The organism is Dehalobacter sp. TeCB1 (assembly GCF_001707455.1).
GTDB classification, from domain to species: Bacteria; Bacillota; Desulfitobacteriia; order Desulfitobacteriales; family Syntrophobotulaceae; genus Dehalobacter; species Dehalobacter restrictus.
In genome coordinates this window covers 113857-171527 of the sequence record NZ_MCHF01000065.1, presented here as the reverse complement: position 1 = coordinate 171527, position 57671 = coordinate 113857, and the positions used below count along the sequence as shown (strand labels likewise).

At 47.1% G+C, this 57671-nt stretch carries 48 protein-coding genes and 1 riboswitch (2 of these 49 only partly in view); of the genes, 10 read left to right on the top strand and 38 right to left on the bottom strand.

The window, feature by feature from the left end; genetic code table 11:
• A protein-coding gene (locus tag A7D23_RS14170) for an efflux RND transporter permease subunit (RefSeq protein ID WP_068884194.1) crosses the window boundary here: on the bottom strand, nucleotides 1–1789 show its 5' portion. Its footprint begins 1499 nt before the window's first position; the window shows 1789 of its 3288 coding nt (coding positions 1–1789); its start codon is at nucleotides 1787–1789; its stop codon lies beyond the left edge, outside the window.
• Entirely contained in the window at nucleotides 1786–3051 is a 1266-nt protein-coding gene (locus tag A7D23_RS14165) for an efflux RND transporter periplasmic adaptor subunit (RefSeq protein WP_068884192.1), read from the bottom strand. Before A7D23_RS14165 ends, A7D23_RS14170 begins: the two co-directional genes overlap by 4 nt.
• A 279-nt stretch (nucleotides 3052–3330) precedes the next feature.
• Here A7D23_RS14165 and A7D23_RS14160 point away from each other — a divergent pair, with 279 nt between their 5' ends.
• The 4 genes from A7D23_RS14160 (at nucleotide 3331) to A7D23_RS14145 (ending at nucleotide 5422) form a co-directional block, all read left to right on the top strand.
• Entirely contained in the window at nucleotides 3331–3726 is a 396-nt protein-coding gene (locus A7D23_RS14160; protein ID WP_141690684.1) for a hypothetical protein, read from the top strand.
• A gap of 234 nt (nucleotides 3727–3960) precedes the next feature.
• Nucleotides 3961–4827: a DUF3102 domain-containing protein gene (locus tag A7D23_RS14155; RefSeq protein ID WP_068884189.1), complete on the top strand. Its 867-nt coding sequence runs from the start codon at nucleotides 3961–3963 to the stop codon at nucleotides 4825–4827.
• An 89-nt stretch (nucleotides 4828–4916) separates the two neighbouring features.
• Nucleotides 4917–5144: a DUF1659 domain-containing protein gene (locus A7D23_RS14150; protein ID WP_068884187.1), complete on the top strand. Its 228-nt coding sequence runs from the start codon at nucleotides 4917–4919 to the stop codon at nucleotides 5142–5144.
• Between the two features lie 38 nt (nucleotides 5145–5182).
• Nucleotides 5183–5422: a DUF2922 domain-containing protein gene (locus tag A7D23_RS14145; protein WP_068884185.1), complete on the top strand. Its 240-nt coding sequence runs from the start codon at nucleotides 5183–5185 to the stop codon at nucleotides 5420–5422.
• 338 nt (nucleotides 5423–5760) lie between these two features.
• Here the strand turns inward: A7D23_RS14145 and A7D23_RS14140 are convergent, their stop codons facing one another.
• From A7D23_RS14140 to A7D23_RS14090, 12 genes are all read right to left on the bottom strand, one after another.
• A complete protein-coding gene (locus tag A7D23_RS14140) occupies nucleotides 5761–6948 on the bottom strand; it encodes a DUF5667 domain-containing protein (protein ID WP_068884183.1) in 1188 nt (395 codons plus the stop codon).
• 13 nt (nucleotides 6949–6961) lie between these two features.
• A riboswitch (cyclic di-GMP riboswitch) is annotated at nucleotides 6962–7046 on the bottom strand.
• A 187-nt stretch (nucleotides 7047–7233) separates the two neighbouring features.
• Nucleotides 7234–8940, bottom strand: a complete 1707-nt coding sequence (locus tag A7D23_RS14135) for a cell wall-binding repeat-containing protein (protein ID WP_083221939.1) — start codon at nucleotides 8938–8940, stop codon at nucleotides 7234–7236.
• 23 nt (nucleotides 8941–8963) lie between these two features.
• Entirely contained in the window at nucleotides 8964–10184 is a 1221-nt protein-coding gene (locus tag A7D23_RS14130) for an ABC transporter permease (protein ID WP_068884181.1), read from the bottom strand.
• A complete protein-coding gene (locus A7D23_RS14125; RefSeq protein ID WP_068884179.1) occupies nucleotides 10184–10912 on the bottom strand; it encodes an ABC transporter ATP-binding protein in 729 nt (242 codons plus the stop codon). The genes A7D23_RS14130 and A7D23_RS14125 overlap by 1 nt, the downstream gene beginning before the upstream one ends.
• Nucleotides 10913–10942: 30 nt before the next feature.
• Entirely contained in the window at nucleotides 10943–12685 is a 1743-nt protein-coding gene (locus tag A7D23_RS14120) for an HlyD family efflux transporter periplasmic adaptor subunit (RefSeq protein ID WP_083221938.1), read from the bottom strand.
• Between the two features lie 96 nt (nucleotides 12686–12781).
• Nucleotides 12782–14191: an ATP-binding protein gene (locus A7D23_RS14115; RefSeq protein WP_068884177.1), complete on the bottom strand. Its 1410-nt coding sequence runs from the start codon at nucleotides 14189–14191 to the stop codon at nucleotides 12782–12784.
• Nucleotides 14188–14874, bottom strand: coding sequence for a response regulator transcription factor (locus A7D23_RS14110; protein ID WP_068884175.1), 687 nt, complete (start codon nucleotides 14872–14874; stop codon nucleotides 14188–14190). Before A7D23_RS14110 ends, A7D23_RS14115 begins: the two co-directional genes overlap by 4 nt.
• A gap of 171 nt (nucleotides 14875–15045) precedes the next feature.
• Nucleotides 15046–15531 carry a TolC family protein gene (locus tag A7D23_RS14105; RefSeq protein ID WP_068884173.1) on the bottom strand — a complete coding sequence of 162 codons (486 nt, stop codon included), beginning with the start codon at nucleotides 15529–15531 and terminating at the stop codon, nucleotides 15046–15048.
• A gap of 15 nt (nucleotides 15532–15546) precedes the next feature.
• On the bottom strand, nucleotides 15547–15690 hold the full coding sequence (locus A7D23_RS16200; protein ID WP_176714432.1) for a hypothetical protein: 144 nt from the start codon (nucleotides 15688–15690) through the stop codon (nucleotides 15547–15549).
• Between the two features lie 37 nt (nucleotides 15691–15727).
• Nucleotides 15728–17359 (bottom strand): IS66 family transposase, encoded by a 1632-nt coding sequence (locus tag A7D23_RS14100; protein ID WP_083221906.1) that lies wholly within the window; start codon nucleotides 17357–17359, stop codon nucleotides 15728–15730.
• Nucleotides 17360–17479: 120 nt separating this feature from the next.
• Complete coding sequence (tnpB, locus tag A7D23_RS14095; RefSeq protein ID WP_068883808.1) at nucleotides 17480–17836, bottom strand: IS66 family insertion sequence element accessory protein TnpB; 357 nt, start codon at nucleotides 17834–17836, stop codon at nucleotides 17480–17482.
• A complete protein-coding gene (locus A7D23_RS14090; RefSeq protein WP_068883806.1) occupies nucleotides 17833–18138 on the bottom strand; it encodes a hypothetical protein in 306 nt (101 codons plus the stop codon). Before A7D23_RS14090 ends, tnpB begins: the two co-directional genes overlap by 4 nt.
• 114 nt (nucleotides 18139–18252) lie before the next feature.
• Between A7D23_RS14090 and A7D23_RS16505 the strand changes: the two genes are divergently transcribed.
• The gene (locus A7D23_RS16505) at nucleotides 18253–18696 is read left to right on the top strand and encodes a transposase family protein (protein WP_068884170.1); all 444 of its coding nucleotides are present in this window, start codon (nucleotides 18253–18255) and stop codon (nucleotides 18694–18696) included.
• Between the two features lie 22 nt (nucleotides 18697–18718).
• Nucleotides 18719–20002, top strand: coding sequence for an ISL3 family transposase (locus A7D23_RS14080; protein WP_242871540.1), 1284 nt, complete (start codon nucleotides 18719–18721; stop codon nucleotides 20000–20002).
• 154 nt (nucleotides 20003–20156) lie between these two features.
• Here A7D23_RS14080 and A7D23_RS14075 read toward each other — a convergent pair whose 3' ends face one another.
• Nucleotides 20157–23753, bottom strand: coding sequence for a cell wall-binding repeat-containing protein (locus A7D23_RS14075; RefSeq protein WP_068884168.1), 3597 nt, complete (start codon nucleotides 23751–23753; stop codon nucleotides 20157–20159).
• Between the two features lie 531 nt (nucleotides 23754–24284).
• The gene (locus A7D23_RS14070; RefSeq protein ID WP_242871539.1) at nucleotides 24285–26888 is read right to left on the bottom strand and encodes a S8 family serine peptidase; all 2604 of its coding nucleotides are present in this window, start codon (nucleotides 26886–26888) and stop codon (nucleotides 24285–24287) included.
• A gap of 311 nt (nucleotides 26889–27199) precedes the next feature.
• Here A7D23_RS14070 and A7D23_RS14065 point away from each other — a divergent pair, with 311 nt between their 5' ends.
• Both A7D23_RS14065 and A7D23_RS14060 read left to right on the top strand, forming a co-directional pair.
• Nucleotides 27200–29272 carry a cell wall-binding repeat-containing protein gene (locus A7D23_RS14065; RefSeq protein WP_068884164.1) on the top strand — a complete coding sequence of 691 codons (2073 nt, stop codon included), beginning with the start codon at nucleotides 27200–27202 and terminating at the stop codon, nucleotides 29270–29272.
• Nucleotides 29273–29535: 263 nt separating this feature from the next.
• Complete coding sequence (locus A7D23_RS14060; RefSeq protein WP_068884162.1) at nucleotides 29536–30516, top strand: glycosyl hydrolase family 18 protein; 981 nt, start codon at nucleotides 29536–29538, stop codon at nucleotides 30514–30516.
• Nucleotides 30517–30644: 128 nt separating this feature from the next.
• Here A7D23_RS14060 and A7D23_RS14055 read toward each other — a convergent pair whose 3' ends face one another.
• The 22 genes from A7D23_RS14055 to clpP form a co-directional block, all read right to left on the bottom strand.
• Nucleotides 30645–31256, bottom strand: coding sequence for a sugar transferase (locus A7D23_RS14055; protein WP_068884161.1), 612 nt, complete (start codon nucleotides 31254–31256; stop codon nucleotides 30645–30647).
• A gap of 123 nt (nucleotides 31257–31379) precedes the next feature.
• Nucleotides 31380–32549, bottom strand: a complete 1170-nt coding sequence (locus A7D23_RS14050; protein ID WP_068884159.1) for a DegT/DnrJ/EryC1/StrS family aminotransferase — start codon at nucleotides 32547–32549, stop codon at nucleotides 31380–31382.
• Between the two features lie 199 nt (nucleotides 32550–32748).
• Nucleotides 32749–33969 carry a glycosyltransferase family 4 protein gene (locus A7D23_RS14045; RefSeq protein WP_068884157.1) on the bottom strand — a complete coding sequence of 407 codons (1221 nt, stop codon included), beginning with the start codon at nucleotides 33967–33969 and terminating at the stop codon, nucleotides 32749–32751.
• Nucleotides 33970–34610: 641 nt separating this feature from the next.
• Nucleotides 34611–35945 carry an O-antigen ligase family protein gene (locus tag A7D23_RS14040; protein WP_068884155.1) on the bottom strand — a complete coding sequence of 445 codons (1335 nt, stop codon included), beginning with the start codon at nucleotides 35943–35945 and terminating at the stop codon, nucleotides 34611–34613.
• Nucleotides 35946–35964: 19 nt separating this feature from the next.
• Entirely contained in the window at nucleotides 35965–37380 is a 1416-nt protein-coding gene (locus A7D23_RS14035; RefSeq protein ID WP_068884153.1) for a flippase, read from the bottom strand.
• Nucleotides 37381–37477: 97 nt separating this feature from the next.
• Nucleotides 37478–38620 (bottom strand): glycosyltransferase family 4 protein, encoded by a 1143-nt coding sequence (locus A7D23_RS14030; RefSeq protein ID WP_068884152.1) that lies wholly within the window; start codon nucleotides 38618–38620, stop codon nucleotides 37478–37480.
• Nucleotides 38617–39909 carry a glycosyltransferase family 4 protein gene (locus A7D23_RS14025; RefSeq protein WP_068884151.1) on the bottom strand — a complete coding sequence of 431 codons (1293 nt, stop codon included), beginning with the start codon at nucleotides 39907–39909 and terminating at the stop codon, nucleotides 38617–38619. The genes A7D23_RS14030 and A7D23_RS14025 overlap by 4 nt, the downstream gene beginning before the upstream one ends.
• 12 nt (nucleotides 39910–39921) lie before the next feature.
• A complete protein-coding gene (locus tag A7D23_RS14020) occupies nucleotides 39922–41295 on the bottom strand; it encodes an O-antigen ligase family protein (protein WP_068884149.1) in 1374 nt (457 codons plus the stop codon).
• A gap of 172 nt (nucleotides 41296–41467) precedes the next feature.
• A complete protein-coding gene (locus A7D23_RS14015) occupies nucleotides 41468–42586 on the bottom strand; it encodes a DegT/DnrJ/EryC1/StrS family aminotransferase (protein ID WP_068884148.1) in 1119 nt (372 codons plus the stop codon).
• A 238-nt stretch (nucleotides 42587–42824) separates the two neighbouring features.
• Nucleotides 42825–43685 (bottom strand): acyltransferase, encoded by an 861-nt coding sequence (locus A7D23_RS14010; RefSeq protein WP_083221935.1) that lies wholly within the window; start codon nucleotides 43683–43685, stop codon nucleotides 42825–42827.
• A 197-nt stretch (nucleotides 43686–43882) separates the two neighbouring features.
• Nucleotides 43883–44125, bottom strand: coding sequence for a hypothetical protein (locus A7D23_RS14005; protein ID WP_025206183.1), 243 nt, complete (start codon nucleotides 44123–44125; stop codon nucleotides 43883–43885).
• Nucleotides 44126–44198: 73 nt separating this feature from the next.
• Entirely contained in the window at nucleotides 44199–45242 is a 1044-nt protein-coding gene (locus tag A7D23_RS14000) for a Gfo/Idh/MocA family oxidoreductase (protein ID WP_025206184.1), read from the bottom strand.
• A 66-nt stretch (nucleotides 45243–45308) separates the two neighbouring features.
• Nucleotides 45309–46664, bottom strand: a complete 1356-nt coding sequence (locus tag A7D23_RS13995) for a nucleotide sugar dehydrogenase (protein ID WP_025206185.1) — start codon at nucleotides 46662–46664, stop codon at nucleotides 45309–45311.
• 76 nt (nucleotides 46665–46740) lie between these two features.
• Nucleotides 46741–48579: a nucleoside-diphosphate sugar epimerase/dehydratase gene (locus A7D23_RS13990; RefSeq protein ID WP_176714431.1), complete on the bottom strand. Its 1839-nt coding sequence runs from the start codon at nucleotides 48577–48579 to the stop codon at nucleotides 46741–46743.
• 120 nt (nucleotides 48580–48699) lie between these two features.
• A complete protein-coding gene (locus A7D23_RS13985; protein ID WP_025206186.1) occupies nucleotides 48700–50349 on the bottom strand; it encodes a cell wall-binding repeat-containing protein in 1650 nt (549 codons plus the stop codon).
• Nucleotides 50350–50359: 10 nt separating this feature from the next.
• Entirely contained in the window at nucleotides 50360–50524 is a 165-nt protein-coding gene (locus A7D23_RS16190) for a hypothetical protein (RefSeq protein ID WP_176714430.1), read from the bottom strand.
• 271 nt (nucleotides 50525–50795) lie between these two features.
• On the bottom strand, nucleotides 50796–52424 hold the full coding sequence (locus A7D23_RS13980) for a cell wall-binding repeat-containing protein (protein WP_025206187.1): 1629 nt from the start codon (nucleotides 52422–52424) through the stop codon (nucleotides 50796–50798).
• A 93-nt stretch (nucleotides 52425–52517) separates the two neighbouring features.
• On the bottom strand, nucleotides 52518–53192 hold the full coding sequence (locus tag A7D23_RS13975; RefSeq protein ID WP_025206188.1) for a hypothetical protein: 675 nt from the start codon (nucleotides 53190–53192) through the stop codon (nucleotides 52518–52520).
• Between the two features lie 109 nt (nucleotides 53193–53301).
• Nucleotides 53302–53457, bottom strand: coding sequence for a hypothetical protein (locus A7D23_RS16185; protein ID WP_158208571.1), 156 nt, complete (start codon nucleotides 53455–53457; stop codon nucleotides 53302–53304).
• A gap of 97 nt (nucleotides 53458–53554) precedes the next feature.
• The gene (locus tag A7D23_RS13970; RefSeq protein ID WP_019224695.1) at nucleotides 53555–54334 is read right to left on the bottom strand and encodes a hypothetical protein; all 780 of its coding nucleotides are present in this window, start codon (nucleotides 54332–54334) and stop codon (nucleotides 53555–53557) included.
• 153 nt (nucleotides 54335–54487) lie between these two features.
• Nucleotides 54488–55444, bottom strand: a complete 957-nt coding sequence (galU, locus tag A7D23_RS13965) for a UTP--glucose-1-phosphate uridylyltransferase GalU (protein ID WP_025206189.1) — start codon at nucleotides 55442–55444, stop codon at nucleotides 54488–54490.
• Between the two features lie 189 nt (nucleotides 55445–55633).
• On the bottom strand, nucleotides 55634–56278 hold the full coding sequence (clpP, locus tag A7D23_RS13960) for an ATP-dependent Clp endopeptidase proteolytic subunit ClpP (protein ID WP_287897019.1): 645 nt from the start codon (nucleotides 56276–56278) through the stop codon (nucleotides 55634–55636).
• Between the two features lie 243 nt (nucleotides 56279–56521).
• Between clpP and A7D23_RS13955 the strand changes: the two genes are divergently transcribed.
• Nucleotides 56522–56971 carry an Hsp20/alpha crystallin family protein gene (locus A7D23_RS13955; protein WP_019224692.1) on the top strand — a complete coding sequence of 150 codons (450 nt, stop codon included), beginning with the start codon at nucleotides 56522–56524 and terminating at the stop codon, nucleotides 56969–56971.
• 196 nt (nucleotides 56972–57167) lie between these two features.
• A protein-coding gene (locus A7D23_RS13950; protein ID WP_019224691.1) for a glycosyltransferase crosses the window boundary here: on the top strand, nucleotides 57168–57671 show its beginning. 633 nt of this gene lie beyond the right edge of the window; only the first 504 of its 1137 coding nucleotides appear in the window; it begins with the start codon at nucleotides 57168–57170; its stop codon lies beyond the right edge, outside the window.

Genomic DNA, 57671 nt, shown 5'->3' with positions numbered 1-57671 from the left:
AGGCAATGGAAACGACAAAGATAATGGTTGTAGCGATAAAAACGCGTTTCCGGTGGCCCAGAGCCCATCTGAGCAGTTTCTTATACCCCTGGAGCAGCGCTTCATAGCCCTGGTCAAATTTATCGTGGGCTTTCGCCAGGAACGCAGGCGTACGGAAGAATCCCTTGCCACTTTCTTCATCTTCCGCTGCATCTGTTATGTCTACTTTCACTGTCTCGGATGTTTCGGATGCTTCAGCTGTTTCGGTTTGTGTATATGCTTTATCCGTTTCCCCCGTCTTCCCTGCATCAATAAAACCAGCATTATGATTCTTCCGCTCTACTTTCAGCAGCTTGGAAGCGAGCATCGGGACAACCGTCATCGAAACAACCAGCGATGCTCCGAGCGAAAACGCGATCGTCAAGGCAAACTGCCGGAATAGTGTGGAGGTTAATCCCTGGACAAAGACAATCGGCAAAAAGACTGCGACCGTCGTCAGCGTGGAAGCCATGACAGCGATGATTACTTCCGAAGATCCTTTCACTGCCGCTTCGACCCTGGAATAGCCGTTCTGTCGGAAGCGGTAGATATTTTCGAGCACCACGACCGAATCGTCAACCAGACGGCCAATACCAAGCATTAATCCACCCAGCGTCATCAGATTCAGCGTAATGCCGGTAAAATATAACAGACAAAACGTCGCAATAATGGAAATCGGGATAGCTGAAGCAATAATCAGGGTAGAACGGATATTTCGCAGGAAAATGTACAGGACCAGTACCGCCAGGAGAGCGCCGATAACCCCATGCTCCGCGACCGAATACAAAGAAGCCTTGATATAGGCCGCGTTGTCCATAACCACCGTAATCTTGACGTCTTTTAGTTCATCCTGGATTTTGTCGATCTCTACATAGGCTGCTTCCGCAACTTGGACTGTATTGGCGTCGGAACGTTTTTGGATCGAAATATTGACACCGGGATTGCCGTTCGCTTTGGAAATGGTTGTCTGCTGATCCGGCTTTAATTCGATATCGGCTAAATCTTTCAGCTGAACATTTCCGCCGGTAGGCAGCGGAATAAGCAGCTGCTCGATCTCAGCCACCGACATGAATTCCCCGGTCGTTTTGACAGTCAGCTCCTGGGTCCCTTTCTTGACCGTACCTCCGGGCAGGTTGACATTCTCCGAAGCCAGGATTCCCTGAAGGTAAGCGAGGCTAATGCCATAACCGGCTAATTTCTCACTTTTTGTCCGGATTTCAATAATATCCTTGGTTCCGCCGGTCACGGACACGGAAGCAACCCCTTCCGCTCTTTCCAGTCTCGGTTGGATCGTATCTTCCGACAGGGTTTGCAGTTCGGAGAGACTCATCGTCGATGACGAAATAGAAAGCGTCAAGACCGGGGTTGAATTCATATTGAGTTTCAAGACCATGGGGCTGCTGACGCCGTCGGGGAAGTAATCTTTAATCAGGTCAATTTTTTCTCTGAGGTCGAGGGCAACCTGATCCATATCGACTCCATAATTAAACTCCAGAATAACAAGCGAACTGCCTTCCGAAGTGATGGAGCTGATATTTTTGACATTCTGGGCTGTGGAAACAGCCTTTTCGATTGGCTGCGTGACCAGGTTTTCAATCTCCTGAGGGCCTGCACCGTTATACGATGTACTCACGATTGCATAAGGCAATTCCATTTCGGGCATCAAGTCCAGCGGAATACGCGTGAAGGACACAAATCCGAGAATGATGATAATAAAAACCAGCATCAGGACTGTAACAGGGCGTTTTACCGACGTTTCAGATATTTTCACTTCTGAACGCCTCCCCCTGTTTGCGCCGAAGCTGCCGTATCCGTCGTTTCCTGAGCAACCTGCTTGCCGTCAACAGTTACGACTTTGATTTCCGTACCATCCTGTACAAAGTTCTGCCCTTTGATAATGACGATGTCCCCTTCCGTCAGTCCGCCGACGATCTCCGTCTCGGTGCCGCTCTCAAGTCCTGTCGTTACTTCCATCTCGGCTGCAGCATTATCTTTGGCAACATACACGACGTCTTTTCCGCCGTGAAAAATCACCGCATCGGTCGGCACAGCCAGGACATTATCTTTGCCGGCAATGTTTAAGGTCACATTGGCAAACATGCCGGGTTTGATCATGCTGTCTTTATTGTCAATGTAGGTTTTTAGCGTATATTTCCCCTGGGCATTGGCTGCGATACTTACACTGTCAATAGCCCCTTTGACTTTCACTAAAGCTGCAGGCACTTCAATCTGGACAGATTGGCCGCTGCGCACACGGTTAATCTCCTGCTCGCTAATGCTGACCGTTACAAATACTTTGCTCAGGTCCACCACCCTGGCCGGAGAAACGGCGCTCGTTACCATCGACCCAATTTTCACATCGAGCGCCGTAAGGACACCGTCGATCGGCGCCTTGACATCCATATCATTCAGGGCTTTCTGCGCCGCGTCATAAGCAGCCTTGGCCTGAGCCAGTTGGCCTTTATACGTTTCCTGAACCGCATCCGAAGCCGCCACAGCAGCCTGATCAAGCTCCGACTTGCTGACGGCGCCGATTTCATAGAGCTGTTTCATATTCTCATAATTCTTTTTACTGTTTTCATAATTGGCCATATTGGTTTCATAGCCGGCCTGCGCCAGCTGATAGGCCGCTGAAGCCTGGTTATAGCTGGACATCAGATCGGTTTTATCAAGGCTGAAAAGTACCTGGCCCTTGCTGACACGATCCCCAACTTTGGTATAGACCGCCGCCACTTTGGCCGGGGTGCCGACGACCACGGAAGCTTCTTTATCCGCTTCAACTTTGCCGCTTAAGGTAATCGCAGAAGAGATGCTCTGTTTATGTAAGGTCAACGCTTCCACCGGGACATAATTCTGTCTGTTTTGTTCTGCCGCCTTCTTTTCAGCAGCAGATTGTATCGCACCGTAGATTCTTACCCCGACCAGAAGGACAAGCAGGATTGCAATCACGGTAATGATCATTTTCTTCTTCCCAATCGGTTTTTTCAAGTCCGGGCTGCCACCCTGCTCAGACCGTTTCATTTTGAATTTCATTTTTCTACTCCCCCGTAAATCAATATCTTTCTAAGTCTATTCTTTTTAGGACATATTCATGAATGTCGCGGTTGCGGCCGTGGCCGTCGCGACCGACTGGTCAGTCGGCACGTCGCCTCTCTTATCTTATCTTCCTTTGTGCCTTGGGTCAATGGGTTCAAGTTAGATATTACCAAATATTTTCTTCCCATAAATGGCAACATTATTTTGTAAATTTTTGGAATTTTATGGTTGTTTTTTTCTTTTTTATATTGCATAATATCTATTAAAGGATCCATTTTGTTTTGGAGGGAAGCCGCTATGTCCAATGATGAGTTTCAGACTATCGTGCTTCGTGAAATCAGAGAAATGAAGAAAGACATTTCTCAACGATTCGACGGTATCGACCAACGATTCGATGCTATTGATCAACGATTCGTCGGTATCGACCAACGACTAGACGGTATTGACCAACGATTCGACGGTATTGACCAACGACTAGATTCCATGGATCAACGACTCGGTAAGGTTGAACATAAACTGGATGTTGTTGTTGAGCAAACAGCCGGACTGATGGAATTTCGGACAGAGACCAATCATAAATTAGACAAGATCTCAGATGACCAAAAATCGATTATCCAGGTACTTGGCGAACATGAAATTTCTATCAGATCCCTGCAGAGAAGGCCCGTATAAAACAAAGTCTCAATAACAAATCATATTGATATTAAAATCCCACGGATTCAAAACCCGTGGGATTTATTTATTATTGCGCTGCGTTTATTGTCTATAGCTATTCCTGCTATCTTTAGCTATCTTTTGTCATTGCCATTACTTTTGTCTGTTACGTCACAAAACCAAGCCCTCACCATCCGAAGCCTATCTGCATATGCTGTAATTAGACTCATAATGAAAGGGCGGATGGGCGATATGGATAATCCGGCCACCGAACGCACGCCGCTTATCATAGCGGCTGAAATAAAGATGATAACCTACCAGACCAAAAAAATCCTGCTTACCAGCGCCATTGAAATCGGCCGTCATTTGCAGGAAGCCAAGGTCATGCTCAAACACGGGGAATGGATTAAGTGGCTGGAAGAGTCTGTGAACTATTCTCGCCGAACTGCCTCCAGGCTGATAAATATCTACGAAGAGTATGGGTCTAGCTTCCCTGAACGATCCGACAGCTCAAATGGGACACCAGTGTCCCATTTGACTTACACCCAGGCTCTCCTCTTACTGGGTTTACCGGCAGAGGAGCGGGAGGAATTCATCACGCACAATGACGTCGGCAGTATGACGAAACAGGAGCTGCAGCAGGCTCTGAAAGACAGAGATCAGGCCAATCAAGCGAAGGAGCAGGCGCTTCAGGAGAATCAGCTACTTAAAAAAGGGCTGGAGACGATCGATAGCACCATCTTCGAATTAAAAAAGGAGCACGCTAAGGCTGCATCAAGGCCAACAAATCCGGAAAATGTCAATGCAGAAGCGCAATCTGCCAACAATGCCTCCTCTAACGGTAACGACCCCTCTGCAACAACGGCCCCTTTTACCCACAACCTTAAAACCGAACATGACCCGGACGTTCACATCAAGTATGTAGAGAAATGCGACGCTTGCTGCAAAACGATCGCCGATACCTTCTTCGATCTGACGACAGCGCTCACCAATTTGGCGCATATCGATCCGAACCTGAAAGAAGAAAAAAGAAAAGAAGCCAACCGGCTGATTGAATACATGGCAGAGACGATTAAAGAGTGGCCGCCCCCTAAGAAGCCGCTTAGAGTTAATTCCTGATTTTTTTGGGGAACCTTTGGACAAGCCAAGCATAGTATATACAAGACAGCAAGTAAGCTGTCCAATAAAAGAGAAAGGAGATGATTGGAATGGCCGTTGTTTCAGCACCATCCGGCGCCGCTCTGGTATTGATTTATCAGACCGGAGTCAGCACCTCCGGTGCTCCGATAACCAAACAGCGAACCCTTAACAATATTGTTTACAATGCTTCGAATCAAGCTGTCTATGAGGCGGCTCACGCCTTCTTCGGTCTGTCGGAATATACGCTGCTTGACGTTTACTTCAGAAGAACGGATGAATTGACAAACGAAGCGTAAAGCGGAGGGCAATTTCAGGCGTCAAGGAGGTGATTCAATTGGCTGTGACCACCAACCGAACGGCAAGATTAACTTTCGTAACCGCCGGAGGGAACACGTTTTCCCTGACAGTTCCCCAACCGCGGGAGGATATTCAGCTGGCTGAAGCCATGGACGTTATGAACTCGCTTATCGCAGGCGGGATATTCCTCACAGCAAACGGCGCGCTTACAGGGATAAAGGATATAAAGGTCATCGAAACAACGACCAATGACCTTTATGATCCTCCACAAGTGTAAGCGGGCAGCACCGGCATTAGAGATTAAGAGAGGGGGCGGGCCGACGGCAATCAGGATTTGCCGGCGGCCTCGCCCCCTCTCTTCTTTTGCCTGATCACTGTTAATAATATTATATGAACCTTAGCTAAGTTTGAACTATAAAAAATTCAAAAAATAGTACATGTCATTTCCTAACCCTTCTGTTATGATTGATAGCTGATTTCAAAAGACGCGTTCTTCTCCTTGTAATCCACAAAACAGACAGCCCTGGCACTTTGTCTGCCTGATAGCTGTCTGTTTCTTCTAAGGAGGTATTTAATGTGATTTGAATGATTCTCAGTTATCGAAAATATAAAGTCCTATCTTTTTCCTTGCCCTTTACCGTTATTCCCGTTATTTGAAGAGGTATTTATGACCGTGTTCTGAACGGTCTGTGCATCGACTTTTGTTTCATCCGAAGTAGACTGGTCATCGGCTGTGGCATTCTGATCGTCTGCAACTGTTGCATCCTGTTCGTCCCCTGCTTCCAGGCTATCTTCCTGGTCGCTCACGGCTTGTTCCCTAATGGTTTTCTTGTATTCCTTCATAATTTTGGCTTGCTCTTTCAAGGCTTCCTTCGTTTCTTTGTTCGTCTCTACTTTGATTTTCTGAACATCTTTTCTGAGGTCCTGCATGTCATTTTTATATGCTTGAGCCTGTGTTACTTTTTCCAGAGCGGCTGCGATGGCAGCCTCATCACCTGAAGCACGGGCCTGTCCCAATTCCGCCTTGGCTGCTGCAAATTCCTGCACAGCTTCAGCATAGGCTACTTTCGCAGCCACATAAGCTTTCATGGCAATGGTGTTCTGAACTTCGGCTTGGATGATATTCTGCATGATTTCGGCCTGTTCTTCTGTCAGACCTCCGGTGATTTTAAGGACGATCTTGTCGGCATCACTTTGGACAAGTTCAATGCTGGCGAGTAGATTGCTGATGACGGTATTTTCTTCTGTGTCAACTGCCGCCGTTTCATCCGTGGCTGTCTCATCAGTAGTTGTTACTTCGATGGAAGCTGCAGTGGTTTCTTCGGCAGTGGTAGTATCTGTACCCGTAGTATTCGTTCCGTCAGCTGCTTCGGTATCTTCAATGATCTGTTGAACCTGAAAGTTGGCTTTCTTTATCGTATCCGAGTAGGCTTGCAGAACCTGTTCCATCAAATCCAGCTGGTTTTCCTCGGACATGATTTCCGCTTCGGCCAGCCTCTCATTGGCAAACTCAACGAGCAGTTCCGCTCTTCCTTCATCAGAGAAAGTCACAGCAACCTGGACACTTTCGATCATCTGTTCGATTGAATAGAGCCAGCTGTCCGGCGTTACACCGGCTTCATCTTCAACAGCTACCTCATTCGTCGGATCTGTTGCCGTGGAATCCGTTACGCTAGGGTCAGTTGGCGTAGTATCCACTGTGGTTGAATCTGTGGCGGTTGGATCAGCAAAAACACAAGAAGGTGCGACCGCAATAATTAAAAGGACACAGAGAATCGAAACCAGAATCTTTTTATGGATCATTCTATCTACCCCTTTCGGTAACCCGGCTGTCATAACCTTGCGGCTTTAGACCCGTGGCTTTGCGTCTCCGTCTTTCGACGGATTTGCCATTATCGTTTTGGCTGTGGTCATTATAGTATAGATATTTTAGAAGTTCAATGTTTTGGGTCCTTTTTCAGACCAATGGGGTACAAAAAATGAGACTTTCGTCTCATAAAAAGCATGGAAGCTTTTAGAAACAAAGAAGTGCCCTTACGGACACTTCTGTAAATGCTTGACATTGGTGGATTAACAAGACGAATTTATTTACAAAGTCATGAGATCTTCAATCTGTTTCTCCAGGCTCGTACTGATTGACGAACTGTTGCCGACGATACTGGCTCTGGCGATATAGCCGCGGTTGTAGGTCAAGAAATACTGCAGCGATGACGGTAGATAGTTCTGCGGAACGGCTACGATGATTGCGTCATTTTTAGCGGCGAGGGCGGCTGCCAGAAGGGCATCGGCTTTTGGTTTCCCGGAGGTCACGTCTTTGGAAGAAGCAAGGGCAGAACAAAAATAGATTTGGGACTGATCCGTGAAAAGGCTCCTCAAAATCGCCCATTCAGTAGCGTAGCGGTCAGTACCTCCCAGCCGTTCGACGACATAGTTCTTGTTCAGCGCAGATTCTACGGAAGAGCTGATGACACTTTCTCCGCCGAGAAGGATAACTTTAGATGGATTAAGGCTCAAAAGCTGTGCTTGGGTCACAGCCGGAATTTTATCTTTGTCCGTAAGCAAAATCGGATAACCTTTAGCTGCGGCAAAGGTACTTGCTGCCAAGGCATCCGGTTCACCCTGACCATAGGCTAAATAGATTGTATTGGCAGAACCTATCCACGAAGCAATATTAACGGAAGTTTCATAGCGGTTCGACCCGCTGATCCGGCTGACTGTATAGCCCGCAGTCTGAAGCGCTGTTTCAATGTTCTGGGATATTGCACTGTATCCGCCGATTATGATAACTTTTGTTGCACCTAAAGCGGATATCTGCGACGATATTCTGCTATCCAACTGTGATGACGGATTCATCAGGATTGGTGCATCATATTTTTTAGATAATGGTACCGAAGCTAAGGCATCCGCCAGACTATCGTCGCGCGTGACAATTACGGTGGAGGCGGATGACCATCCTGCTTCGGCAACGCTGATTGATAAGTCCTGATTGTTACTAGCAGAGCCCCCGATTCGTACATCCTGAGAATAAGAAGCTCCTGCCACGAGAGTTCCGATTTCATATCCGTTGAACAAAAACTTAATTGTTCCTTCTTTACTAGGTGTTACATAAACAGAGTAAGTCCCATCTAAGGCTGTTGTACAGCTTATTGTATTGTCTATCCCTGCATCGCTGCCGTCCAGGGTGATCGTTTTTTTTGCAAGCAATTTTCCATTATTGTCTTTCAATGTTCCGGTAATTAAAGATTTTTTATATTTTAGCGCATCACCGGTTATTGTGATCACGGGTTTGGATACGGTCAATACCCCCACAGCGTAATACCCGCTACTGTCATAAAGATAGAGATAATAGATGCCGGTTGTATTGAACGTTACATTGTTAAGCGTATAATTCCCACTGCTTCCGGAAGCGGAATAATATCCGATGTTATTACCGCTTGTATCAGTACTATAAGCTGTGATATTTCCGGAAAAACTTCCCCCGTTGAGATTATACAGATATAGTTTTATGTTTGTGGTCTCACCGATAAGTATATTACTGTCACTGGATGTCTGGAAAGCTAAACCGCCTAATTCCGTACCGGTAATCACAGCAAAAGCCTGTATGTTTCCAGAGAAAGTCAGGGTCAGAATTATAAAAAGAACAGTCACGCTCTGAATTATTGCTTTCCTTTTACTTCTCTTACTTTTGCTTCGTAACCTGACATCTCCCATCCCTGAATTTCCTGCTTCGGTATTACCTTTCCTCACCCATCCAGGACTTAAGTTCGGTCTTCTCCTATTCTTTATATCCATCATGTCTATTAATTGCTCCTCTCTGCTTATTCATACCTTAGCGCATCAATCGGATTAAGGGATGAAGCCTTTTTTGCCGGAAAGACACCGAAGACGATCCCGATCAAAGCTGAGAAGGTGAAGGCCAAGATAACGGAAAACATGGACACCTTGGTCGTCATACCGACAACCTTGGATACGCCAAGTGAACCTCCCCAGCCCAGTAATATCCCGATGATGCCCCCCATGACACTCAATATGACCGCTTCTATCAGAAATTGCAGCAGAATATCCGTCTCCTGCGCCCCGATTGCTTTCCGGATCCCAATCTCCCGTGTCCGCTCCGTTACGGAAACAAGCATGATATTCATGATGCCGATTCCGCCGACGATCAAGGAAATCGCCGCGATCCCTCCGAGAAGCATGGACAGCGTCTGGGTAACTGATTGCATGGTCTCCAATACTGTTGCCTGATTGGTAGTGGAAAAATCATCCTCATCACTCGCGCTGAGTTTATGTGCAGAGCGCAGCAGCGTTGTAATCTCACTTTGCGCTTTGGTCATCACATCCGGGGAAGCCGCCTGAACAAAAATCTGCCGGATAGACTCACTTCCGGTCAGCCGAAGCTGTGCTGTCGTAATCGGCATCAAGATCATATCGTCGCTATTGGAAAAACCTGAGGAACCTTCACTGGCTGTGACTCCAATGACCTGAAACGGAATGTTGTTGATCTTGACGGTCTTGCCAATAATACTGTAATCCAGCGTCCCCAGTAGGCCTTCCACGACTGTCGGGCCGAGAACCACAACGCGTTTATACTGGTTCATCTCCTGCTCGGTAAAAAATCTGCCCGCACTTAATGATGTGTTCCGTACATCAAGATAGGTAACTGTCGTACCGTATATATTTGTCTGGGTATTGCCGCTTGCATAGATTACCTGCGCGTTCGTCGAGGCTACCGGGGCAACAGCTTTAATGTAGGTTCCCTTTTCCGCTAACAAAGTGGCATCGCTCATTTTGAGTGTCGCTGCGCTACCCATTCCTCCCCGGACTCCGCCGGAATTGGACTGACCTGCCGTTATCGTCAACAGATTGGATCCTAATCCTTCAATTTTGGATGTAACAGATGCCGAAGCACCGCTGCCAATTGCGACCATGGCAATCACGGCACCAACCCCAATAATGATACCCAGCATGGTCAGTATGGATCGAACTTTATTGACCCGGATCGCCCTGATGGCGATACGGATGCTTTCTAAGATGTTCATCAGCCGGTCTCCTCCTGCGTATCGATTCGGGATGGGGATGCTTTCCTCGGATTGGCTACAGCCTCATCCTTTTCAATCCTTCCATCCTTGAACCGGACGATCCTGCGGGTATACGCCGCAATATCCGGCTCATGTGTCACAATCACGATCGTATTTCCTTTTACATGCAGTTCCTGAAAAATCGCCATAACTTCCTCGCTGGAACGGCTGTCCAAATTACCCGTCGGCTCATCTGCCAGAATAACGGATGGATTCGTTACCAACGCCCGGGCGATCGCCACCCGCTGCTGCTGTCCGCCGGAGAGTTCCTGGGGCTTATGATGGATCCGGTCCCCAAGACCGACTGACTTCAACGCCTCGATCGAACGGTCCTTCCGTTCTTCTCTGCCGACTCCCGCATAAATCAGGGGCAATTCGACGTTTTCCAAAGCGCTCGTTCGCGCCAGCAGGTTGAAGCCCTGAAAGACAAACCCCAGTTTTCGATTCCGGATCGTCGCCAGCTCTCTTTTTGAGGCATGGGAAACGTCGATCCCGTCGAGGTAATATTCCCCTTCTGTCGGCGTATCCAAACATCCCAGCATATTCATCGTCGTCGATTTGCCGGAGCCGGACGGACCCATGATGGCCACAAATTCCCCTTGGGAAATCGTCAGCTCGATACCGCGTAGAGCTGCCACTTGAACATCACCCGTCTGATAGATTTTTTTTATCCCTTTAAGCGTAATCAATGCCCGTAAACCTTCCTCTCCGCATGCTTCTTATTGTCCTGGGCCTCCGGACGGCGGTCCGCCATTACCTCCTCCGGTAAGGCTGCCTAACCCGCCCATACCTTGCGAACGGTAACTCTTGCTTGAACTTGAACTGCTTGAGGAAGTACTGCTTGTTGACGTCGCAGTGACAGTACGAATGATCACGGTCTGGCCTTCGGTTAAGCCGCTCTTGACTTCGACGTTTGTCCCGTCGTCCAAGCCGATCGTGATTTGCACAAATTTATAGTTGCCACTCGTTCCAGCGGATTTATTTCCAGTACTGCTACCGGTAGTATTTGAAGGCATACTCGACCGGTTGCTGCTTGTGTTATTCCCATTTCGGGGTCCTGACGGCATCTGACTGCTTCCCTGCGCCGCATTTTGGCTTCCTAAAGAAGCATTATTCTGTAAACCAGAAGTCGTATTCTTTGATGTTCCTTGCGAAGACGCCTGGTCAGTCGGAACCAACACACCGGTTACCCCATTCCGGGTAATAACGGCTTCACTGGGAATAATCAGAACATCCTTAGCTTCATCGGTCACGATCGAAACATTCACACTCATCTGATCCCGCAGGATATCCGACAGTTTATCCACCTTGATGGTGATGCCATAGGTTACAACGTTTTGATTGTTAGTCCCGGCGAGAGAAACGGTTTCAACCGTGCCGTCAATAACGGTATTGGCATCGGTATCCAGAGTCAGACTTGCCTTTTGTCCGACTTTGAGCTCGGTGATCTCGGTTTGATCGACCGAGGCCGACACCTTAAAATTTTGGGGATTGGAGACGAGTATCATTACGGTGCTTTGGCTGTTGACTGTCTGATACGGATCGACCGAGCAGGAAACGATCGTCCCATCTTCCGGCGCTTTCAAGATGGCATCGTCCAAATTCTGTTGAGTCGTCATCAGATCTGTCTGACTTTTTGTCAGTGCCGCTTTAGCCGAAAGATAATCGCTGCCGGCACCTTTCTCATAGTCACTTACGGCTTCTTTAGCTGCCTCGTATTGATCCTTGGCAACTTCCAGGTCTTTGGCCGCTCCGCCGTTTTTCTTATTTAGAGCATCCGCAAGCGCCAGCTGGGCCTGACTAAGTGCTGCCTGAAGCTGGTATGTATCGGTTTCCCCGGAGCCCTGCGCTTCTGCCAACTTTTGACTGGCTTCTTTTACATTTAGCTCTGCTAAATAGTATTGGTTTTCCAGATAGTTTGGATCTGCTTTTTGTTGTGCCGTCAATAAGCTGCTTTCTGCTGAAACGAGACTCGATTTGAGTTTTCTTCCCAAATCACCGAGCGTTTGACTATAGTTGGCCTGAGCCGAAGCATAATTTTCCTGAGCCTCTTTCAGTTGTTGCTCTAATGTAGTCGTATCCAGACTGGCTAATGGGTCACCCTTTTTCACCACATCTCCGGTCTTCACATAAATTTCCTGTATGGTGCCGCTGACTTCGAATGAAAGCGGCATTGATTGGGAAAATTCAGCCGTTCCGGTCGCGGTAACCATTTGTTGTACAGTTCCCTTTATCACTGTCGCTGTCTTAATCGTTATATTGGCAGCTGCGGTCGTGTTGGATTTGAATAGAAAAACCTTTGCGGCGATCATGGCGACAATGACGACCCCGATGATAATCCATGTCCTCTTCCTGATCTTTTTCAGCCGGTCGATGCTTAACCGTATCCCCTTTTTATCTGGTTTAGAATCCGGCATCTGACGGTCTGCGTTTGTTTTGAGTGGCTTAAAATTCAATTGCATTTTCCGGTCTCCTTTTTTGCCGATTCAACACAGTGTCTTGTCTATCATGACACTGCCATTATAACAATCACGGGAGCCGGAGATTTTAAGAAGATGTCAAGAATTGATGTTATTTTTGACGCGAAGCCAAACCGTAAAGCAGCTTCCTTCACTTAAGCGGCTGCTGACTGTCAGATCTCCGCCATGAGCACGGATAAATTCCCGGGCGATAGCGAGACCAAGTCCCGTTCCGCCGGAATTCCGGTCACGTGCCGTATCCACCCGGTAAAAGCGGTCAAAGACCCTGGAAAGGTCAATTTCCGGGATACCTTCACCACTGTCGGTGATCCCAATAGACAACCTCTTCTCTTCAGTATCGTTTTTATCCCGGGACTCTAATTTAAAATTAATCCGCAGAAAACCGCCTTCCCTGCTATGGCGTATTGCGTTGTCGATTAAGTTTACAAAAACCTGCGTCAGGCGATCCGGATCTCCGTACACCGGCAATGACTCCCCGGTGATTTCCATCCTAAGATTTTTTTCTTCAAGCGCTATCGCAAAATGATCCAAAATCCGTAAAATCATATTCCGGATATCGATTTCCTGAATATAGAGCGGCAGTTTACCTGCTTCGGCCAACGTCAGCTGCTGGAGATCGCGCACGAGTCTGGTCATACGAATGACCTCATCCTGAATCGGCAAGATGGTTTCCGGTGATGCAGCCGCAACGCCTTCCTGGATGGACTCCAGTTTCCCGGAAATCACGGTCAGGGGCGTCCGAAGTTCATGGGCGATATCCGCAACCATATTGCTTCTTATTTCTTCATATTGGGCAAGCTTGACTGTCATCTCATTAAAGGCTTCCGTCAACGCTTTGATGTCTCCCCCACCCTTTTCTTCGGGGTTAATTCGTATGGACAGCTGTCCCTGGCCCACACTGGTTACTGCCTGAGTCAACTGCTTTAAGGGTTCCGTCATCCGACGGGTCAAAATTATTCCTAACAGGAGCGCGACGAGCAACGTAACGAACATACTGATCAGCATGGCTCTCATGATCGAGCTGACCAAAGTACGTGAGAAAAAATCACTGCGGGTCAAAAAATTATCTTCCAAAAAGAAATACCCTATTGTTTGACTATTGACTTGTAACGGTACTAGTTTGCCCCTTATTTCTGCACCGTTGGGTATGTCCGCAATCGATTTGCCGATTTCCGGTTCCGCACCCGCTGTAGCTTTGTATGCCGTATCAAAAACCCAGATCCGCAAGTTTCCCCGCGGCGGGCCGCCTTTGCTGTCCGGATCGTGCAACATGGTTTGTATTTGGGATTGGACGCCTTCCCAGGAGGCATTTTTCTCATAATAGGAAATCAAGGCGATCTCCCACTGGGCAGCTAAACCCTGTTGGATATAACTCACGGAACGGTCCAACAACTTGTTGAAAGAAAATAAGGAGATTCCTCCGGCGATAACCGCCATGAATACAACCATACCCACGAGAGCCAGAATAAATTTGCGCCGCAGTGTCACTTTTCATCCCCCATCCGGTAGCCGATTCCAAATACAGTTTGAATATAACTGGGCTCACTTATGGTATCTTCGATCTTTTTCCGCAAATTGAAAATATGTGTGTCCACAGAACGTTCATAATAGAGATATTCCTCTCCCATCGCCTGATTTAGCAGCTGCAGGCGGCTGTAAGGAACCCCTGGATGCGACGCCAGCAAGCAAAGAATCTTGAATTCGGTTGGAGTCAAAATGACCTCGACATTACGCTTCCAGATTCGATGCGCTTTCATATCGATCTTTAAATCGCGGTGGGTGATGATCAGGGATGCATCCTGACCTGGCGACACACGGCGCAGTACAGTTTTAATACGTGCCACCAGCTCCCTGAGGCCAAATGGTTTAACGATATAATCGTCCGCTCCATATTCCAGACCGAGAACCCGGTCGGTCTCTTCGGCTTTTGCCGTCAACATAATAATAGGGATTGAACTTTCATGCCTTATTTCCTTGCACAGCTCCAGCCCATTCATTTCCGGAAGCATCCAATCCAGGATGATCAGATCTGGACTTTCTGTCGCGATCAACTTTCTGGCAGCGATCCCGTCAAACGCTATCACTGTCCGATAATCTTCACTTTTAAGATAATTTTCAATCACGCTGACAATCGCGGGTTGATCGTCGACTATCAGGATCTTAGCTCCCATGATCGCAGCACCGTCCTTCAGTACATAACATTTCTTTAACTATACTGCATATTTCTGATAAATGCCTGACATCACCTGTCAAGATTTTATAAAGATTTAAAATAAAACCAAAAGGCAGCTGTCATGAGCTGCCCCGTCGATTCAATATGCCGGTATAACCAAATTCATAAATCATTGTTTATAGCCTTTTTTCATCCAGTTATAGGTTGTATACGACTGCAAAAGATCCCGCTCGGCCGCTTTGACTTCATCCTGTTGGGCAAGATAAGTATAACGCTCGGAGTCCAGTGCCATTTTTGAAATCATTCCGAGCTTATATTTTAAGGTCATCACATTATGATTTTCTTCTTCGTTAGCCAGCTTATCCTGTTGTAAGGAAAGGGCATCCCGTTTCGCCCGAATATCTTGATATGCATTTTTGAAAGCCAACGTAAAGCTGCGTTTCTCATCCTCATACTGGGTTGAATCATCCGAAACTAACCGGACATCAAAGCTCTGGGTGAGAGCCGTCGTCAAATCACCGTCATAGTTTATGCCGTCCAGAACGGAAGCTTCGATCGGTGTGACTTGGGCAAGGGTAAGATCTGTATTGATGTCCTGTCCCATCAGGATATTCAACTGCTGTTTGCTGACAGACGGTTCTATCGATTTCATCATTTGTCCCATCCACTGTTACTTCATCCGTAGCATTCTGGTCATCCGCTGCAGCATTCTGATCGTCTGCAACCGTTCTGTCGTCATTTCTCCCTGCTCATTCCCTGCTTCCAGGCCATCTTCGCGACCACCTACGACGTAATTGTCAAAAAGTAAGCACATGAGTAAAGAAAAGCCCAACCGCCAGGTTGGACAAAATCTACTTTATCTTTTTGTAACAGTTTTCCGGAAGCTCTTTCGACCAAGGAACAAACTTTTCGATCAGTTCCGGATGTTGGTCGAAATCGGTATTTGGCATCTGTTTTAATAAGTAAACCAGATATTCATAAACTTTTAAGTCATTGGACAACGCAGTCTGTACGATGCTATATACCACAGAACTATCGTGAGCACCACGATCTGTTTTCATCGTAACCCAATTTTTACGACCGATTGTAAACGGACGGATGCTTCGTTCGACAAGATTATTTGTTAGCTCGAGACGACCGTCTAAAAGAATATTTTCAAAGTAGCGCCACTGATTTAAAGCATAGTTTACCGCTTCATAAGCCGGGGATTTGGGCACTGTTTGTGGCTTGGTTTCTTTGAGCCACGTCAAAAAGGCATCCATTACCGGCTTTAACAGGGTAAGGCGCTTTTGTCGACGATTCTCGGGGTCAGCATTCTTGTATTTCTTTTCTATATGGGATAAGTAATCGCAGTACTCCTGCCCCTTAAAGCAAACCGTATTCTTTTGCTCCTCAGGGCTCAATGCTTTAATGGCATCCGTGAATTTGCGTTTAATATGAGCAAGGCAGCCAACCACTGTAATTCCTGGGTCAAGTCGATGGTAAACTTCATAGCCATCCGAATGCAGATAACCGGTATAATCTTTAAGGAATTCCTTTGCCGATTCCGCAGCACGGCTTTCATGGAATTCATAGTAGATAATCGGTTCATCATACACGCCGGTGCAATAAACCCAGACATAGCATTTTTTCTTGGAATCCCTGCCGTCCTGCTGTACAACTTTCGTCCATGTTTCATCAGCATGCAAGATATCTTTACTTAAGAGGATGCTTCTCATATGCGTGTAGATCCTTGAAAAGTATTCCTCTGAACAGCGCAGTATCCAGTTACACATATTTTGGCGGGAGATTCGGACACTGTCCATCCGGTCAAACTCACTTTCAATTCGGGCCAGAGGCAGCGCATTGGTATATTTACTGTTGATGATGCCTGCAATCAGTTCCGGTGTGGCAAAGCTTCCAGGTATCGGAAGCCTTGGCATATCCGCACGAATGAAGGGAATACGATTACCCTCACCTTGATTCTTTTCGCACTCACGGCAGGTGTAAACATGCCGCCGATGCTCCTCAACTTCAAAATGAGCTGGAACAAGTTTCAGGGTCTTTGTAACTTCTGTCTTCATATCATGCAAGGGACTGGCGCAGATCGGACAAGATCGCTTTTCGGATGGAAGCTCATGTTCAATGACAGTGACCTTTAAATCTCTGAAATCTTGCTCACGCTTACCCTTTTGCTTAAGTCTCCTAGGAGTCCTCTCGGTAGCTTCTTGAAAAGAAGGTTCCGGTGCTCCAGGTACAGCAGTGGCTTCGGCTTCATTGAAAAGGCAGAGTTGCTCTACACCATCAGGATAAGATACAGAATCGCCGCTTTGCCCATATTTTTGCTGGTTACCAAGACGGATCATTTCAATAAGCCGGTTCATGTTCTGGGTCAGTTCGGCAATGGCCATGTCCTGTCTCTCACAGTGTGCAGCCAGTTCAGCCTGTGACATTTCAATATAATTCAATTGCGGTTTTGAAGGTGTTTCTATCTTGTATTTCATATCATTATTCTACCAGAAATCCATCTGAATTAATAGAGTATACAGGTGCAAAAATGGCTGAAATACGCCAAAAACTTAATATTATTGCTGCATAATATAGGAATCTTTTCAAAGAACAGATCAAAGTAAAATTCTCTGTTTAACTGGCTTATGGGCAGTGGGCTGATCCATAGACAATCCATCCAAAAGCCAACGGAACTGGCGTTCAGAAACTTCAAGAACCTGTTTGTTCTTATAAAATTTCCAGCGAAAGATGCCGCGGCTTAGCTTACGATAGTAAAGCCACCAGCCATTATTCGACCAATGAAGGATCTTGCATTTATCGCAGCTTCGATTGCAGAAGACATAGAGACAATTGGCAAAAGGGTCCATTTGCAGCTGGGTCTGGACCAAGGCGGCTAGACCTTCGATGCTTTTTCGCATGTCGCAAGGTTTACAGGACAGGAATATTTTAACACCGATAGCATTCAGGTTCATAGGGAACAAATAGTGGCCATGGCCTCACGTAGGGTTTCCGTCTGAAAACCTGAGTACAGTTCGATAGAAACTGCCCCAATTTTAATAATGACCGGGACTTCCTTAGCTGATGCGGGTTTCAATTCAATAAAGGTTTCTTGTTTGGGATCCGATTTTGCTTCACGGTTGAGTTTGGTCAACCAATACCGCAGTGTAGAAATTTTTAAGTTGTTTTGTGAACACCATTCAGCTGCTGTTTGCCCGGATGCTCGAAAGTTCTCTACTTGCTGACGTCTGATGACGGATTGCTCTTTAATGCTCATCGATAATTCCTCCTTAGTTTGTACTAAGGATATTATCTCAACTCTAAACGCTTATTTCTATGTGTGGCGTTTTTGACAATTACGTAGAATATGTGTGATGAGAGGGCAACTATTGTGGATGAATTTATAAAAATGCTAGACCCTGCACTTGATTATGTTGAGCATATATCAAAAGGACAAAATTGCCTCATTACAGTTGAATCGAACCGTGAGGTTGTTACATGCCCATATTGCGGAACAGAATCAACCCGCGTTCATTCCGTGTATAAGAGAGAATTTCAGGATCTTCCAATCCAGGATTATCAGGTTGTTATACAGATAAGGAATAGAAAAATGTTTTGTGACAATCCGGAATGTGATCATAAAACATTTTCGGAAAGATTTAACTTCATTACATATAAAGCGAGAAAGACAGAGCGGCTGATCAAAAAGATATTAATTCTATCGTCGAGAGTCAGCTCCGTTTCTGCCTCATCGATGTTAAAAAGTGACACAGCAGCCGTAAGCAAAAGCACGATTTGTAGGTTGCTTAAAAAAAACGCCTCAGATTGTGGATAAAAATATAATTTATAAGGTTTGTGTGGATGATTTTGCATTTAAGAAGCGGCACTCATACGGAACTATTATGGTCGACATTGAAACGCACCGTATTATAGACTTGCTGGATTCTCGAGATAAAGAGCCCGTAACGCAATGGCTGAAAAGCTTTCCGAATCTTAAGGTAGTATCACGTGATGGTTCTCATACATATTCCTCAGCGATTTCAGAAGCTCATCCAAACGCCATTCAGATTAGTGACAGGTTCCACTTACTAAAGAACCTGTCAGAAGCAGTTGAAAAATATATGTTGCGTTTATTTCCCGCAAGGTTGGAGATTCCAGCAACAGAAATTAATAGAAGCCCTGAAATGCAGGCCCTATTGGATACCAGAAATCGCGCTCAGAGAATCCGATTTACAAAAGAAAAGTATAGAGAAGGGTTTTCGGTTAGTGAAATAGCTCTTATAATGCACGCATCTATTTCTACTATAGGAAGATATTTAGCAATAAAAGATGAAGATATTCCTAAAGACACCAAATCAGCAAGGGAAAGACAACATAATGAAGCCATCAATAAGATGGATCAAAAAATAGCAACTGTCAGGAAACTACATGAGCAAGGGTGTTCCATCGAGGAGATTATTAGGGTCACCGGTTATATCCGCAATACAATAACAAGGTATTTATCTAAAGATTGTTCCAATGTAAATGGACATTATGACTGCAGGCGTCCCGGAAAGCTACAACCGTATGAAAAAGAGATCCTGGAGCTACGATCAAAGGGTATGACCTATACAAAAATCACAGAAATTCTCCGCAAAAAAGGATATGATGGTTCAGTTGATGCCTTAAGAGTATTCATGCAGAAAGAGAGAGAACATCAGAAACGAGCTGAAACCGAGAATCGAGAACACAAGGAATATATCGCCAGGAAATGGATGGTCCAGTTAATTTACCGAGATATAGAAAAAGTAAAAGGAATCACACAAAAACAGTATGAAGCTGTCATAAAAAAGTACCCAATTCTGGGAAATGCATATCAGATGCTTCATCAGTTTCATGCCCTAGTTTTTTCCAAGAAAGTAGATGAATTGGAATCATGGATTTCTGAAACCGAGAAGATGGATATAGCAGAGGTCAAATCTTATCTGACCGGTCTAAGAAAAGATCTTGTAGCGGTAAAAAACAGTATAATTTATCCTTATAATAACGGTCTTGCTGAGGGAAGCGTGAATAAGTTAAAGATAGTGAAACGCATCATGTATGGACGTAATAGTTTCGAATTACTAAAATCTAAGACTTTATTGCTTGAATCATTGCACTAATCAACTAAAGTGGGAAAGAACCCCTTTGACGCTTACTCTGTTGTTAAGCGCTTACCACTAAAGTGGGAAAGAACCTCTTAAGCGCTTACGAAAGAGGGCTGATTTCCATATGGAAATCAGCCCTCAAACTATTGGTAAGTTCTTGTGATGATTATTAGTTAACAGTTACAGCTGTACCAACGACTTGGGTATTGTTGGCAGCATCCTTAATTGTTGCAGCCTTACCAGTAATCGTATTAGCAGCAGATACTACATTGGTCAAAGCACCATCTGAAGTAAGAACGATTGTAGCTGATGCTTCAGCCGTAGTATCAATTGAACCAGAAGTGAACGTACCGTCGCCCGGCTGTCCACCAGAGAATGTAAATGCGGCTGCTAATTGAGCGAAGGTAGGAGCTGCATCAGTCCAACCAGCTGCAGGAGCATAAACAGGCTCAGAGAATGTTAATGTCAATTGATCAGCAGCATCATTACCAAATCCAGCAGTTGCTCCAGCTGTGATAGTAGCTGTTAAAAGTACCGGAGCAGCACCGTCAGCAACAGTTTTTTCGGTTTGAGCTGCCATTTCGTTTCTAGCAGTCTGTGTAGCTGTGAGTGTAATATCGTCTTGTACGGTTCCAACTTGTGTTAACTTTGGTGTTACATTTGTATCTGCAGATCCTTTTTCAGCGACAGCAATTATAACTGTTGCACCACCTACGGTTACGCCATTAATGGTATAACCTTCAACAGTATAATCAGATTCAGATACAGATGCGGCATACAGAGCTTCTGAGTAAGTTACAATAATCTGGTCAATCTGTCCGTCTTTGTCATTATCGTTGGTAACATACGGAGTAGCAGCAGCAAATGTTGGAGCTGCATAATCCAGAGTGATATTGTTAGCACCAGAAGCGGCACTCGTGAAGTCATTCAAATCTGTCAATGCATCAAGTGCTAAGCTAATTTGATCAGCAGCAGTTGTTGTAAATGTTGCAGCCGGGAAGGTACAAGTAACAGTTGCAGTGCCATCTGAATTGTTGGTGTAGGTTGCAAGAGTAGCTTGTGTTCCGCCAGCAGTCTTAGTAATTTTGGTTGCATCCGCTGATTTCAAGTGTCTTGTAACTGTGAAGCTTACTTGATTATCAGCAAGTTTCTTAACAGTTGCAACACCAGGAGCAAAGTTAGCAGCCATCACATTGATTGCAGAATTCGCCATTGTTGCAGGGTTATTTCCGGCAAGGTCGGTTACTGCGCCAACATAAATCTGGGTCAAAGCACCGGATCCCAAATCGGTTGCAATTCCTGCAAGCGTCTTAGTAAGGCTGATTGTTGCAGTAGATCCATTAAGTGTAATCGTAGTGCCTGTGGGCAGTGTGTACTGTGTTCCACCAGCATTAGCGAGTCTGTAATTGTTTAAGTCAGTAGCTGTTGTGCTCATGTTTTCTGAGAAGTAGATATAAATCTTATCAGCATTTGCAACAACTGCATTGTTAGCCATATTAGTTAGTGTAGGTCTTGTCGTATCAGGTGCAGTAATAGTGAAAGTCGTTGATACGAATTTGTTTAAAGCAGCTGAAGTGTCTTTGATATTGCTGCTAATTGTAACTGTGTAGTTTCCGCCAACAGCCATGGAAGCAACTGTCAGTCTGTATTTGTAAGTGTTGGCATCTACTACAGCAAATCCTGTAACTGCTACAACTTTACCGTCTTTATCCTTAACAACGTAGTTGCTGAGGGTATCATGTCCGGTAACCGCTTCACTAAAGGTTACATCCATATGCGTTGCATCTTTGTAAGCGACAGTAGCCGTCGGAGCTGTTACGTCAGTAGCAACTGAGAAAGTCACGGCAGTTCCGGTTGGAACCACGTTTCCATAACCGTCAACAATTACATTAGTCTTAGCAGCATCGGCAGCAACCTTATAGTAGATGTACATCGTGCCAGCGCCTTGATTGAGAGGGCTTGCGAATGTTACATCGAACTGGTTGTCTTTTCCTGCTACAGCAGCGGGAACACCACCTGCGGAAGTAACTTTAACCGCTGTTGAAGCGTTGTAGCCATATCTGAATTCAATGTTACCAGTGGCATCAATTGTTACAGGTTTGTCAAAAGTAAGTCTGACTTTGTATTCCGACTTAGCTTCTGCAGTCACTGTCGGCACTGTTGTAACAGCTGTGTGGGTGAAAGTAGAAGTAGCATTTGCCATTACTAAATAACCAGCAAAGTCTTTGAGATCAGTACCGGCACCTGTGGTGTTGAGTTTAATAGTATACTCAGTGCCAACAGCCAGATCAGCAGCCGTGGTTACAATTAAAGCGTTTGATCCTCTAGTTCCGCCTACAACTGAAGCTACTGCAACAGCACCATTGTTAATCACAACGTTGCCAGCAGCAAGAATACTTGTTGTTGTATCATCAGTTGCGCCATTATATACAGGCTCGTTAAAGGTTATTTTTATTTTTTTAGAACCTACGGATTCTGCCTTTGTAATTGAAGGAACTACAGTGTCGGAAAGAACGGCAGTTTTAGTGATATCAGTTAAATTAGTAACGGTTTTAACCAATACTGAAATTGTCTTACCATTTGTGAATTTAGCACCATTGTCAATTGTCAATGTAGCAGTCTTATTATCTGCACTCATAACAATAGCACCAGTTCCTACAGTAGCACCGGCAACACCGTTGGTTGCAGTAACAGAATCTGTAAGTCTGTCAACTCCAGCAGCATCAGCAGTTTGAGTAACTGTGAAGTTTGACTTTTCAAGACCGGTTACAGCCTGATTGAATACAACCTGTACCTGTTTAGCGTTTAGTACGCTTACGCTTTCAACTGTTACAGTTCCATTATTATAAGCAACTTTACCTTTAACTGTATCGGATACAGCACTGGTTCCGCCAACAGCAATAACTTTGCTAGCAGAGGTCAGTTTAGAATTCACCGTAGCAGAAGCAGCAACATCACTGCCGCTAGCCAGAGCAACAAATGCGCTGTATTTAGCTGCCAAAGGCGCAACCGCCAGAGCGTCAACCAGGCTTACACCATTGGCGACATATACTCTGTCATAAGTGAAAGTAAGGGTATCTGCAACAGCTTTGTTGGTTGCAAAACGGTCAGCACCGGAAATACGGGTTAAGCCACTGATGTCAGCAACTTTGGCTGTTCCGCCAACGATGTATTTGGTCGAGCCGACTGCTGTACCAGAGAAGGTACCGTCAGCATTGGCCAACATGATGGCATATTTGTTTTTCGCTGCAAAAGATGCAACTGACAGAGCATCAGGAATAGCATCATAGCCAACTACAAAAGTACCTGCAGGGCTGGTCAATTTGGCATTGACAGCAGCAGCAGTAGCCTGACGGCCATTACCTTTCAGTGCTTCAACAGCAACACCGGTCATGGCATCTACTTCAGCAGCTACAGCATCGGAAATAGCACCGACAACATAAACCTTGGTAGCACCCAGAGCTGCAATTTTAGCTTTTACAGCAGCATCTAAGGAACCTTTAAAGGTCAAAAGAATCGGGGCGTTTTCCTGGCCTGCTAAAGGTGCAGCGGCCAGAGCGTCAACGAGGTTGGCTTGGTCGGCAGGAGCAAGGATTACTGTCCCAGCAGTAGTCCAACCTGCGCTGGCGATTTCGATGGAAGTTCCAACACGGTCTGTGCCAGCGATTCTTGTGTCAGTTGCTGTAGCAGCAAACAACGCAGCAGGCATCAGGGTCAGAACCATAGCAATGATAGCTAAAACGGCTATCTTCTTCGTTCTACTCATTTAGTCAAATCTCCTCTCTTTCTTTAAAAAGGGTTTTTTTGTCTTCGGGCAAATTGATTCAATTTAGTATTTTTATTTCTGTTTTTGAATCAGTCTCCCTTTACTCGAATGCGGAACCTCTAACTTCACCCCCCTTAACAGTGTCGCAAAGATTATCCTTAGACATTGCGCAATATCTAAAGGCACCACCCAACCCGGGGGCGTCCCCCCTCTGAGCCTCGTTCCTCAGGGGCGGTTATCCCTTTAGACGTTCTATGGGTAAAGAGAAGCTTATGTGATGAGCTTCTCATACCTCCATATATTATTCTTTAAAGAACTCAATATTCCTGCATAAGCACGCAACTTTTTTCACAGGAAACATTGGTATTCCTTAAGAAATTGACATAATCACCCAAATTAATCGCGCTATGTTATTCTACAATATTCGCGCAAAAATTTCCACTGTTTTTTTAGTGACATTCTGTTCACAGTCCCTCTATAAGACGGCTTTTGGGGCATTTACCTGACGCAGGAGACAAATTGCTTCTTATTTTACAGTAATCCGAGCTGCCGTATCTCCGTCAAGACAGTACTCGGCAATGCTTTTGCCCCGCCGATTGCTATCACCGTTTTGCCTTTGTACGATGACAGCAAAACTTTTTGACTGGCAGACAGACCGCTTTGGGAAACGAGCAAAATATTGGCTGAGCCTGTCGCTGCCAATATTCCTCCGGTCAGTGCATCGGGAAAATTCATTCCTGTAGCTATATATAGTACCTGTCCTGCCGTTTTATGTTCTTGGAGAACGTCTGCAGACGTTGCATAACGATCCGCACCGCCAATTCTGACCGGGGAAGGTAGCTCTGACAGTACATTTCCGGAGACTGCTCCGCTCCCGCCGATCACTTCCGTAGCGGTAATGGCACTTTTCTTCAGAGCAAGCAAGGTCTCGCTGTTTAATATCCCGGAAGACGTCAACAAAATTGGTTTGCCCTCTACTGCTGCGAAAGAAGCCGCTGCTATCGCATCCGGAAAGTTGATCCCGCTGACCACGACTGCCTGCCCTTTTGTGCCAAGCATGTCGGCGACAGCCGCGGCAGTGTCATATCGGTTGTTTCCGGCCAGCCGCTTTACAGCGGCAATATTGGCGAGCTTTGCTTCGACGGCAGCTGAAACAGCCCCTGTGCCGCCAAGAATAATAACTTTATTCGGATTCAAGTCCTGAACCGCCTGATAGACTTCCTGCGGCAGTTCATTTGGGTACGTCAGCAGGATCGGCGCATGGTACTTGTAAGCAAGCGGTGCTCCAGCCAGCGCATCGGGAAAATCATCGGCGCGGGCAATCACAACGGTATCCGCGCCGGTAGGGAACGCCTCCGTCGCAATGGCCAGCGCAGTCGTGATCCTGTCCGATCCGGCGATCCGGTCGTTAGCAGGAGCTGGACTCCAGCCGACCTGGTAAGTCCCAGGCTCATAGATGGAGACTTCTACCTCTGCGGCGTTCATTGAGAACCCGCCGCCAACTCTGATCCATCTCGATCCGCTCCATCGATATAAATAGGCAAGATAGCCTGATTCTGATCCGTACGCGTATGAGGCAGGCAACTCTGCTTTGACCGTCAGGTTAAGGACTTTTTCAGGCAGTACTTCTCCCCAACTGATTGCATACACCCCACTGCCGGAAATGATCCCTTCAGGAAAACTGCCCGGAGATTTTGCTTCAGATATGGAAATATTAATCTTTTTTTCCGTTCCTGTACTGTCGACCTGCAACGCAAAGGCTCCGGTCGGGATGGTCAGTTCGACAGCCGGTTCCTCTCCGGCACTGCCCGCAGCTACGGTGCCGCCTTCCCAGCCCAGAGTGGCCGGAGAGGCATGGCGCTGCGGGGCTCCAAATGTCTTCAGGGCACGGTAGATATCCAGCCTGCCGTAGCCGTATTCATCATCCCTGCCTTCCTGGCCGAGATCATAGGCAGATTGTATCAGGGCTTGTTTAATTTGGCCGGCAGTCAGCCCCGGATACTTGCTCCAGAGTAATGCAGCTGCACCCGTGACAAAAGGTGCCGCGATGGATGTCCCGGTCATATAGGCCAGGCCCGTTTCCGTCGTGGACCAGTAATCCGAGAGGATTCTTTTGCCGGGAGCGGCCAGCAGTACCTCCGGCCCAGTCAGTGAAAAATCCGTAATCACATCGGAGGAATCCACTGCCGAGACGGCAAGAACGTTTGGATTTGCCGCAGGATAGGATACCTCGCTCATTCCTTCTACAGTCTGATGGTTATAGGCCTGCGAGGCGCTTCCGGATACATTGCCGGAAGCTGCGATCAGCAGGCACCCTTTATTGGCCGCATACTGCAGTGCATCGTCGAGTATTTTGGTCTCTTCGTCAGAACCGATGCTCATATTAATGATTTTGGCCCCGTTATCTACGGCCCAGATGATGCCGTCCGCAATGACGGCATCCTCGCCTTCGCCGTTTCGGTCCATGGCCTTGATCGGCATGATCTTCGCGTTATAGGCAACGCCGATAATCCCTTTATTGTTATTCAGGGCGGCAATCAATCCGGCCACAGAGGTGCCGTGTCCGTTATCGTCTTGTTCGGCTCCGGCGTCAGTACTTCGCGTAATGGCGTTATACCCTTTGACAAGATTGCTGCCGTTTGCATCCGCCAGATCCGGATGATCGAGGTCCACGCCGGTGTCAATCACGGCAATCACGACCCCTTGGCCGGTTACACCTTCTTGCCAGGCCTGGTCGGCCCTTACCCTTTGCAGCCCCCACTGGTAACTGTATTCGGGATCACTGACAGCTGTAGTGAAAACTTTCGTATCTACAACGCCTTCGGTCTGATATTTTTTACTCCAGGACGCACTTAGAACTCCCGGAACTTGAAGTGTCTTTTGCAGGATATCCGCTGCTTCATTTGTATCCTTGGTTCCTTCGAACTGCAGTGTGCAATAATCAAGCGGCCCGGTCCTTACCAGCTCACCTCCGACAGCTTCAGCCAGTGTATCGAGATCGGTGTTCTGAGTTGTCTCAACGACCAAACGTACGGCTGCCGGACCATATTCTTCCGTTATAAACAGTTGCTCGCTGTTTCCGCTTGGCGTTTGCTCAGATTGGGCCGGCAGTGTTGAAGAATCAGATATCTCCATAGCAGCTGTGGCCTCCCCCAGGCCGTCTGGTATGCCCTGAAATACCAGAATAAAACAAAGCAAAAGTGCTGAAAAACTTTTTACGTTTAGAAGGGAATTTATTCTCAATCGGATCGTTTTTTGTTTTTGCGGATTCCTGGTGCTTATAAGCAGCATTTTTTTGTCCTCACATTTTTGTGTTTTTGTATGTTTTTCACAAATTCGGCAAGATCTTATATTTTCCTGCATTTTGAACAGGACTTTCGAGTCTGATGGCGAAATAAAGAGATATCCAGTTTTTTGCCAGACAGAATATATGGAGGAGAATCTTTATGTCCAAGTTAAAAATGAATAGTCATCAAAAAAAGCAAGCGACAAGCCTGGTTAGAAAAGGAATAGCGACTCTGACCCTGGCTTCTTTCTTTACGTGCAGCCTGTTTATGGGAACGGGAGAAACGCCTAAATCCGCCTATGCTGCAGACAGCAGTACCACTTCCTTTACCCGTTTTGCCGGAGAAACCAGATATGAGACAGCGGTCGAAATATCTTCAAATAACTGGACCAATGCCAGCAGCGTCGTCCTGACCCGCGGAGATGCGTTTCCGGATGCACTGGCCGGTGCCGTTCTTGCCAACAGCGCTGTGGTTGGCGGCGGACCGCTGCTGCTGACCGAATCCAACCGGTTGCGTCCTGAAGTCCTTCAGGAAATCCAGCGGCTGAATGCTTCCTCGGTCTTTATCCTTGGCGGAACAGGCGCGATATCGGCAAGCGTCGAAAATGCCCTGAAAACCAGTGGCTTGCAGACCTATCGGATTCAGGGAAACGACCGCTATGAAACTGCGGCCAATATTGCTGCGACTTCAATTGAAAGTAGTACACGGGCTTTCCTGGCTTCCGGCAAAGTTTTTGCCGATGCGTTGAGCATTTCTTCGTACGCCGCAGCCAATGGAATTCCGCTTCTGCTGACCGATACGCAGAAAGTCCCCACAGCAACCCTGAATGCGCTCCAGAAACTCGGTGTCACTGAAATTACCCTGATTGGTGGTGAGAGTGCCATCAGTGCTTCAGTTGCCGGGCAGCTCAAAACAGCGGGCTATACCGTCAGCAGACTGAGTGACCAGGACCGCTACAAGACCAATGTGGCGATATTAAAAAATCTTCCATATAATATGGACAAAATGGTTGTCGCGACAGGCGGTTCCTTCCCGGATGCATTGGCAGGCTCTGTGCTCGCCGCTAGAAACAATAACCCGATTCTACTGGTTCCGAAGGACGAAAATGCCCTGCTGAATACGCCCACTACAGCTTATCTTGGATCAAACAGAGCCAGTGTGAATAATTTCTTTTTCTTGGGCGGTTTTGATGTAATCAGTACGGCAATACAAAATATTGTCCGGATCGGAAGCACCAGTTCCAAAATATCGCTGCAGTTCTGGGATGGCTATGCGAACAAGACAACTTATGAAAACCAGCTTTCCTATGTCCCGGGAGATCTGGCAGACTATATCGATATTCTGGTTCCTAACCTTTGCGGGGCTGTCCAGGCCGACGGCAGCTTTGCCTATCGGTTCAGCAGTGCCGAAACCCCAAAATATCTGGTATCTTTGGGGCAGAGCAAAGGTGCCCAGGTCGTACCGATGGTCATGAGCAGCGGCAGTACGGCTGATTCCGTGCTGCAGAACGCGACCAAACGCAGTACTTTTGTGAACAGTTCCCTCAAACTGATTGCGGAGACCAATGCCGATGGCATTCTGGTCGACATGGAAGCACTCTCCGAAAGCTCTGAAGAAGGCCTGACTGCCCTGATGCAGGACCTTTATACGCGACTTCATCCGCAGGGAAAACTGGTCATGGTATCTGTGATGTCCAAAACCTCCGAGACCGCTCAACCCTGGTACGACGAGTACGATTACAGCGACCTCGCTCAGTATGTAGATTATATTCAGATTATGTCTTATGACAAACATTATTCGACCTCCGCTCCCGGCCCGATCGCGCCATTGGATTGGGTCAGAGAAGTTATCGCTTATGCCGTGACTGAAATTCCTTCGGAGAAGATCCTGATGGGCGTTCCTTACTACGGAAGGGCCTGGAGAACGGAAGGAAGCGGCTGGGTATCCAAGGTTTTTGGCTGGGCAGTCGCAACGCAGACCGCTGACCAGTTCTGTGCTACAATCACCCGAGAGACCACGTTGACAGACCCGATCGGCGTACCGACCTTTCAATACGTCGATGAAAGCGGCTACAACAGAACAGCCTATTTCGATGACCGGCTCAGCTGGGGAGAAAAATTAGATATCATGGACGAATATAATCTCGGTGGCATCGGCGGCTGGTCGATGGGCTGGATCAACGAAGTCAGCACTCCGGAGCTGTACCCGCTGCTGAAAGAGCGGATCAACTAATTTTTAACAATTTACTTAACCAACCTTTGATCCGTCTGCGTGCCACAGTTCCAGCGTCAAGCGGAGCAAGGAAGCGAAGCGCGGCCTTTTGTGTCAAGGATGACACAACGGCCGAAAGCGGAATTGTGGCACGCAGACAGGACCGATATACTTAAGTCTGACTGTAATTTACCTATTTAGTACTAGAGGGTGTTCACGCACCCTCTTTTTTCGTGCTGAATATTCATATCAGAAGATAAGAAACTAAGAAGTGGGGTTTCAAGATGACAACTAACCTTCAGTTCTGGGATGGATACGGCAGTAAGGCAGCTTACGAGAAACAATTGGCCTGCGTTTCCGGCAATCTTTTGAAATCAATTGATATCCTGGTCCCGAATTTTGCAGGGCCGCTGCAAGCGGATGGCAGCTTTGGCTATGTCTTCACCGATCCTGAAATACCGAAGTACCTGGTAGCTCTCGGACAGCGCAGCGGCGCCAAAGTGGTTCCGATGGTGCTGGGCAGCGGCAAGACTGCCGGGGATATGCTGCGTGACCCGCTGAAACGCAGTATTTTCAAGGAAAGCTGCCTGAAGCTCATCCGGGAAACCGGCGCGGACGGGATTCTGGTCGATCTTGAAGCGCTCTCGTCCGATACCGGACCGGGACTTACCGCTTTAATGAAAGACCTCTATGCGCAACTATCAGCCATAGAAAAGCTTACGCTTGTCTCTGTGATGTCCCGGACTTCCGACACAGCAGAGCCCTGGTGCTTTCAGTATAACTACGCCGAGCTATCCGGATATGCCGACTACGTACAAATCATGTCCTACGACCTGCATTATGCAACCTCTGCACCGGGTCCGATCGCACCGCTGGACTGGGTGCGCAGGGTCATGGCTTATGCCGTTACACGGATTCCTCCCTCGAAGATCCTGATGGGCATACCGTTTTACGGTAGAACCTGGCGGCAGGACGGCACGCGCTGGGTATCCAAAGCGCTAGGTCTCTCCGCTGCCACGCGGACTGCTGAACACTTCCGTGCAGTAAGCACGAGAGAGACCTCTTCCTCCGATCCCATCGGTACACCAACTTTTTGCTATACAGATGAACACGGTCATCGCTGGACCGTGTATTACGATGATAACCGGAGCTGGGCAGGTAAACTCTGCCTGCTTAACGAATTCAAACTCGGAGGGATAGGCTGCTGGTCCCTGGCCTGGCTCGACCAGACAAGCGCCGGGCAATTTGCGGCACTGCTGGAATAGGGAAGGAACGAAATCAGCAATACCCCCAAAAAAGAAGAGACACCTGAAGTGCCTCACAGGAAAAGTTTCTTTTATCATACATGAAGAGTACGTAAGTCATTATAGAAACGTGCTGAACCATTCCAATATTAGTACGCGCCCTTGCCCTTTAAAACAATAAAAAGGGTCTTCCAAAGTATCTTCAGATCAAGGCCGAAACGCCAGTTTTGGACGTATTCGACGTCATATTTCAGGGTTTCCGTAAGGGTCAGCTCACTGCGGCCGTTGACCTGGGCTAGACCGGTCACTCCCGGCGGCATGTCCAGACGATGACGTTGTTCAGGGGTATACTGGTCCACGATTTCCGGAACTTCCGGCCTCGGACCAACAATGCTCATCGTACCGTTGATAATATTCAAAAGCTGGGGCAGTTCATCCAGGCTGCTTTTCCTTAAGAATCTGCCGCTCTTCGTAATCCTCGGGTCATCCTTATCCTGAAAGATGAAGTTGTCGGGATCAAACTTGCCTTCTTTCTTCAGCTGCTCAATTTTTTCCTTCATCACAGCATCGGCATTCGGAACCATGGTCCGGAATTTATAGATTGTGAAGAGCGCTCCATTCCGTCCGACTCTTTCCTGCCGGAAGACTGCGGGGCCTTTGGAATCGGCTTTGATCCAAAGGACAATCATCAGCCACAATGGGGATAAAATAATGAGCAGCGGGATGGAAATCAACAGGTCTAAAACCCTTTTCGCAAACAAATTACCACTCCTTGGGATTTTACTCCTTCACATCTTACAAATATTCTTACTATCTTTCGTAGATGATTTCGAACAATTTCCTAAATTCTATAAGAAACGGAGGAGAAAGTCTGTTCTTCCTTCTTATGACCTGATCTTTTCAATAACACGCTGTACGGCTTCAATAACATCCTGAACATCGGCATCACTCATTCTGGGATAAAGCGGCAGGGAAATAATTCTCTCGTAGAGCGCTTCCGTCTTTGGAAAATCTCCGGGCTTGTAGCCAAAGGTATCCCGGTAATATGGATGATACGGAAGCGGAATATAGTGAACGCTGGTGCCGATATTTTCTTCCTTGAGCAGTTCAATAAACGCAGCCCGATCTACCGTAAGTTTATCGAGATTCAGCCTGATCATGTACAAATGGCGGGCATGACGGGCATATGCGAAATCAGTTGGAACTTCTATTTCGGGAAGCTTGCTGAAAGCAGCGTTATAACGCTGCCAGATGACTTCTCTTCTGGCCTGCATCGATTCCAGTTTGGCTAGCTGGGTCATCCCCATCGCAGCCTGAATATCCGTCATATTGTACTTGTATCCCGGGTATTCAATCTCATAGTACCAGGAGCCTTTCTCGGAAAACCTGTTCCAAGCATTCCGGCTCATGCCGTGGAGGCTCAGGACTCTCATCTTGTTGGCAAGCTCATCATCGTTGGTCATCACCATGCCGCCTTCACCAGTCGCCAGATTCTTCGTCGCATAGAATGAAAAGGCTGCCGCATCACCAATCGTGCCGACCATTCTGTCTTTATACTTCGTATACGTGCCATGGGCCGCATCTTCCAAAACAAATAGGCTGTATTTTTTTGCAATCACCATTATCTCATCCATCTCGCACGGCAGCCCGGCCAAATGGACCGGAATAATTGCCTTGGTCTTGGCAGTAATCTTCTCTTCGATCTTTGCCGGATCGATATTCATGGTTTTGGGATCAATATCTACCAGAACAGGAGTTGCCCCGCAGTGAATGATCACATTCGCTGAGGCTGCAAACGTCATGGCCGTGGTGATCACCTCATCGCCTGCTCCGACTCCGGCAGCCAGCAGGGCGATGTGCAGTCCTGCAGTGCAGGAATTCAGCGCAATGGCATGTTTGACACCGATATATTCGGCAAAACGCTTTTCAAATTCTCCGGTCTTTGGACCCTTGGAAATCCAATTCGATTTCAGGCTGTCGACAACAGCTTCAATATCATCATCTTCAATCAGCGGTAGCGCATAGGGAAGGAACTGTTCGCGTCGTGGACTCATAGATTTACGCCTCTTTCTTCGTTTCAGTGTCTGCTATCATGTTATTATGTTGTTCTATTGTTCTTATTAGATTTGTTTTTTGATTTATCGATTAATTGTTTTTATACTTCGCTTATTCTTCAATACTTTTAATTCCTTGTTCATTGGCTAATTTTTCATTGACTACTTTATTTTACTACGCTTTGGCCAAAAAACAACTTCAGGCTTTCTTCAAATGAAGCTGCTCAAGCCAGTTTCTGACGATACTGTCCCAGGAATAGTGCCTGATGACATATTCCCGGCCCTTTTCGGAAAGTACCCTGCAGGTTTCCGGATCTGCCTTTAGGCGCAAGACCGTCTCGGCAAGGAGTCTGGGGTTTTCGGGTTCGAGCACCACTCCGCCGCCGCTTTCTTTGACAATCTCGGCGCCTTCGCCCTCTCCGACATAGATCAGTGGCTGACCGCTGGCCATCGCCGGGAATACTTTGGAAGGCCTTACCCCTTCCGAGAGCTTATAGCGTCTGAGGGTCGAAAGACTGATGCTGCTTAACGAATAATAACGCGGAATCTCTTCGAGCGGCTGGAAATCGATAAAACGGACATTGGGCAGATCCTTTTCCCGGGCGATCTGTTCAAGCCGGGGTCTTTCGGACCCGTCGCCGACAAATAGAAAGAATATTTCCGGCTCGGCACGCAGCAGATCGGCGGCCTCAAGCGCTGTCTCAATCCCATGGGCATACCCCATCGTCCCGGCATACAGGATCACGTATTTTCCCTGCAGACCAAGCTGCTGTTCCAGCACCGGGTCTTTGGGCCTCGGTTTAAAAAGTTCGGTATCAACGCCGTTAGGCAGGAATAAGATATCTTCAGCTTTGACCCCTTTCTTTTTCAACCCTTCCACAATCCCCTGGGTCTGGGCCGAAAGCTTAAATGCCTTGCGGTAAAAACAGCGTTCCAGACGCTCACACATGCCGATAAGCTGTTTATTCGTGACAAGCCCGAGCTGCACCGCGGATTCCGGCCACAGATCGGAGACATTGAAGATATAGGGTGCTCTTTTGAAGAAAGAAGCAATGACGGCTGTAAAACCGATAAAAAGCGGCGGAGATTCCACAACGATCAAGTCCTGGGGACCGCTGCGGCAAATTCCCAAAAAAGCAGAAAAGACAAAAGAAAAATAGTTCAGCAAACGCAGCCAGAATCTGCCCCGCTTCACCGGATATATGCAGGTTCTCAGAACAACGATTCCTTCCATATCCTCACGCGCAAACACTTTTCCCCGGTATTCATCCGGGATGATCCCGGTGGGATGGTTCGGAAAGGCAGTTACGACCGTAACCGCATTCCCCTGGTTCCGCAGGCCTTTGGCCAGCTCCCAGAGCCTTACCTGAGCCGCCCCCTTTTCCGGCGGAAAATACTGCGTCAAAAGCAAAATACGCATATTTATCTTTACTCCTAGATTAAACTTACTTTACTAAACCTATTTTGGCTGCTTCTTCTAGTACATTGATCTTTAGATAGTTTGAGAAATATGTTCATTTGGGTCTGGTCTGCGCGCCACATTCCGCTCTCGGCTGTTGCGCCATCCGTGGCGCAAACAGCCGCGCTCCGCCTCCATGCTCCGCTTAACGCTGGAACTGTGGCACACAGACCCAGCTATGAAGGTTTAAATGTCAGGTTATCTAGAGAACAGTATACTAGTAATAAAAAAGATGTGCTAAGCACGTCCAGCTGGACTGCGGATGCGAAACGCAGCGACGGCCATGGATAGCTTAATGCCGTAATACCATGAACACAAGCCATGGAAGGTCTAATACATGCAGACTTACATAAACGACCTTATAATTAGTCTGTGCGCCACAGAACAATGATAATGAACTTATGATCAGTCTGCGTGCCACGGTTCCGCGAAAAGCGGAGCAAGGAGTGCGGAGCGCGGCCTTTTGTGTCAAGGAGGACACAACGGCCGAAAGCGGAATTGTGGCACGCAGACAGGCCCTAAAAATGCAATCAATCTGTGGCCCACAGACAAGCCCTAGAATTAGATTAGTCCGCTACCCCACAGAGAAAAGCTCTACCAAATTAGTCAAGCTCCAGCCGGTACTTCCGCGAAAGCTTCAACACCACCAGCATCGCGCAGCTGAGCCAGAATATCGGATCCTCGAAGAAGCGTCCCTCAGCTTGAGAGCTGATAAATACGGTTGCAGCCCACAGCACATAGCCCGTGCCGGCAAAGTATTGGTTTTGCTCCTGAAACATACCAAGGTAGTCATGTCCAAGGCTGAACAATTTGGCCAGCCTGTACAGGATCACTGCCCAGATCGCCGTGAGTACAGCCAACCCCACGGCCCCCAGTTCCGAAGCAATCGTCAGAATGGTGGTGTGGGAGCGTATTGCTCCGCCGGGGATATTCATCAAATCAAAATAACTCTGTTTAAACACGGTCTCGAAAGTGCCAAGGCCGGTGCCAATCAGCGGATGGTCCTTAAATATTGCAATCGCGGCCTTCCAAAGGTATAAACGCTGCTCGCTTGAATATGCGAAACCCTTCGTCATCGTCAGCATCCTCTCCCAGATTTCCGGACGCAGGAAGATCACGAGCACCCCGCAAAGGGCTCCTAAACCGAGAACCCAGAGAACAGCCTTTTTGTTTGGCAAGAAGATCAGCGTGGCAATCAGAATTGCCAGAAGCGTCAGGAATCCACCGCGCGAACCGGTCAGTACTAATTCTGCCAGCAGGACAGCGAGACACGCCATATAAATCAGTTTATGGCTTCTTTCCCGGGTATAAATCTGCAGAACAAAATTCGATGCAATCCCGAGGATGATGTAACGTGCAAAAATATTGGGGTCGACAAAGGTAGCATTGACCCGCAGCGTCTGCTCAACCAGCAGTTTGTCTCCCTGCCAGATCAGGTTCCCCGTAATCCCTTCATAGAAACTGACCAGCGCAAGCAGGAGTGCCATGATATGTACGGCTTTGAAAGGCAGCAGAGCGCGTTCTTTATCCATCAAAAGTGCGGTAGAGATAAACACAGCAAATAAAATCAGCAGCCGGATGGTTTCAGTAACAGTGTTGCCAAAGTTGGCGGAGTATACAACACTTATCCCACCGAGAATGATAAAAACCAATAAAACAAGCGTCAGTGGATCTTTTAGAACCACCCTAAGTTTTTTGCGCATCTCCTCCGAAAAAAACACGCGGGAAAATGCCGCCAGGATCAGAACAATACTGGTAAGCCTGGTCAGGGAGACCTCTCCCAAAATTTTTTCCAGAAAGCCAAGGTTCGGATACCAGTTAATCGATATTTCCAACGCAACTGCCACTGCCAGAGACGGCACAAGCCATAGCGGCTTTTTGACAGCCAGGTAACCAAGAAGTATGATGGTCAACACGAATACCGGCCACTGAAGCATGTTCGATTCCTCCCAGTTTTTATTTTCGAAGACCCTTCTGAATAACAAATCCACCGATCTTCCGGAAATCCTTGTCCAATATCACGAGCGCCAGGCAATAAATGATTCCAGCCATTACAGCAGATAGCAGCGGATGAAAGCTGTTTGTCAACCAGGCGGTCCCTGCCATCAGCAAGGAAGCAAGCATGATTGACGGCAGCTGGCGCCAGATCCGTATCTTATAAACCCCTTTTCGGACCAACAGGTAGTATCCGCAAAAGATAAAGATCTCGACAATGATCAGCGCATACGCAGTACCGCTGATCCCGAACAGCGGATTCAGGACCATAATCAGAATAAACATCAGTACTAGCGCAGAACCCTGCACGATGGTTCTCTGCCACTGGTGGTTGGTTGTTGTCAGGACATCGCCGAGGGAAAAACTCATGCATTCCAGTGCAAAGAACCAGGATACAATCATCAGGATCGGGATCGATTCATCAAATTTTCCGGCATAGAGCCATGTTGTCAGCGGTCCTGCTAAAACAAAAATCAGGATGCTGCCTGGAATCCCAATCCCGGAAAGCAGCTTGAAGACCTTTTCAGTCGTATTCCGATGACCGTCCTTATCCGTTTCCCCGAGCTGATACAGCACAGGATAAAGTGCGCTGGTCATCAGGCTCGGCAGAAAGATCAGCATCAGGACAAGCTTGTACGCCGCAGAATAAATCCCTACCTCGACATTGCTGGCTGTCAGTGACAAAACCAGAATACTGAGCTGGAAAAAGACGTTATAGAATATCCGGTGGATCCCAAACGGCAATCCGTTCCTGACCATTAGCATCAGACTGCTCCGTTCAACGCGCGGCCTGATTTCCCTTCTAAGGGCGAAAAACAGGAGTACACTAATCAGTATATACGTAAACAAATGGGTAAACGTAATTGCAACGACTCCCATCCCGGCAAAGATCACCGCAATGGTCAGTCCTCCGATCAGAAAGGTGGTCAAAAACTGGAACGCAGCAGCCAGGTAGAGCTTCTGAACGGCTTGATAATAGTTATAGACCGACTGATTCAGCGCATTGAAAGATACAGCCACGCCCAAAACGACAACCATTTCTTTGGTCGACGTATTGTATCCGGCCGGGAACATAAAGATGACCATTAATAGAAAACACCCAATGGAGATTACGGACTTGACAAACAACGTGTTGCCGAAATACCGCGGCAATTCGGCCAGGTTCCTCGAACAATCCTGCACCATGAGCTGGCTGATGCCAAGCTCCGCAAACAGAATAAACGTTCCGACGAACGCGTACGCTGTGGAGTAATCTCCAAATGGTCCCGGGCCAAGGTAGCGGGTAACAAATATACCCACCACGGCGGCAATGGCCTTGGCAAGTACTCCTGATATTCCCAGGGCCGCAGCATTTTTAGCGATCAGGCGGGTATCCAAACTCTATCACTTCTTCTTTAGCTTTTCTTTATTCGACTTTACGGTTTCTCTTGGACGCTTCGATCTATTTCCATCTTTTCAGTCATGTTTTTTAGCCTTAATTCTCAAATCTGCTGTAAATCTTCAGCAGCTTTTCCTCCATTTTGCCCCAGTTGTACTCTTCTCTGACAGCCTTGATGCCGTTATCACCCATCTCTTTGCAGAGCCGCGGATCCGCCAGCAGGATGCCCAGACCTTTGGCAATATCCTCAGGCTTGGTCGGATCAACAATGATCCCGCTGTTATAGCTGGTCAGAAAACGCTGGATCGGAGGAAGATTGCTGCCGACAATAGGGATGCCGCAGCTCATGTATTCAAACTGTTTAATCGGTATGTTCTTAAAATATTTAGGCAGCGGCAGCAGCGTAACAATACCAACCCTGGACTTTCGGATATACTCCTGGACCTCGATATGGGGCACCCGTCCTGTGAAAAGGATATTTTTGCTCAGATCATTTTCTTCAATGTATTGGGTGACGATTTCTTTGCCTTCAGCGTCGTTAAAAGGACCGACAAAAATCATCCGGATATCCGGATACTTCTCCTTCAGCAGCTTGATAGCCTGGACAGTCATATATACGCCGCGCTCCAGTGTAATATCCCCCTGGTAAATGGCATCGTATTCCTTTTCCGGGAGTTCCGTTTCTTTTGGCGAAGCGTCAGCTTCCGGCGGTATAAATTCCGTAAAATTATAGATCACATCAACTCTTGGATTTTTATCGGCAAACCGGTCTTTGACCGCATCATCTGCCGTGATGATTTGGTCAAATTTTTCAGCATAATACCGTTCACTTTTATCGACCAAAAAAGTAGCCAAGGGTCTCAAGATCCGCGGGATCTTCCTGGACATGCGCATCATATCCGGGTAATGTTCGTGGACATCGTAAATCAGCTTGCACGCAGGCAACGCTTTTTTAATCTTTAACACTTTGTAGATCAGTTCAAAGTCGTGAAAATGGCAGATATCCGGTTGCAGTTCGATCGCTTTGGCAACAACGGTATCCCCGAGCTTAAAGCGGCCGTAAAGAGACCCCGCTCTTGGCACGCCAATGATCCGGATCCCCTGTTCCATATATTCAGTCCTCTCATCAGGAACAATCAGGGTAATGTCATCATATTTTTTCTTAAGAGACAAAGCCTGCTTGTAAAATATTCGGTTATCGAGGGCCGGATGACCCGTTGTGAGAATGCATATTTTCAAACTGTCCTGCCTCCTGTTAAACTTCGATAGACTCTGGCCGTTTGGGCCGCATTATTCGACCAGGTAAACTGATCAAGCACCGTTTGCCTGCCTGCCTCACCAAGCCTCCGGCAGTAAACAGGGTCTCTGAGCAGTGAATCAAGTGCTCCGGTGAGATCTTCGACATTCCGAGGAGCGACAAGCAGACCGTTTTGGCCATGGATCAACGCATCTTCGATTCCTTCGCCGCGGACACCGATAACCGGTAATCCCTGGGCCATCGCTTCAATATAGACGACGCCGAAGCCTTCCTGCCAGCTTGGCAGACAGAAAATATCGGCCCCAGCCATCTCTTTCATCACTTCGGGGTGGGTAAGCTTTCCGAGAAAAATAACCTTATCTTTAAGGTTCAGACTTTCCGTCAAATCCTCCAGGGCTTGTCTTTCTTCACCGTCACCTGCAATAAAATATTTGAGTGAAGGATATTTTTCGGCCAGAGATGAAACCGCCCGGAGATTCAGATCGATGCCCTTGGTTTTCTTCAGATTCGAAACACTCAGGATCCTGATTTCTTTTCGGGTATTACCGGAAATGCCGCTGCTATCAGTACTTAGAATACTTTTGCTACAGTCTGTGCTGACAATATCAGCAGAAATACCGTGCCTATTTGAATGATGGCCGGGAGAAATATCCGGCGGCGGTACACAGTCATTCAAGTCGATGCCGTTATTGATAACCTCTGTCTTCGAGAAAAAAGCCTGGTCCCTGATGATATTCTTCAGTTTGGAGCTGACTGTAATGATTCTATCTGTGCCCTCCAGTACCTCAAAAAGTCTCCGGCGGCATTTTTCATTTTTGGTCAGAGTTGACTGAAAGTCCTGCCCGTGGATGGTAACCACAAGCGGTATATCATCGTCTTTCTTCAGTAAAAATGCCGCGTGGCCGTCGGGAAGGGCCACGTGGGCATGGATCAGATCAAATGGAAAGTCCCGGCAGATCTGGGCGATCTGCCTGCGGATTCCCTGGTACACGAAATAGCCCGACTGCTCCAGGAAATAGGAGCGCGGAAACTCGAGATAACGCGGATAGTATACTTCAACTCCGTCCACCACATCGTGATCGGGTATGGACGCATAGGCCCGCCACTTCGGCTGGAGTGCCGGTAGGGGCCAAGGCGCATATGGCACAGGGGATACGACTTTGATCTCGCAGCCTTGATCCTGCAGCGCTTTAACCTGCTTATGAATGAAAATGCCGTAAGCCGGATTCTGAGATGAAGGATACATATGAGAGATCACCAATATCTTCACCGTTAAACCACCTTACTCAGAACTAAGGGGTCTTAGGGACACATCGTTTATCCCCCTTTGCTCCGCAAACGAATTATAAGCCAGCCCCATACAAATTGCAAAAAAAGTCATCAGCTGCAGATTGTAAAATATCCCCGCCATGATGTTAAACACAAAGATGGACGGCAGTACTGCGGCATACGCTGCCATAAACTGCATCGGCTGGCTGAATACGAGTCCCCGTCCTGAGGCAGCAATCTTAGCGCGAAGGTTTCTGATGCCAAGAATAAACGGAAGCAAAAAGAAGCTCAGATAGATCGCCAGCCCCAAAAAACCATACCTTCTGGCATACAGCGCATACTCATTGTCCACAAGAGTTGTCATCACGTATTTCTGCGTACCCCAGCCAAAGACCGGAGAATCCCAAATGCTGCCGATTGCTTTTCCCCAGCGGTCCAGGTGGCCCTGGAAAGAAGTACTGTTGGAAAAGTCGAGTCCTTCCTGCAGCCTGTAGAAGAAATCGCCTGAAGCCGTTAGGAAAAGAACTGCCGTCAGCACAAACAGCGCCGCTATTTTAATCAGAACCTTTTTGTTATGCCGGTGATAGACAAAAGCCCAAATGCTTAAAATCAGGAAAAGTAGCCCAATACCGACCAGGGCTGTCCGGGATATCGTCAGGAATTCCAGTTTGATCACAAAGCCGATCAAAATAAACAGCAGGACCGGAAATTTTCCGTGATTTTCACCGAAATAATAGCGCACTGTCAGAAAGGAAAGCGTCATCACAGTAAATATCCCGAAGAAATTCGGGTTGTCAAAGGTGCCCTGCACCCTGGCCGGATTGCCGACCAAAAGCAGCTGCCAGTGCTGCTGGTCAAAATAGGGCGACAGCCAGGTATTCATATTCAGCACGTTGAAATGCTGCCCCCAGCCGAAAATAATCAAAAAAGCAAGGCCGCCAAGAAAAGCTTTGCCCAGGAAGTCAAATTCCTCTGTTCGCAGATCGATGGACAAAGCAAGCGTTACGGCCAGATAATATTTGCAGAATGTCACCAGTTCCATGACATCCCGGAGACCATAATAACCTGCTCCTTTGATGATCACGCCATAGATGTTGGAAATGGCGTAAGAGAATACGAGTAAAACAAAAATAAGCAGAATCCACTTATGCTCTTGTTTGCGTTTCAACAGCTGCTCTTTTTCTTCAGGGCTGAAGCGGAATCCTTTTGCTGCAAACAGCAGGATGTTGAGGCCAAAGACACCGAAGAGCAGCAGCTCGTCCAATCGAATATTTGGAAGAGAAGGATGAATAGGAAATGAAGGCAGGATCATTGCTGAAAGCATGGCCATTGCCAAAATAAAAAGTCTGGTATCATTCCTTCTCGTAATGCCGTTATTCCAAAACATTATGCCTCCTGTTTTACGTTCACTTTTTGGGGTTAGTCTGTTAGCCACACCACCGCTTTTCGGCTGTTGTGCCATCCATGGCACAAAAAGCCGCGCTACGCAATCCTGCTCCGCTTACAGCGGAACTGTGGCTCCCAGACTGATTTCAAGAATATTAAGTCTGCATGCCAGTTTAGCTCTGTATTAAACAGTCGTTGATAACATGTACGATTTCTTCTTGCTGCTGCAGGGTCAGTTCGGGATAGCACGGGATCGCCAGTGCATGTTCGCTGGCCTTTTCGGCCTCAGGGAAGTCGCCGATTTTATAGCCCAAATACGCAAAAGCTTTCTGCTGATGGAGCGGAAGCGGATAATAGACCGCTGAAGCAATGCCTGCTTCCTTCAATTTCTCCATGACTTTTTCTCTCTGCTGGACTCGCATGACATACAGATGGAACACCTGATAGGCTTCCGGGTCTCTGCCGGGAAGGATTAGTTTCTGCTGATCTGCCAGTGGTTTAAGCAGACTGTCGTACAGTTCGGCTTTTTGCCTGCGGGCTTTGTTCCATTCATCCAGATACTGAAACTTGACGCGGAGAATAGCAGCCTGGATCTCGTCCAGCCTGCTGTTGTAGCCAATCTCTTCATGGAAATATTTTGTCTTGGAACCATGGAAACGGAACAGTCTGACCTTTTCCGCAATTTCATCACAGTTGGTCACTACCATGCCGCCATCACCATAGCCGCCGAGATTCTTGGTTGGGAAAAAACTGAATGTTCCGGCTGTTCCGTAGGCTCCGGCTCTTTTGCCCTTGTATTCAGCCCCGATCGCCTGGGCGGCATCCTCTATAATCTTAAGCTTATATTTTTGGGCCAGGTCCATGACCTTATCCATATTGACCATCTGGCCAAAAATATGAACAGGAATAATCGCCTTTGTCCTGGAGGTAATTTTGCTTTCCAACTGGTCAATATCCATATTCAGTGTGACCGGATCAATATCTACGAATACAGGTGTTGCCCCAAGACTCGCAACTGCCTCTGCGGAAGCAAAAAAAGTAAACGGCGTCGTGATGACTTCATCCCCCTGCGCAATGCCGCAGGCTTTGAGAGCCAGTACAAGTGCATCCGTGCCATTGGCAACAGCAACTGCGTGCTTTGTCCCGCAGTACGCTGCTGTTTTTTCCTCCATTGCTTTCACATTCGGTCCGAGAATGAAATGACAGGAGTCCAGAACCCCGAGTACCGCCTGATCAATCTCTTCTTTTATCGATAAGTACTGCGCCTTTAAATCCAAAAGTGGAATTGACACATACATCCTCCCTTTCTGACGACCACGGATGGCCTAATGTCGAACAAAAATCCTATGAATACAAATTGTCTTGTTTAGAGTTCATCATACCGTGTAAGCGTTGGATAGAGTTGGCGCTTCGCTTATTCCATGGATGGCATGGAGCAACTGCAGACAATATATTTAGGGTACACCCTGCACGAGTTAATTTCAAGAATTAATATATTGTTTATCCTGGTAGGTCTCGGTAATACATTAGCTAGATCAGCTCATCTTCCGGGACATCCCGGACGGCTTTAGCAGGAAATCCTTTGTAGACTTTCCCAGCAACTGTATCTTTTGTAATGAGTGAACCTGCCGCGACAAATGTCTCTTCCGCCACCTCAATGCCCGGAAGCAGGATCGCTCCTCCTCCAATCCGCGCTGCCCTGCGGATTACGGCTCCCTTGATATGTTTAAAACGTTTTTCGGTCCGCCCCATATAATTGTCATTCGTCGTTGTCACCATCGGCGCAATGAAGACATTTTCTTCAATCTCCATATATGCGGTAATGTAGGAGCCGGTCTGAATCTTCGTAAAAGATCCGATCCTGGTATTATTCTCGACAGCACTGCCGCTGCCGACAACGACTTTTTCACCAAGCGTGCAACGCTCCCGGACCAAGGCCCTGTCTCCGATAAAGACCCCGTCGCCGAGCTCTGTACCGGAATAAATCACTGAGGAGCAGCCAATGGTACACTTTTTACCAACTGTAAGTGGCAGCAGGTCTTCCGTGTTTTTGACCGTACTGGTTGCCGCTGCGCGCGGCGGGCGTCCTATTGACGAATTGCTGCCGACAAACGTACCTTCGCCAATCACTGTCCCCGGATATACCGCGGTATGATCGCCTGCGGTGACCCCGGCTTCCAAAACTACCTGATTTCCCAAGGTGACATGGCATCCAAGTTTAACATCTTTACCGACCTTCACTCCATCCGCCAGTACACACCCCGGCTCCAGTATTGCCCCGTCTTCAATCACGACATTCTCCCCTATTACGCAAAAAGGGGCGATACTTACCTTTTTCCCAATCATAGCGCTAGCCGCGATAACCGCTCCGGAATGAATTTCAGCTGCCAAATCAAACCCTTCTTTCTATACAATTTAATTTATCAATATTCTAAGAACAAGCTGTCACTAAGAATACTTAGCTTGCACCAAGCCTTAGTCTCCTTTAGGTGTATTAGAAAGTCCTTATACTTTCTGAAACAAATAAATGAGGACGCTTTGCTATAAACATCCTCACATGTAGTGACTTCCACCTTGATAAATAACATTTACATAGGGAAAGTTTCATTCCGTTCCCAGGATTCTACGATCCGGACTGCCTGATAATAGTCAAAGCCTTTGCCTAGCAGGTAAGCAACAAGGGCTGTTTCCATAACACCATGTCTCACATTCACAGTCCCCACTTCTCTCATTCCATGCCTGACGGCAAGCTCGACCTGCATCATTGTCTGGTGATAATCCGGCATCATCGAATATGTTCCCGGTCCCGGTCCATCATAAGGAGGTCTCATTTTTCTGTCTCCTTTCCGGTTTTAGTGTACAATACAAATATGTGCCAACCGAAAAGGAAGTGCATGGTTTTTTCTAATCTTCAATTAACGGAAGTTTAACCGGTACCCCGGTTTCCTGGCATTTATAGATGGATAAAATGATTTCAAGTGCTTTTCGTCCCTCTTCGCCGGGTACAGCGGGAGTCCCATTGGTTTGAACGGCCTGGATCATATCCTCAATGATCTCCCGGTGGCCAAATCCGTATACGTTAGGCGGATCAGTCTCCTGGGCAGCAAATATCTGCTCTTTTTCTGCTTCACTATCGGGGAATTCCCAAACCTCGACGCGGTTCACTGCAATCCCGCCGATCACAGCTGAGCCTGTTTCCCCAAAAACGTTCAGCGTTTCCTCGATATTCTTTGGATAAATCGTGGAAGCAGCCTCAATCAGCCCGATTGCGCCGTTCTTAAACTTCAGTACCGCTCCGGCGACATCTTCCATTTCAATATTTCTTAACGCGGTATGGGTATAGCCAAAAACGGATTCTACAGGACCGAACATCCACTGTAATAAATCAATGTTATGAATGGACTGATTCATCAGGACGCCGCCGTCCTGCAGTTTGGTCCCTCTCCAAGGTGCCTGCAGATAATAGTCCATGCCCCGGTTCCAGCGGACAGTCGCCTGGCCATGTGTCAGTTTCCCAAAACGTCCTGCTTCCAAAGCGTTTTTCAGTAATTTAATTGATTGATTAAAACGATTCTGATGAATGACCGCCAGTTTGACACCGTTCTCCCTGCAGGCCCTGATCAGCAGATCTGCTTCGCGGAGCGTCATGGACATAGGCTTCTCGACCATCACATGCTTGCCGGCCCTGGCCGCTGCAATCCCGATTTCCGCGTGGCTTCCACTCGGGGTTGCGATCGTGACAATATCGATATCTTCTCTCTTCAAAAGATCGTGATAATCCAGATATGGCTTTGCCTTGTACTTGCTGGCAAAATCTTCAGCCCTTTCCGGCACAATGTCACAGACAGCAGCCAGCTCTGCGCCGGGAATAGCCATAATCGATTCCGTATGTTTCGGGGCAATTCTTCCGCACCCGATTACGCCAAATACTATTTTGTCTCCTGTCAAATTTCCACACGCTCCAATCATAAAGGAAGGATAAAAGAAGCGTCTCTTTTGTCCCCGCTACCTTACTTAGATTTTGAATATTTTTTCACGCATCTGCCGAACGTCTTTGGTTGCATTGCGTGTATCGACAACTAACGGTGCATATTGGACGATTTGATCATAGTCTATAGCACTGTGATCGGTGATAATCAGGACACAGTCGGCCTCCTGCAATACATTCGGGGTTAGCTGGATGCTTTCCAGATGCATGGTGCTGCCGCCATGCGGCTCGATCACCGGTACGTAAGGGTCATGGTAGCTTAAGATGGCCCCTTCCTTGCGCAGAAGTTCCATGATGATCAGGGCCGGTGATTCGCGGACATCCTCAATATCCTTTTTATAAGCGACACCTACGACCAGGAGTTTGGCATCCTTAACGCTCTTATTCATGGAATTTAAAGCCCGGTATACTTTATTGACGACATAAGAAGAGACTTCAACATTGATCTCGCCGGCCAGTTCAATAAAGCGGGTATGAAAGTCATACTCTCTGGCCTTCCAGGTAAGGTAGAACGGATCAATCGGAATGCAGTGGCCGCCAACACCCGGTCCCGGATAAAACGTATGGATACCAAAAGGTTTCGTCGAAGCAGCCTCGACGATCTCCCAAACATCAAGCCCCATCCGATCGCATAATAGCATCATTTCATTCACGAGTGCGATATTGACTGCGCGGTAGGTATTTTCAAATACTTTGGTAAGTTCCGCTGCCGCCGGTGAACTGACCGGTACGACATTTACAATGGTCTGTGCATATAAGGTATAAGCAATCTCCAGGCAGTAAGGCGTTACGCCGCCGACAACTTTGGAGGTGTTCTTCGTTGAAAAACGCTTGTTACCGGGATCAACTCTTTCCGGCGAAAAGGCCAAGAAAAAGTCTTGCCCGACTTTAAGCCCCGACTGTTCCAGAATCGGCAGGATCACTTCTTGCGTGGTTCCAGGATATGTCGTACTCTCAAGTGTGACAAGCTGTCCCTGACGAATGGTTTTTCCGACTTCCTCAGCGGAAGCCTTCATATAAGAAATATCAGGATCCCTGGTAATGGTCAGCGGTGTCGGTACACAAATGATCACCACATCACAGTCGGCAAGTTTGGTAAAATCAGTGGTTGCCTGAAGGATCTTTTTATCGACAAGTTCTTTAAGCTCCTCGTTCTTGACGTCTCCGATATAGTTTTCTCCGGCTGATACCATGGCAACTTTCTCTGCATTAATATCAAATCCGAGAACTGGGAAACCAACCTTACCTTTCTCAACTGCCAGTGGCAGGCCAACATAACCAAGACCGATCACGCCGATCCGGGCGGTATGGTTTTCAATTTTCTTTTTGAGTTCCAGGGCAACAGGATGATTCTGCGTAATGACATTTTTAACTTCCAACATAGAAGTTCCTCCTTATATCTGTGGTGCAAGCGTTTATCTGTGATGCAAGCGTTCATGATGGTCAAGACTGCGCTGCCTAAGTTTTTATGGTCTTCCCAAAGTCAGGAAGAAGTGTCCTGATGGAAGTGTTGATTTCCTCCCTGTTCATATAGCTGCCACGCTCGCGTATTTTCTGCACCAGTCCTTCGATCGCCTCGTGATCAATATGGTTGGGCCTTGCTACGAAAATACGTTTATGTTTCGTTGCCGTCGTGCCTTCTTCCGAAGTCAGAATCTCTTCAAAAAGTTTCTCTCCGGGTCTCACGCCGGTAAACTCAACTTGAATATCTTTACCCGGTTCAAAACCTGATAAACGGATAAGGTCCTTGGCCAGATCAACGATCTTCACAGGCTTGCCCATATCAAGAATAAAGATTTCTCCGCCTGAGGCCATCGCGCCGGCCTGAATGACCAGTTGGCTTGCTTCGGGGATGGTCATAAAGTAACGGGTCATCCTAGGATCCGTTACCGTTACCGGTCCCCCCGCCATAATCTGCTTTTTAAATGTCGGGATGACGCTTCCACGGCTTCCGAGAACATTGCCAAAGCGAACGGCGACAAACTTGGTCTCAGATCTCTTGTCATAGTCCTGGATGACCATCTCGGCCATCCTTTTAGATGCGCCCATGATACTGGTCGGATTAACCGCCTTATCGGTGGAGATCAGTACAAATGTCCTGACTCCGGTTTTGTCAGCCGCTGCGGCCAGATTGCTCGTGCCCATCACATTATTTTTCAATGCTTCCTCAGGATTTACCTCCATCAGTGGCACATGCTTGTGCGCAGCTGCATGGAAAACCACGTAAGGCTTGTACTTTTCAAAAACAAGGTTAACCTTGCCGGCATCCTTAATATCAAAAATTTCCGTCACTATCGGGGAATTCTTCAACTCCTGCTCAATATCAAAAATACAGTTTTCCCCGTGTCCGGCCAGAATAAGCTTTGAGGGGAAAAACTTGACAATCTGCCTGCAAAGTTCCGATCCGATGGAACCTCCGGCACCGGTCACCAGAACAACCTGGTTTTTCAGGTAACCTGCCACCTCTTCCAAATCCACCGATACCTGTTCGCGCCCGAGCAGGTCTTCGACCTGTACTTCCCTTAAAGAACTCACCGTAATCTTGCCGCTCAGGATGTCGTATACGCCGGGCATAATCTTTAAGACCGCCCGTGTCTCCTTGCATATTTCCACGATCTCCCTGACAGTCTCTCCATCGGCAGAAGGGATCGCGATGATAATCTCATCAACAGCATAGTCCTCAACAATCCGCCGGATGTCGTCACGGGAACCCAACACCGGAAATCCTTGAACATGAAGATTAATTTTGCTTTTGCTGTCGTCAATAAAACCGACGGGTACACCTTCTTGAAAATCTCTTTTCTTGAGTTCACGCAAAGCAAGAACGCCTGCGTCACCGGCTCCGATAATGAGTACTTTTCGCTGCGATTTGTTGGACACGGCAAAAATAGTATTCTCCTGGCGCATCCTCTGGCTGAACCGGAGTCCGCCGATCAAAACAATCAGCATCAGCCAAAAGTAAATGCTGACCGAATGCGGAAGTCTGAGCGGGGAAATAAAATAGACCGCCATAACTGTAAACGCTGCACCGACGGTTACAGCGTAGACGATAGAAAGAAGCTCTCTGACACTGGCATATCGCCAAATATTTTTATACAACCCAAAAAAGTGGAACGTTACGATCAGCACGAAGGTTGATACGATCGCGGCATTCAAATAAGTACCCAAATATTTAACAAACTCCACCTGCAGATCAGCCTCTTCGGAAAGGCGCAGGTAGAAGCTTAAAAAAAGGGCAAGATTAATCAATAAAGCATCGGTAAGCATAAAAAATAGGGTACGTTTGGGATGTGCCACGCTATCAGTTCCGACCTTTCAGGACATAATTCGTTTTCACCGTTTATCAGTTTACTACAGTTTTCCTCATTTTACAATTCAAAAGGGGGACAAAGATCCGTCTCCTTGTCCCCCCTCCTGCTATATTTTAACCATCTGGTATTTGATCCGGATAATCGCATTGTCACTGATGACGGATTTGCCTCCGAAAACCACCAGTTCCACATCCGGCGAGATACTCTGAAAATATTTCTCGGTATCGGAACCGGCTGCAGGCCCTTCCGTCGGAATCAGCAACAGCGGCGCATCCGTATTAGCAGCAAGCGCTGCTCCCGCCAAAGCATCCGGGAAACCCTCCCCGGTCGCCAGGTAGATCTTCTGGGCATCGGGATACAGGGACTGCACGACTGTAAGCGAAGTATTGTAGCGGTTATTACCGGCAAAACGCCGGACTTTGTCCGCAGAGAGACCTGCGATACCGGTGATGCTGCCGGCGACCCCGGCAGATACCGCACCCTCCCCACCGGCAATATATAGCTCAGACGGTTTCAGGGTCTGTAGAAGTTCTGCGGTGGCCTGCGGCAGGCTGTCTTTTGCCGTCAATAGCAGCGGATATCCTTTGGCTGCGGCAGCTGAAGCAATACCTAAAGCATCCGGGAAATTTGATCCGGTCGCCACAGCAACTCCGCTGCCCTCAGGAAAATGAGACGCAATGAGCGCTGCGGTCTCATATCTGTCCTGACCCGCTATTCGCTCAAAATCTTCTGTCCAGGAAACAACTTCCTTCAGCCTGTTCTCCACCCGGGATGATAACGCAGTCTCACCGCCAAGAATAATCACTTTCAGTGGTTTCAGAACGGTTAAAGCGACTTCCACCCGCTGGTCAAGCTGATCCTTTGAAGTAAGAAGAATTGGCGCATGATTCTGTTTCGCCAGGGATACCCCGGCTAAGGCGTCTGCGAAAGCATCGGATCTCGCGATGACGACCGTCTCACAGCCGTAAGGCCACCCTTCATAAGCAATTTTTACAGCTGTGTCAATCCGGTCTATGCCGGAAATTCTTTTCACAGTTGAAAGCAGCAAATTGTTTTGACTCCTGGAGATCATGGGAAGGCCCAGCGTGTAACCGGCATAGTGAACCGGTTCGGGCGTTTTCCAGACAGAATTCTTTGACGGCAGTGTACCCGCCGGCAGCAGTGACTTCGACACCGGTGTGATACTGACGGGATCAGTCAGGCCCTCATAATAATCAGTGGCAATCAGTTTCAAGATTTTATCCTGATAGGCTACCCTGCCTGAAGCAGCCGCAGTATTCGGATTATTGGTGATGGACCAGCTGTTGTAAGCCCAAATCGCAAAATACCAGTTTTCCAGTTTTCCGGGGTCGCCGTCTCCGATGGTCGGCGTCATATTCCACTTGGATTTCAGGACTTCAGCCCCGTAGGCAATATTATAGGCAATATCCGTTTTCAGGTGGTTAATCGTCTCCGAATCGGAAGGATCATATACCCCAATCTGCATAATGCCGAGGTAAGGCCTGCTGCCTGAGCCCCCCGTCACAACATTGCCCGAACTGTTCCATTGACGCCAGCCTGATTCTTTGAACGCAATCGCTTTGAGGATCTCCGCAGGGACTTTCTCCTCCAGGGCCACCTGGTCAAAGATCCGGGATATCTCCTCGGGAGTAGGATTCTGGTTTGCTGCCTGAACAGGCAGCGGCCTGGCCGGGATCAGCAGCAAAATGCTGAAAAGCACGGCCAGGAATAACCGGATATATTTTTTCGAACGCATTAATTACCTCCTAATCAGAAACACAGAAACCGCCGCTCCTTACCATCCATGGCCCCGGCAGCTCTTTGCCGTCCGTGGCAACGCTGCACCAGTCTATCCTTGGACATCGCGGCATTAGACCAGTCAAATGCTTTGTCATCCTGACGCATTCGACACCAGGCACATCGTATGCCATCTTCGTAGCCGTCACAAAACTTGAAAGAAGTTTAGAGTAAATAAGTTCGTCTTAGAGACAGATTTTCCTTCCCCAAAATTTTTCCAAATGGCTGAAAGCCGCATAAACGCTCATAAACAAAATTCCGACAAGAAGTGCTGCTTGCCGGAAAAGGTCAATATTATTCCATTTAATGGATGATCTTGCTTGCAAACCTTCTCATCAAATTGACTGGTTATGGACTGATTATTAACAGATTCTTGACGAATCTATCATTGATTTATGGATTGAATCACATCTGTCTGAGTAAATATTTTACGCGGGTAACCGTATATTCCGAAATGGAAGCTTCCGGGCCGATCACTTTAACATTTGTAGAAGAAGCCATCTTTTTTAGATAATTTTCTGTTGGCCCGTTTGTCGTGAATCCCTGCGGAGAAATCAGCAATAGACAGGCATTCTTCGTTGCAGCCAGGGCGCCAGCGGCGAGAGGATCTGCAAAATCGAGTCCGGTAGCCATATAAATCTCCTGCGTACTGGGAAAGAACGCTTCCGCAATCATCACCGAAGTCTCATAACGGTTGCTCCCGGCAAAACGAACAATATTCCCCGCAGACAATCCGGTTGTCTGGGTCAGGGCTGTCACTACTTCAGCAGTAATGACTTTTTCCCCGCCGCCAATATAGATCTTTCCCGGTGAACGTTTGCTTAAGTCCTGTCTTGTAACCTCAGGCAGGCTCCGGGTTGAAGTCAGCAGCAGAGGCATTTCGTTGGCAGCTGCAGCTGTGGCCAGACTTAACGCATCCGGGAAATCCAGACCCGTAGCAATAGCCACGCTGGCATCTTTGGGAAAATCAGCGGCAATCCGTACCGCTGTCTGATAACGGTCCGCCCCGGCAATCCGAGAAACATCAGAGGTCCAGGTCAAAACGGCCTTGAGTCTAGTCTCAACTGGTTTGCTGACAGCCGTCTCTCCACCCAGAATAATCACTTTTGCCGGCTTTAAGGTATTCAACACCTCAATGACACCTTGATCAAGTTGATCCGGGCTCGTAAGCAAAATCGGTGCGTTATATTTTTTAGCCAGAGGTACGCCGGCCAGAGCATCAGGAAATGCATCTGAACGGGTAAGAATGACGGTCTGGGCACCACTCGCCCATCCGTTCAAGGCAATTTGATTGACCGTGTCTATCCTGTTCTGACCTGAGATTCGGGTGGTTGTGCCAACTGTGCTGGAAGTCAAGTCTCCCAGGGTATACGGTTCAGGTGTATTCCAGATCTGACTGCTGCTCGGAAGCGTGCCAAGCGGCAGAAGTTCGGCGGGAACCGGCGTAATTTGGACAGGTACGACAATACCCGGAAAATATGCTGTTGCGGCTTTGCGAATGATCGCGTCCTGATAAGCTACCTCGCCTCTGGCAGCAGCATTATTCGGGTTGTTGTACGCCAACCAGCCATGATAGGCCCAAAGCGCAAAATACCAATTCTCCAGCTTGTTACGGTCCCCATCACCAATCTTCGGCGTCATCTGCCATTTTTCATTCAGCAGTTCCGCACCGCGGGAAATATTATAGTCGATATCATATTTAAGTTTATTAACTTTTTCGGTATCTCCAGGATCATAACTGGTAACCTGCATGATTCCGAGGGCAGGATTCGAGGTGCCGTCTGTGCTGCCGGTTACCACTTCACCATTTTGATCGAATTGTCTCCAACCCGATTCACAATAGGCAATTGTTTTTAGCAGTACGCTCGGAATTCCTTTGCTTCTGGAAATCGTCTCAAGCTTCTGAGCAACGACCTCCCGGGAAGGATTCTGGTACGTCTGAATCTCTGCCCCAGATGCCCCGGAACTATAGACCGGCAAAAACAATATTACGATCAGCAGAACCGCAAGCGCTCCCGGCTTTCTCTTGAACATCCGTTTCTCTCCCCGTCTTAATCTTTTTAAGACTTATCTTCTCAGCTCCTAGAATTCGCCATCGTTCAGTTAAATCCTGCAATATTTTGCCGGCTATATTGCCGTTTCGCCCGTAATCAGCCAGCTCTGACCAATTTTAATCAGATTCGCCCTGACATGCACCTGATGTTCCTGCTCTTCCCCCAAAGGATACTGCTCGTCCAAGTCGTAATCTCTGGCCGTGTAACGGTAAACAGCATTAACTGTCGCCGAAAGCTTGTCGGCAGATTCGATTTGCACGTCATCAAAAATAATATTGCCTACATCCAGTCCGATTCCTCTGGAAATAAATCCTTCCGCTTTCTGGATATGCTTCTCCATCAGTTCTCCAGTGTAGGCATTGGCAATCGCAATTCTGAACGCAGTCATATCTTTGGCCTTCCAGGCATCAAAGAGTATTCCCAGACCCTGTTTATACTGTGCAATAACCGCTTCCTGTTCTGCCTCAGTCAAGGCGCTTGTGCTTTCGTCAGTACTGTTATTTGTACTGTCATTTGTACCATCAGCTATGCCGTCAACAATGCCATTTCCTTCGATAGACAAGTCCGGAAGAGCATTCTGAACAGCATCACCGTTCTGAACGGTGCCTACCTTGGCCGCGTTGTCCTTTTCAGCCGGAGAATTTACTTCCGGGTTCAAAGTCGTTGACCATAAAAAGTACCCCCCTGCGCCGAGGCACACCCCCAGAACAAATACCAGTACTGTGATCAACCAAAATTTTTTACGCATAAAATCACAATCCCCTCAATAATGGATAGAATGGTAACTATTTCCATTCTATCCGTTCTACGGGGATTTTAAACATGGTTCAGCCTATTTTTATTACAGGACTGTGGACCTATTCTTCCTTATCCAATCTCTTCATAATTACGGACAAGGCTCCGACCCCCAATTGAATCAGGGAAGGGAAGCTCTCAAAATACCCCAGCGCCGTGCCCAGAGAGCCAAAATGAATCAACAGAATAAACAGCATAATGACAAGGTTAAAAATCAAAAAAAGTTATCCTAATCTCATGGAGGTTTGAGACAGGATAACTTTTTTAGAAGCGCTTCAAATGTTGTTTCAGGCGCCCATCAATGCATTAGGAATGCTATTCAGAACGTTTCGTGGCAAAAGGAGTTGCCCCGTAAACCTTGGAACTCATATCATCCCGCAGCAGATGCGCGTCCAAATCATGAATCTCGAGATGGAATTGTTCAATTCTTACTTTGTCCTTACTGTCAAAGGCATCGATCCCTCTATTCAGAAGATTTCTGAAATATACATCAAAGGTTGACGCCTGACTGGAATTGACCTCATTTTCCATTTGCTTTTCCCATAAGGTCTTATGGAAAACAATGTACTTCTTAATATCCTGTTCGTTCATCTGAGGCCCTGCGGTGACACCGTACAGATAACCATCCGTGTACTGGTGGATGTTCCAGGCGGCTCCGAAGGCAAGAGTCCTGGATGCATCGCTGAGCGCTCTCTCGCCAAAATACTCCTCAAGCGAAGGCGCAATATTCAAAAGACTCAGATCCGGTTCCCTGTACTTTTTGACTTCATTCGTGCTGCTGGCAGAATCGTCTGTGCCGTCAGCCTGATTGGGTGCTGTAACGGTATCTCCTGCAGTACCTTCTGCAGCCGGTGTTCCCCCGGTATTGGGTGAAACCGTACTTTCTTCACCCTGAGCAATGGTCTGATCAGCATCCGTCTCTCCACCGGCATAATTGACCGGGGGCGTCTGGATAACCACTTGGTCCTCTGGTCCAACTACCTGGCCACGAAATACTTTCCAGGCAGTGGGCCCATAAATTCCGCCAATAATGATTACCCCCGCCAGAACAACAGCCCCTGCAAGAGTTAGGATGCTTTTGCGGCTGAAATTCATCCTTTTTCCTCCTTACTATAGGTATTTTCTGTATAATATTACCAATAGCAAAGAGAAAAGCTTGTCACATTGAGGATAGTAAACAACCTATTTTCTGTGAAAGTACTTTATTTTCCGCCGTTTTTTCCGGGCAGCATCCATTTACTTACCCGGTTAACTGTAATTCTTCTTAATATCATAAAGTTTGTCCAAATTATTGCCTGCTGAAAGCAGGCGAAGCTCCTGACCTTCTTTCTGATACCGGCTGACAATATCGGTCAGATAATCCATCAGGCTTTCGCCAATTTCTTCATGTCTTAACGCAAATTCAATGGTTGCTCTGACAAAACCAAGTTTGTCCCCGACATCATATCTTTTCCCTTCAAAATTGTAGGCATACACATCCTGAACCTTGCTCAACTGCGCAATTGCATCCGTCAGCTGAATTTCTCCATTTCTTCCCGGAGGCAATTCCGCGAGGATATCAAAAATTTCCGGATTAAGAATATACCGGCCCATGATCGCAAGCGGAATATCAGGCGCTTCCTCCGGGGTCGGCTTTTCAAACATGGCTTCCGCCTTGTACAGTCTCGGAGATATTCTGCTGCCATCAATAATCCCGTATTTGGACACTTCTGCCGGCAGTACTTCCTGTACGCCAATCAGATTGCTGTTATAAAGCTCGTAGTACCTAATCATTTGTTTCAGACAAGGCTCTTCCGAATAGATCACGTCGTCTCCCAAAAGAACGGCAAACGGCTCATTGCCAATAAATCTTCTGGCACTGTAGACGGCATGACCAAGCCCCAGAGCTTCTTTTTGGCGGACATAATGGATATCGACCATCTCAGCAATATGTTTGACCATATCGAGCAATTCGGACTTTTCTCCGTTTTTTAGAAATAGTTCAAGTTCTACAGAACGGTCAAAATGATCCTCAATGGCTCTTTTGTTTCTTCCTGTGACAATAATGACATCTTCAATACCGGATTGAACCGCTTCTTCAATGATGTACTGAATGGTCGGTTTGTCTACGATTGGCAGCATTTCTTTGGGTTGAGCTTTGGTCGCAGGAAGAAATCTTGTACCCAATCCAGCCGCGGGTATGACTGCTTTACGAATTTTCTGCAAGATTTTTCCTCCTTTTTTTTATTGTTGCTTTGGTTGTTTTTGAACAATCCGAGTTTAGTATGCCGAATTTATCTTACTTTTATGTTTTTTTCTGAATGGACGTCAAACGCCTCAAATGATTACTCAATGAGGCGTTTCCGATATCCAGGATTTTCTTCAGGGTTTTTTATGAAATTTTTTTAAGAGATTCTATTTTAGCGGGTTTTTCTTCTTTTGCTCAAGCAGTGCTGCTTTTTCCAGTACCCGGTCAACAATTCCGTATTCTTTAGCTTCTTCAGCGGACATATAGTAGTCACGGTCCGTATCCTGCTCGACTTTGTCCAAAGGCTGGCCGGTTCTTTCGGCAAGAATCCTGTTCATTTTGTTTTTCGTTTTCAGCAACTGTTTGGCGTGAATTTCAATTTCTGTAGCCTGCCCCGATAAACCTCCCCCAGCAATTAACGGCTGGTGAATCAGGATCTCAGCATTCGGCAGGGCAGTACGCTTACCTTTCGTGCCGGCAGCAAGCAGGAAGGCACCCATACTGGCAGCCATTCCAATACAAATGGTCTGTACATCAGGCCTGATGTACTGCATCGTGTCGTAGATGGCCATCCCGGAAGTAATGGACCCTCCGGGACTGTTGATATAGACAAAAACGTCCTTTTCAGGATCTTCCGCCTCGAGGAAAAGCAATTGCGCAACTACAACATTGGCAACGTTATCATCGATTGCTCCGCCCAGGAAGATAATACGGTCTTTGAGGAGCCTAGAATAGATGTCGTAAGAACGTTCACCGCGATTCGTTTGTTCAACTACCATCGGGATAAGATAACTCATATTTGTTCCCTCCATCATTGATTGTTAATTTTGATATGTCTCTATTTTATTACAAAGGTCAATAAAGGTCAAATAATTTGGACAACTTTTGGTCATTTTTTTGTTCGAATTATTTCATTCATATTATTTGATTAATTGCCAATAGTACGTTCGTCTAAACATTGAGACGGTATATAAATCATCTGTCAGGTTAAGATAATCCTAGTACGATTGATAAAAGCATTTGATACAAATCCAAAAATATTGGGGGCTGGAAATATGAATCTTATACCATTCCATCCAATGCGCAATGCAGATCAGATACGCCGTGAAATCAATAGGCTTTATAGTTTTCCATATACTTTTTTCGAAGACGAGTTCGCTCCGCGCTTGGCCGTTCCATTTACCGACATCTATGAAACCGACGAAGAGATCATTGTTTCCTGCGATCTGCCAGGACTGCAAAGAAGAGAAGATGTAGGCATTCAGATTGAAAACAACATGATAACCATCAGCGGTACTTTAAACCGCGAACAGCATGTGATTCAGGAAGATCGCCTACACAAAAAAGAAAGGTATACCGGTCAATTCCGCCGCTCCGTCTCTCTTCCGGCGACCGTTTCCATTGATAATGTCAGGGCAATTTATAAAAATGGTGTTTTGAATGTATTCCTGCCCAAAACAGACAGCAGGGAGAAAAAGTCTGTGCAGATTGAGTTTCAGTATTAGTAGATCGCGAAACTGTGGCCCATAGACTATTATAAGGTCGTTTAAGTATGTCTTCCTGCCAGAAGATTGCTTGTGTAGTTATTCCTATTTGCCAAAAAATAATAAATAAATTTATGTTGGTTATCGACCATAAACTGTTATAATGTATAAGGATAACTTTCAGCATCTTATGCTTTTAATTGAAGGGAGAATATTCGTGCCTAAAGTAATGATTTTCTCTGCGTCTACAGGACATGGACATAATCAGGCCGCAGACTGTCTGAAAAAGGAGCTTGAAGCTTCAGGCTATTCCGTCCGGATTGTAGAACCCTTAAAAAAAGAAGAAAGCTGGATCATGGAAGCTCTTATCGATGACGGTTATCATATACTCGCAACAAGATTACCGAAAATGTACGGTAAACTATATAAGATTACCTATAACGAGTTCTTAAATAAAAATGTCAAAAGAATTTTAAACAGGGCCATGGATAGTGTCATCGAACAGCTGATTCAAGAGTACAAGCCAGACCTGCTTATTACCACCCATCCTCTTCATGTCGGTGTTGTTTCCTATTTAAAAGCATCCGGACGCTTAAATCTGCCTTTTATTTCGCTGGTTACAGATTATATGGCTCATCAGTTTTATGTGAATAGTTTTGTTGATGCCTACATTGTTGGTTCATGTTACACCAAGGATACGCTTACGGAAAAAGGTGTTCCT

Coding starts and splice junctions, on each gene's coding strand:
- A7D23_RS14090 (WP_068883806.1), bottom strand. CDS start 18,138: ATGAGCATTAAAGAGCAATCCGTCATCAGACGTCAGCAAGTAGAGAAC.
- A7D23_RS16200 (WP_176714432.1), bottom strand. CDS start 15,690: ATGTGCTTACTTTTTGACAATTACGTCGTAGGTGGTCGCGAAGATGGC.
- A7D23_RS14060 (WP_068884162.1), top strand. CDS start 29,536: ATGACAACTAACCTTCAGTTCTGGGATGGATACGGCAGTAAGGCAGCT.
- A7D23_RS13970 (WP_019224695.1), bottom strand. CDS start 54,334: ATGAATTTCAGCCGCAAAAGCATCCTAACTCTTGCAGGGGCTGTTGTT.
- A7D23_RS13975 (WP_025206188.1), bottom strand. CDS start 53,192: ATGCGTAAAAAATTTTGGTTGATCACAGTACTGGTATTTGTTCTGGGG.
- A7D23_RS14110 (WP_068884175.1), bottom strand. CDS start 14,874: ATGGGAGCTAAGATCCTGATAGTCGACGATCAACCCGCGATTGTCAGC.
- A7D23_RS14155 (WP_068884189.1), top strand. CDS start 3,961: ATGGATAATCCGGCCACCGAACGCACGCCGCTTATCATAGCGGCTGAA.
- A7D23_RS14135 (WP_083221939.1), bottom strand. CDS start 8,940: ATGATGGATATAAAGAATAGGAGAAGACCGAACTTAAGTCCTGGATGG.
- clpP (WP_287897019.1), bottom strand. CDS start 56,278: ATGGAGGGAACAAATATGAGTTATCTTATCCCGATGGTAGTTGAACAA.
- A7D23_RS14165 (WP_068884192.1), bottom strand. CDS start 3,051: ATGAAATTCAAAATGAAACGGTCTGAGCAGGGTGGCAGCCCGGACTTG.
- A7D23_RS16190 (WP_176714430.1), bottom strand. CDS start 50,524: ATGGCATACGATGTGCCTGGTGTCGAATGCGTCAGGATGACAAAGCAT.
- A7D23_RS13985 (WP_025206186.1), bottom strand. CDS start 50,349: ATGCGTTCGAAAAAATATATCCGGTTATTCCTGGCCGTGCTTTTCAGC.
- A7D23_RS14130 (WP_068884181.1), bottom strand. CDS start 10,184: ATGAACATCTTAGAAAGCATCCGTATCGCCATCAGGGCGATCCGGGTC.
- A7D23_RS14150 (WP_068884187.1), top strand. CDS start 4,917: ATGGCCGTTGTTTCAGCACCATCCGGCGCCGCTCTGGTATTGATTTAT.
- A7D23_RS14105 (WP_068884173.1), bottom strand. CDS start 15,531: ATGATGAAATCGATAGAACCGTCTGTCAGCAAACAGCAGTTGAATATC.
- A7D23_RS14020 (WP_068884149.1), bottom strand. CDS start 41,295: ATGTTTTGGAATAACGGCATTACGAGAAGGAATGATACCAGACTTTTT.
- A7D23_RS13955 (WP_019224692.1), top strand. CDS start 56,522: ATGAATCTTATACCATTCCATCCAATGCGCAATGCAGATCAGATACGC.
- A7D23_RS14040 (WP_068884155.1), bottom strand. CDS start 35,945: ATGCTTCAGTGGCCGGTATTCGTGTTGACCATCATACTTCTTGGTTAC.
- A7D23_RS14005 (WP_025206183.1), bottom strand. CDS start 44,125: ATGAGACCTCCTTATGATGGACCGGGACCGGGAACATATTCGATGATG.
- A7D23_RS14070 (WP_242871539.1), bottom strand. CDS start 26,888: ATGGAGATATCTGATTCTTCAACACTGCCGGCCCAATCTGAGCAAACG.
- A7D23_RS13980 (WP_025206187.1), bottom strand. CDS start 52,424: ATGTTCAAGAGAAAGCCGGGAGCGCTTGCGGTTCTGCTGATCGTAATA.
- A7D23_RS14065 (WP_068884164.1), top strand. CDS start 27,200: ATGTCCAAGTTAAAAATGAATAGTCATCAAAAAAAGCAAGCGACAAGC.
- tnpB (WP_068883808.1), bottom strand. CDS start 17,836: ATGAACCTGAATGCTATCGGTGTTAAAATATTCCTGTCCTGTAAACCT.
- A7D23_RS14045 (WP_068884157.1), bottom strand. CDS start 33,969: ATGCGTATTTTGCTTTTGACGCAGTATTTTCCGCCGGAAAAGGGGGCG.
- A7D23_RS14100 (WP_083221906.1), bottom strand. CDS start 17,359: ATGAAATACAAGATAGAAACACCTTCAAAACCGCAATTGAATTATATT.
- A7D23_RS14120 (WP_083221938.1), bottom strand. CDS start 12,685: ATGCAATTGAATTTTAAGCCACTCAAAACAAACGCAGACCGTCAGATG.
- A7D23_RS14075 (WP_068884168.1), bottom strand. CDS start 23,753: ATGAGTAGAACGAAGAAGATAGCCGTTTTAGCTATCATTGCTATGGTT.
- A7D23_RS13995 (WP_025206185.1), bottom strand. CDS start 46,664: ATGTTGGAAGTTAAAAATGTCATTACGCAGAATCATCCTGTTGCCCTG.
- A7D23_RS14140 (WP_068884183.1), bottom strand. CDS start 6,948: ATGATCCATAAAAAGATTCTGGTTTCGATTCTCTGTGTCCTTTTAATT.
- A7D23_RS14050 (WP_068884159.1), bottom strand. CDS start 32,549: ATGAGTCCACGACGCGAACAGTTCCTTCCCTATGCGCTACCGCTGATT.